Here is a 57186-nt window from a genome sequence, read left to right as displayed (position 1 = left end):
GGGAATTCGAAGCGTCCGACCAGCGCCGCTTCTTCGTGCCGTGCCCCCATTGCGGCGAAATGCAGTGGCTGAAGTTCGAGCGGCTGAAATGGGACAAGGGCCAGCCGGGCAGCGTCCGTTACCAGTGCGAGGCCTGCGACCAGCCGATCACCGAATCGGCCAAGGCGGGAATGCTGGCGGCAGGTGTCTGGCGGTCCACAGCGGTGGCCGAGGATCCCGGCACCGTCGGCTTCCACATCTCGGCGCTCTACTCGCCGCCGGGCTGGCAATCCTGGGAGAGCATCGCCCGCATGTGGGAAGCAGCCCAGGGCAATGACGACGCGCTCAGGGTATTTCGCAACACCGTGCTGGGCGAGACCTGGGTCGAATCCGGCGAGGCGCCCGATTGGCAGCGGCTCTACGACCGCCGCGAAACCTGGACCAACGGCACCGTGCCCGCTGGCGGGCTGTTTCTCACCGCCGGGGCCGACGTCCAGAAGGACCGCGTCGAGATCGACGTCTGGGCCTGGGGCCGCAATCTGGAAAGCTGGCTGGTAGACCACATCGTCATCGACGGCGGTCCCGAGAAGGCCGAGACATGGACGAGCCTGGAACAGGTGTTGGCGAAGACTTGGACCCATGCCAGCGGCGCAGCCCTCAAGATCGCCCGCCTCGCCATCGACTCCGGCTACGAATCCTCGGCGGTCTACACCTGGGGCCGCAGGATGGGCGTCGGCCAGGTCTCGCCCATCAAGGGCGTGGAGGGTTTCAACCGCTCCAGCCCGGTCTCCGGCCCCACCCTGGTCGATGCCACCGAGGGCGGCAAGAAAGTGCGCCGTGGTGCCCGCCTCTGGACGGTGGCGGTGTCCACCTTCAAGACGGAAACCTACCGTTTCCTGCGCCTGGAGCGCCCCACCGACGAGGAATTGGCCGAGGGTGTCCGTTTCCCGGCCGGAACGGTGCATCTGCCATCGTGGGCGGATTCGGAGTGGTGCAAGCAGTTCGTCGCCGAGCAGCTGGTGACGGTCAAGAACCGCCGCGGCTTCTCCAAGCTGGAATGGCAGAAGCTGCGCGAACGCAACGAGGCGCTGGATTGCCGGGTCTATGCCCGCGCCGCCGCCTGGATCGCCGGAGCCGACCGCTGGCCCGAGGCCAAGTGGCGGGATCTGGAAGGGCAACTGGCCGTTGTCGCCAGCACCAGTGACCCCGAAGCCGGACAGGTGCGCCGGATCGCCCGCCGTCCTCGGCGCATCATCAAGTTCAGCGGGATGCAGTGATATGACCCTCGACGACCTCAAGGCCGAGCGCGAGCGGGTGCTGGCGCGGCGCAATTCCCTGGTGGCTCGCGTCACCGTCGGCGACCGTACCGTCCAATACGACCTGACCCAGGCCAATCACGTCCTGGCCGATCTCGACCGTCGCATCGCCCAGGCCGAGGGCAGGAAACCCCGTCGGCGCATCCTGGCCGTCGCCACCAAGGGGCTGTGACCATGTTGTCGGCCTTCCGGCGAAAGGTAGGTGCCTTGATCGGCGGCTTCGAGGCCGCGCAGGGCAGTCGGCGGCTCAAGGGCTTTCAGCCCAGCCGCGCCCACGTCAACACCCTGATCGCCGCCGCCGGCTCCGACATCACCGCCCGTGCCCGCTATCTGGTGCGCAACAACGGCTATGCCCTCAACGCCGCCGAAAGCTGGACCGGCAACGCGGTGGGCACCGGTATCAAGCCGTCATCGCTGATCGCCGACAGGGATCTGAAGACCCAGGTGCAGCAGCTCTGGCTGGCCTGGACCGATGAATCCGATGCCGAGGGCCTGACCGACTTCTACGGCCAGCAGCGCCGGGCGGCGCGGGAAGTGTTCATCGCCGGGGAGGTGTTTTTCCGCCTGCGGCCGCGCCGTCCCGAGGATGGCCTGACGGTGCCGTTGCAGCTTCAGATGCTGCCCTCGGAAATGCTGCCGCTGACCAGGATGGAAATCCTGCCCAGCGGCAACGTCATCCGCCAGGGCATCGAATTCGACCGCATCGGCAGCCGCGTCGCTTACCACTTTCTGCGCCGTCATCCCGGCGATCTCACCGATCCCGGTCTGGCGGGCGAAACGGTGCGGGTTCCGGCCTCAGAGATCGTCCATGTCATCGACCCGGTGGAATCCGGCCAGCTTCGCGGCGTGTCCCGGCTGGCCCCGGCGGTGGTGAAGCTGTTCCTGCTCGACCAGTACGACGATGCAGAACTGGAGCGCAAGAAGATCGCCGCGATGTACGCCATGTTCGTCACGTCTCCGGCTCCGGCCGACGTGATCGACGTGGTGCCCGCCGATGACGGCTCCGGCGACCGTATCGTCGAGGTCCAGCCCGGCCAGGTGGTGCCGCTGGAACCGGGCGAGCAGATCCAGACCTCGGCCCCCGCGGATGTGGGCGGATCGTATGAGCCGTTCGAGTACCGCACCCTGCTGCAGATCTCCGCCGCCACCGGGGTGCCCTACGCCTACCTGTCCAACGACATGCTGAAGGCCAATTACTCCAACTCGCGCATGGCGTTGCTGGAGTTCCGCCGCCGGGTTGAAGCCTGGCAGCACTCGGTGATGGTCCACCAGATGTGCCGGGTGGTGTGGCAGCGCTGGATGGACGTGGCGGTGCTGTCGGGGGCGCTCGACATCCCCGGCTATGAGCGCAACCGCCCCACCTTCATCGCCTGTTCCTGGCTGCCGCCGAAATGGGACTGGGTCGATCCGCTCAAGGACACCAAGGCCGAGATCGAGCAGATCGGGGCGGGGCTGAAAAGCCGGACGCAGGCCCTGGCCGAGCGCGGCTATGACGCCGAACAGGTGGATGCCGAGATCGCCGCCGACCGGGAACGGGAGCAGCGGTTGGGACTGATGTTCGGCAGTTCGCCTCCGTCACCGGCCAATGATCCCGGTGCAGCCGGTGCCCCGGCCTAAGCCTGTAGCGCCCGCATGACCGATTCCGGATCGCGCTTTATCGCCATCAGCAACGCCCGCGCCGGTCCCTCGGGGACACGCCGGCCTTGCTCCCAGTTGCGCAAGGTATGGGGGCTGATGTGGAAGGCCCTGGCGAAGCGATCCTGCGACAGGCCGGTCCTGGCCCGGATGTCGGCCACGTCGAGGGGATCGGCGGCGCGAAGCCGCCCATCGGCCAAGGCCGCATTGAGATCGACATCCTCGGTGCGCGATTCGTCCTCGGCGGCATGACGGGCGATGTCGTCCTCGGTGGTCGCCGCGACCATGGCCCGATTGACGCGGGCGCGGCTGCGAATTTCATCAGCCGAAAGCTTGACGGTAGACATCGCGTTCCCTCCGGTTGGCAAGGCGAGCGGAAATGATGCGGCGAGTGTCGCCTCTCCAGGTGAAGACCACGAACAGGATGTCGTCATCGACCTGTCCGATCACCTGGACGCGTTTCTCGCCATAGTCCTCACGGTCGTCGTCCATTTCGAGGATGGGGCCATCGAAGACCAGCGAGGCATAGGCGAAATCGAACCCGCGATTGCGCAGGTTGGCCTCGCTCTTGGCTTCGTCCCACTCGAACATGACCCAAGGCTAAGTCACTGGCGGATATAAGTCAACGGCTTATAGGATTCCGAATGCACGACCTTCCCCATTTGGCAGCCAGGCTCTACGGCGCGCCGCTGCTGGTCGCCCGCAGTAAGCTGGATGTGATCCTGGGCGCCCTCGGACCCCGGCTGGCCGGGCAGGCCGTCTCTTTCGACGGCGATGCGGCTCCGTCCGCCGATGTGGCGGTGACGTCCGACGGCATCGCCATCATCCCGGTGATCGGCACCCTGGTGGCGCGCTCGGGCTATCTCGGTGCCGCCAGCGGGCTGACCGCCTATTCCGACATCGCCGAGTCCATCGAGGCGGCGGCCACCGATCCCGGTATCCGCGCCATCCTGTTGGATGTGGATTCCTCCGGCGGCGAGGTGGGTGGCCTGTTCGATCTGGTCGACCACATCCAGGCCATCCGTGCCCAATGCGGCAAGCCCGTCTGGGCGGTGGCCGACGAGGCGGCCCTGTCGGCGGCCTATGCTATCGCCTGTGTCGCCGATCGCCTCTACGTCACCCAGACCGGCGAGATCGGGTCCATCGGCGTGGTGGCGGTCCACCGCGACGAATCCGGGGCCGATGCCCAGGCCGGGCTGGCCTGGACCTTCGTCCATGCCGGGGCGGCGAAGGTCGAAGGCAACCCGCATCAGCCGCTGTCCGACTCTGCCCGCGCCACGCTCCAGGCCGATGTTGACGCCTTGTACGGAAAGTTCACCACCCTGGTGGCCGAGCGCCGCCGCATGTCTCCCTGCGCCGTGCGGGCCACCGAGGCTGCGGTCTATCGCGGCGACCAGGCGGTGGCCGCCGGTCTGGCCGACAAGGTCGGCACCCTGCGCGTTGCCCTGGCCGATCTCGGCGCCAGTCTGGCCCGTCTCACCGTGTCCCGTCCCATTGCCGCCCGAAAGGAAAGCCCGATGTCCGAACCCCAGGGGGATGTCCCCGTTCTGGCTGCCGTGCCGCAGCCGCAAGTTCCCACTGCCGATCTGGAGCAGCGCCTGCGCGCCGAATATTCCGAGATCAGCGCCATCGCCGCCCAGGCCGCCCGCCTCGGTGTGGCCATCGATCCCGCCGAGGCCATGGCCAAGGGCATCCGCCCGGAGGCCCTACGCCGCACCGTGCTGGATCAGTTGGCCGAGCGTTCCGACGCCACCGACGTGGTGGCCGCCGCCCCGACGGGAGCGGCTCCCAAAACCGACACCGAAAGCCCCATCGTCCGGCGCGCTCGTGAAGCCGCCGCCCGCAAGTAAGGAACCGCCACCATGCCGACGCTGACCGCATCGCCCACCCTGGGCGACCTGCTGAAATTCGAGTGCAATCCCAGCTATTGCCGCGAGACCGTGACGCTGAAAGCGGGCACGTCCTATCCCCTCGGCTCCGTGCTGGGCCGCATCACCGCCAGCGGCGAATACCGCCTGTCCCCCGCCGCCGAGGTGGTGGGCGATGAAGGCGCGGAAACCGCCATCGCCGTGCTGTTGGAAACGGCGGATGCCACCGATGGCGCCATCACCGGCCTGATCGCCGCCCGTGGCCCGGTCATCCTGGCCGATGGCGCCCTGGCGTTCGATGCCTCGGTTGATCAGGCCGCCGAGCGCACCGCCAAGATCGCCCAGCTTGCCACCGTGGGTCTGGTCGCCCGCACCACCGTCTGATCGGAGCCTTTCCCATGACCCAGATCATCAATCCCTTCGACGTGGGCGGCTACTCGCTCGCCGAGATGACCCAGGCCATCAACATCCTGCCCAACCTCTACACCCGGCTCGGTCAGATGGGGCTGTTCCGCTTCGAGGGCGTGACCCAGCGCAGCGTCATCATCGAGCAGGCCGAGGGCGTCCTCAACCTGTTGCCCACCGTGCCGCTGGGTGGTCCGGCCACCGTCGCCAACCGCGATGCCCGGTCCATGCGGTCCTTCACGGTGCCGTGGATCCCTCACGACGATTCCATCACGCCGCAGGACGTCCAGGGCGTGCGTGGCTTCGGCGTCGCCGACGCCGCCGATCCGCTGGCCACCGTGATGGAGCGCAAACTGACCCGCATGCGCTCCAAGCACGCCCAAACCCGTGAATTCATGGAGGTCCATGCGCTCCGCGGCATCATCCGCGACGGCTCCGGATCCACCCTGTACGACTACTTCAGCGAGTTCGCCCTCACCCGTCAGCAGGTGGATTTCACCCTCGGCACCGCCACCACCAACGTCCAGGGCAAGATCCGCGATGTGCTGCGCAAGGTGGAGACCGAGCTCAAGGGCGAGACCATGACCAGCGTGCTGGCCCTGGTCAGCCCGGAGTTCTTCGACAAGCTGATCAGCCATGCCAAGGTCGAGACGGCCTACCAGTTCTTCTCGTCGGCCGGCGCCCAGCCGCTGCGGGAAGACGTGCGCCGCCGCTTCCCCTTCGCCGGCATGGTGTTCGAGGAATACAGCGCCACCGTCACCCTTTCCACCGGCCAGACCGAAACCCTGATCCCGGCGGGCGAAGGCATCGCCTTCCCGCTGGGTACCATGGACACCTTCGTCACCTATGGCGCCCCGGCCAATTTGATCGAGACGGTCAACACCCTGGGCGTGCCCATGTACGCCCGGCAGCTTGCCCGTCAGGACGGCAGCGCCATCGATGTCAAGACCGAAGCCTCCATCCTGCCGGTCAACAAGCGCCCGCGTCTGGCGGTGCGCCTTGTATGAGGCTTTTTCAGTCAAGCGTAATGTGTCCAGACAAGTTCCCTTCTGATCTGCCGAGCGTCGGCGCCTCGCGCCGACGCTCTGGTGAGCGAAACGGACTGGGAACGCGCACGGGTCAAGGCCATTCGCCGCGAAGCGGGCGCGCGTGAGCGCGAGCCTTGACGCGGAGCATTCCCAGTCCACCCGCCAGTTGCGGCAGGGCCAAATGCACCAACATACGATCCGAGGGGAACCCGTCATCGGGCGCGATAAATCGCGCTACAGCCTTGTATTCGGCGGGCTTGCGATAAGCCCGGACCATGATGCAACCATACGCATCGGCGACGTGGTTCCGAGGAGGCGGCTCCATTCTGTTCTCCGGCACAAAGGCCATAAGCGCACGCGGAACACCGCCGCCTCGGATCGCTATCAGCACTCCGTCAGGTGTTGGGGACGAAGTGCCAAGACCAAAAATCGTAAATGCTACGTGGGGGCGCGCAGAAGGATTCCTTCAGGTTCGATGCCGACAGTCACGAATTGCCATAGGGCGATGAGCAGTTTGCGAGCCAGCGCCACGATCATAGGCTTGCGGGTGTTACTCGCTTCGGTGGTGCGTTTCCGGTACCACAAGGCCAGCGCACTACTCGGCTGAAACAGCAGAAATCGCCACGCCAGTTGGATCATTCCGCGTCGGACACGGGCATTGCCGGAACGGGCAAGCCCTTTTTCACGACGTTTGGCTCCACTTTCATCCGGGGAGCCGGTGAGACCAGCGTATCGGGCTACAGCTCGCCGGTCCCGCAATTTTCGAGATAGAATTTCCTGCACCAACATGTCGGCAGTCTCAACACCGACCCCAATCACCCGTGCCAGCAGGAGCACCATGGTGTTGGAGGTATCGTGCGGAGCCTGCTCGAGGCGCTTCAGGCGGGCCAACTCGATTTCCTTGATGTGATCACAAACAAGACGCAGACGAGTCATATCGCGGCGCAGTTCGGCCTCGGTGTTCACGGGGATTGGCATTCCTTCAGGAGTTCGTACAGATGCCAATCGGGCCGGTGCCCCTTTCAGCTTGGGGTTGAAGTTGCGGATACCGAGGCGAATCAACGTTGCCTTCATCCGATTGACGATTCGTATGCGCTCACCGATCAATGCATCACGTTCTCGGATCGGTCGCCTGGCGTCTTCTTCCGATACCGTGGGGATCGCCACCATCTTGCAGTGGTTCCGTTCCCCGCGTAGCCAGCCCAAAAACGCACGTTTCAGCATATCCGTGTCGAGGCGATCTGTTTTTGCACGGCGATGTTCGCGGGACACGGCGACACTGGATGCGTGGATGACATATGCCTCAATGCCACGGTTCCGTAACCAACGCGCCAACCAAAAGCCATCACGGCCGGACTCAAATGCGACGGCAATCCGGGTAATGGTGCGGCCGCTCTTCATCGCCTCATCTCGCCACCGGTAGAGCAAAGCCAGCAGTGCTTCTTGGTCGGCGCCCAGTTTCTTCAGCGGATGTCGACCGACGCCGGGCACGATGGCCCCAACCAGCCACGTCGACAAGCTCATTTCGATAACCGCAATCAACGTGCAATCTTGCTCAAAGGCGGTAAGGGACATGCTTAAGTCATTTGCATTGTGCATCGGGGCGCTCCGTCATTCGGCCTTGTCCTGCGACGATACTGCAGGCCCGTCGCTGATCGCCCCATACCATCTGTTCTCGGGCAACTGATCGTGACCGCCTTCGCCGACGCCTTCGACGACCTGTTCGCCGATCCAAACATGGCCGTCACCGTCAGCTACCAGGGCCGGTCCATTCGTGCCCTGGTGCGGCGGCCCGACCGCGACATCGAGTTCTCCGACATCACCGTCCACACGGGGACGGCGGTGTTTGAGATTCGGCGACGAGCGGTTCCGGCACCCCAGGCGGGGGATGTGATCGTCCATGACGGCGACAGTTTTGTCGTCCAGGGTGAACCCCGCCTGGATGCCGAGCGGCTGATCTGGACCTTGGACACGAGACCGGCATGAAATTGGCGGCGGCCATCACGGGCGATCTGCGCAAGATCATGGCCGAGGAGGTCAAGGAAGCCGAGGATGCGGTCACCGCCGCCATGCGCCAGGCCGCCGACGGGCTGAAGGCCGATCTTCGCCGCCAGGTTACCGAGGCCGGCATGGGCCAGCGCCTCGCCAACACTTGGCGGGCCGAGCTTTATCCCAAGGGGCGCAAAAGCATCAAGGCAGCGGGCTTCGTCTTCACCAGGGCTCCCACCATCATCCGCGCCTTTGACCAGGGCGCGGTGATCAAATCCAAGCACGGCTTCTGGTTGGCGATTCCCACGCCTGCCGCCGGCACCGGTGCCCGAGGCAAGCGCATGACGCCGGGCCTATGGGAACAGATGCACGGCAGCCGCCTGCGCTTCATCTATCGCCGTGGGGCCCCCTCGCTGCTGGTGGCCGAGAACATGCGGGCCCGCACCGGCAAGCGGGGAGGCTTCGCCAAGGGCAGCGCCTCAGCGCTCCGCTCCGGGCGTGGGATGATCAGTGTGGTGATGTTCATCCTGGTGCCGCAGGTCTCCTTGAAGAAGCGCCTCGACGTGGACGGCGTCGCCGAGCGGTGGGCTTCGGCGCTGCCGGAGCTGATCGTCAGAAATTGGCGGAATTAGGGTCCGTAACCGGCGGCATCCCGGCCACGCTATAGCTGGTGCGTTTGCTGCCGCCCGGATTGCGGACCAGAATGCCCCGTTCCAGCAGGTCATTGATGTCACGTTGGGCGGTGTCGACCGAGCATTTGCCGATGGCAGCCCATTTCTTGGCGGAAAGGTTGCCCTCGAATCCGTCCATGAAGCGATTGAGGACGGCCTTCTGCCGGGCCGACATCGGTTCGGAGGTGAAGCGCCGCCAGAACTCGGCTTTGCCCAGCACGCCCTGGGCCGCCACTTCGGCGGCATCGATCGCCCGGCCATAGCATTGGATGAACCAGGACAGCCACGCGGTGATATCGAGGCTGCCGCGCTGGGTCCGCTCCAGGATTTCGTAGTAATGGCTGCGTTCCCGCTGGATCTGCGCCGACATGCTGTAGAAGCGCTGGCCAGTGCCCTCCATCTGGGCCAGGGCGAGATCGGCGATGGTGCGGGCAATGCGGCCATTGCCGTCGTCGAACGGGTGGATCGTCACGAACCACAGATGGGCGACGGCGCTGCGCAGCAGGCCGTCCATGGCCGGGGGCTGGTTGAACCATGCCAGAAATTGCTCGATTTCGCTCCCGACCTGCTCGGCTGGTGGGGCTTCATAATGGACCTTGGGGCGTTCAATCGGGCCGGACACCACCTGCATGGGGCCGGCACTATCGGTGCGCCAGTCGCCAATGGTGATCTTGTGCAGCCCGGACCACCCGGTCGGGAAGAGCGCGGCATGCCACCCGAAGAGGCGTTGCTGAGCCAGGGGGATTGCGTGATTGCGCAGGGCATCGAGCATCATCTCGACGATGCCGTCGATTTTGCGATCCGGGGGCAGCACGCTGCCGTCCGGCAGCCCTAAACGCCGGGCTACCGAAGAGCGGACGCTGGCCATATCCAGCCGTTCTCCCTCGATCTCCGAGGTCTTGATCACGTCTTCGGTGGTAGCCCGGAGTTCCGCCTCGCACTTAAGATCGAAGCCAAGACGCTGCATTTGGCCGAGCAGATGCCCCTGCTTGTGGCGGGCTTCCGCCAGGGGCATCAGCAACGCTTGGGCATCCCAGCGGAATTGGGGCCAGTCGTCTTCTCTCCAGATGTACACGGCATATTCTCCGCAGAAGTTACGGAGAATATGCCGTCATTCGCTGCAGGCAGCAACGCAATTCACCGCACATGTTGCGGAGAATTTTGAGCTATTCGCCGCATGAGCAGTTATTCGAGGTCGGGAAAGCATGCCCAGCATCCGTGAGCAAATTCTGTCGGCTCTGCTGACGCGGTTGGAAACGGTGCCCGGCGCCACGGCCAAGCGGGAAGCGCCGTTGCCGGAAACGGTCCCCATGGGTGGCCTGATCATCCTGCGCGACGGCGATCCCGGCGACCCCGAGGTGGTGCTGTCGCCCGTCACCTATCTCTGGGAACACCAGACCGAGATCGAGGTGATCATCCAGCGCGGTCGGGACGACGACAGTGCCGCATTGGATACCTTGCTGATGGCTGTCGGCACGGCCTTGGCCGCCGACCGTTCCTTCGGTGGTCTGGCGGAATGGTTAGATTGGGGCGCGCCCAAGACCTCTGGCCTCGCCATTGACGGTGCCGCCGCCTTATGTGGTGCCACCGTGCCGGTCACCATCCAATACAGCAGCGCCGACCCTCTCGGTTAACCACTTCCACATATAAGGACTCGTTCCATGGCGAAAACTCGGGCCTACGGTGCCGACTGTGTCCTGCTGGCCGCCTTCGAGACGGCTTACGGCACCCCGCCTGCCGACGGCTATGGGCGGCTGTCGTTCAAGGACTCCAGCCTGGGGGCCGAGCGGCAGCTGGGCTACGACCCGCTGCTGGGCCAGGGCCGCGACGCCCAGGATCCGTTCTATGAAGCGATCAAGGACGAGGGCGATATCGGCGTGCCGCTGGATGTGCGGGCGCTCGGCTTCTGGCTGAAGGGCTTGTTTGGGGCACCCGCTACCGCTGATAATGGTGACGGTAGCTTCGACCATGTCTTCACCTCGGGCGGCACGCTGCCCAGCCTCGCCATCGAGATCGGTCATGCCCAACTGGCGGTGCCGAAATTCTTCCGCCATGGCGGGGCCAAGCTGGACAAGCTGTCCTTCGACATGGCCCGCAGCGGCGCAGCCAACGCCACCTTGTCGGTGATTGCCCAGGGCGAGACCGAAGCAACCACCACTATCGATGCCAGCCCGACCAGCTTCGCCCTGAAGCGGTTCAGCCAGGGCAGCGGCACCATCCGGGTCGGCGGTGGCCAACTCGCCAACGTCACCGGCGGTAAGCTGTCCTTCTCCAACAATCTGGAGCGGGTGGAGACCATTCGGGCCGACGGGTTGATCGACGGCGTGGACGAAACCGAGGCCACCGCCGAAGGCTCGGTGGATATCCGCTTCGGCACCGACACCACGCTGACCTCGGCCATTGCCGCCGAAAGCCCGGTGGCGATGGAATACGGCTTCACCATTCCCGGCTCGCCCTTCGCGCTGACCTTCCATCTGCCCCGCGTCTTTCTGCCAAAGAAAAAGCAGGAGATCAAAGGCCCCGGCGGCATCCAGGCCAGCTACGACTGGCGGGCGGCCCGTGATCCGGTGGCGGGGTATCTGCTCCGCGTCACCCTGGTCAACGACGTGGCGGGATACTGACCATGATCAGACTTTCCCTGCCGAAGGAACCCTACTGGCTCGACCTGACCCATGGCGTGCGGGTGTTCGTCCGTCCCCTGACCACGGCGGTGTACGAGGCCGCCCGGTCGCGTGGCTGGCGCATGCGAACCATCACCTCAGGAGTCCCCCCCCACAGACCGCCTGACCGCTCAACCCCGCACTCCGCGACCCACTCAACCCTAAACCCTCACCCGACCGGCCATACTGAGAACTGCTGGTGTGCACACGCGGCATGTGTCACACGCGGCATGATGACGTGCGGGAAACTTTGCAGTATACTCCGACTCTGTCAGGTTCCGAAAAGGCGCTTGCGTGTTGATCCGTGAAGGATTCAAATCGGCGTAATGATCCAAGGCAACTTCCTGCCCCCTGAGCAACGGCGAGACCTGACGATCCTGGCGCGGCTGCCCAAGGTAGAGCACCGGGTTGCGCGGCAGGCAAACGCGCTGGTGATGCTGGGCCGCGGGAAGAGTTGCGAAGAAGTGGCCGAGTTTCTGCTGCTCGAAGACGACACGGTGCGGACCTGGCCCAGGGAGTTCGATCAGACCGGGGTGAAGGGGATCTCGGACTTCAAAGGCGGTGGCAGCGTCGGCCAGTTGACCGTGGCACGAATGGATGAGTTGAAGGCGTGGGTCACCGAGACCTTGCCGCATTCGGCTCGGGTGATCGGCGCCTGGATCGAGAAAACCTTCGGCATCGTTTACGAGACCCGTGGCGGCCTGATCAAGCTACTGAACCGCCTGGGGTTGGAGCACCGCAAGCCGCAGACGATCTCGCGCAAGCTTTCGCCAGCCAAGCAAGCGGTCTATATCGCCGCCTATGAGGCGCTGCTGAACTCGCTCGACGCCAACGAGGCGGTCCTCTTTGTCGATGTAGTCCACCCGGCCCATGGTGTCCGCTTGATCGGCTGCTGGGCGCCCAAGGAGGTCAAGCTCGCCGTCGAGCAGACCAGTGGACGCGACCTTCTCAACATCCACGGCGCTGTCGATCTTGAGACCGGCCAGACCCGCATGATCGACATGCTAACCGTCCATGCTGTCAGCACTATCGCACTGCTGATCAGCATCGAGGCCATGTACCCAGCGATGCGGCGGATCCATGTCTTCCTCGACAACGCCCCCTATCATCACGCCAAGATGGTGCGGGAATGGCTCAAACAGCCGGGGCGCCGCATTGTTCTGCACTTCGTCCCCACCTATTGCCCGCATCTTAAACCGATCGAGCGATTATGGGGCGCGATGCACAAGGCCATCACCCACAACCAATGCTACGCGACATACCGGGGCTTCTGCCAAGCTGTCCTTGGCTTCCTGCGTGATGAAGTCCCGGCCCAATGGAACACCCTTCGCGATAGCGTAACCGACAACTTTCGCGTCATAAACCCTGCCGAATTTCGGGTCGTGGCGTAGACGGGGTATAACTGTTTTCCATCATCATGGTTGCCGAAGATGCTTGCCTGCAAGCTGCCGGAAAACTTAGAAAGAGTTGACACCCATGCTGAATTCAAGCCGGGTCGCGCCTGCTCTCGTTCTTGACCGCGATTGTTTCGGGGCCAATCTCTCCTGCCTTCCCCTGACCTGCCCGGACGAGGAATTCGAACTGCCTCGCCCATTCATCGCTGATCGGGGATATTGTTGGATGACTGCGGCCGGGTTGTTCGGCATTGGCGATTTTCCTGGCAGCAATCGGCATTCACCGGTCCAACTGTCCGAGGACGGACGCCCGCTGCAGACCTCCCATGCCGGACACGACGATATCCGTGCAAAGGGAAACGGGCGCTACTCTCACTGGCAGAGCTGGTTTTGGTTTGCAGCCAGCGACAATTCCAACCCCAACACCAATGGCCGACGCTATGGCGCACGGGTGAACTGGGATGGATTTTTCACCCAGCATGCCCGCCTCGCCGCCATCCATGTCCGTCAATATCTGGCGCATATTCCAAATGGCGGCGAAGGCGTGACTGGACGGACAATCCTGGAGCTCGGACCTGGCAGCGGCACCGGAACGCTTTACGCCTTCGCGGCCCTGGGAGCGCGGGTGATCGGGCTCGACCCCTACCCCCAGAAGTGGAGCCAGGATTGGCATATCCCCTATATGCAAGTCCTGGCGCGTGAGCTTGCTCGGGAGGGCGTCCTCATCAACGAGGAGGCTTTGTGCTCCGATGACACTCGCGAGTGCGTGAGTCTGACCCACGCCTCAGTAGAAAAAATTCCTGAATTCCTTCATGGTCAGGCCGATATCATTCTTTCGACCGCTGTTCTCGAGCATGTGGAAGATATGGCGGCAACAGTGGCTGCGCTCGCCAAGGCCAGCAAGCCCGGAGCGCTCGGCATCCATATCGTGGACTTCCGGGATCACCGCGACGCCTCGCGTCCGTTGGAATACATGCTGCTGGATGACGAGGCTTTCGAGGCGGAGAACAAGGGCTACTATCGCTATGTCATCGGCAACCGGCAAACCTTGCCGCGTCTCAAGGCATTGCTGGAACGCGGCGGATTCCATGTGGTGGCTGCGGAGACCTTTCTTGCCAATGATGGCGCTTATGTGAACGATATTCTCGCCAGGATTCGGACATCGCGCACCCGGTTCCGTGACATCGCCCGACCTGAACTTGAAGTCGGCATCGGTACTTTTGTGCTGACCAGGGCCCCCGGTGACAGAACGGTCGCGGCCAATGACTGATCACGGCGGCGAACAAGCGGCAAGGGGGATCGTCTTGCGGCGGCCGTTCCACCATGACGGCGGTTTCAACTGGATTGCCACGTCGCCGGGGCTGGAAAGCGGCGACACCCCCGAACAACCGAACCGGTCCTCAGTCATTCTGTATGAAGACGGCAGCCCCTTGGCCGAGTCTCATGCTCCACACGCCCATATTCGGACACAGGGCGGCGGTCGCTATTCCCACTGGGGGCGGGAGATTCACTTCTCATCGTCCGACAATTCCGATCCGAACGCCAATGGCCGCGACTATCTGGCGCGCAAGGAGCCGAATCGCGTCTTCGAAGCGGGGCAATTCCGTCGACGCATCGAGCCGTCCGAAGGGCAGGTCGATAGCATCTTTTGCCGTTGTCCGGTTTGCCTCGGCCTTGATCATGAGGTGCTGTTCCCCTCGTTCCACGGCGAGTTCGTCAATGGCGAATATGACGGCTGCGCGGTGTGCCGGTTCCAAACCATCGTCATTTGCAGGGGATGCGGGGCCGTCTTTCGCAATCCCGTCATTCCCACCTTGAATCAGACGCATTACCAGTTACCGGGCAACTGGGATCCCGTTTTGTTCCAGGACCGCTTCCAGCGCCTTGCCGACCAGATCGCGCCGCGCGTGGCGCTTGCTCCGGGGGCGCTCTACCTGGATGTGGGAGCCGGACCGGGCTGGCTGGCCGAGACTCTGCGCATCTTCTATCCCCAGATGCGGACCGTGCTTCTGGAGCCCAGTCTTGCGGTCGCCACGGCGATAAAACGCAGCGGTAGAGACGATGTGGTGATCCCCAGCTATATCCATGATGCCACGCTGCCCCAGAACGCGTTCTCGTTGATTTCCTGCTGTGGGGTCGATTACCTGTTCCAGAACCACCGCCGGGACATGGCCCATATCTGCGAGCTCCTCAACGAGGAGGGCGTTTTCTACATCGAACGCAACGTGTTTATCGAGCAGAAGGCTTATTGCCAATTTCCCATCCGCGATCTTGAGGACATGTTCGGCCCCAATAACATGATGAATCTGTGGCTTGGCCGTGATCAATTTGTCGATTACGTCAATCAGTTCGTCGATGTTTTCGATGTTATCGACTATGTCTCGGACGTCGCCCCCGACATCATTGCCAGGCCGAACCAGATGCGCGGCGTTTTTGGTCGCAAGCGCCGCTCGGAAAGAGTCGGAGGATCTGCTCCTCGGAATTGGTATGGCGATCATATCCTGGCGTTGCGGGCAAAAGTGAAAGAGAGTTCCCTTGCCGATCTGCGTGCCCTTGCCGGGGACGGTATCCGCAAGGTTGCGGTCTCCGGTTCAGAACCGGAGGTGACGGCGCTGTTGGCGCTGATCCAGGAATGCGGGCTGTTCGAGGTTTCACGGGTCGAGGTCGCTCCGGTGGGACAGGGGGGGCGCGATATGGGGTGGCTGGATGACACCCTGGAGGTGGATGGCTACCTGATCGCTTCCGTCGAGGACCAGAACCGATACCTCGCTCAGCTGCGGCGGGCCGGTTTGGGGGGCAAGGCGCTCCCCTGCTTCCGACGAGGCGTATCCCTGTTCGCAGGGACAACGGGGGACTCCGGTCCCTTGCAGATCAAGGCATTCCTGCCCCACCTCATCGCCACGCTCAAGACGGAAGAGGGCGAGCGATGACGCGAGACCCAAGCCATCCGCCCGATACAGCATCGAAAATGGTGGTGCCCTTCGGCCAGCCGCACTTCGGAGACGAGGAGATCGAAGCCGTCACCGCAGTGCTTCGGTCGGGATGGGTCGGCATGGGGCCGCAAACTCTCCAGTTCGAGACGGAACTGGAGGCTTGGCTGGACGTGCCGCGAGTGGTCACGGTCTCGTCTTGCACCGGCGCGCTGTTTCTGGCGCTGCTCAGCCACGGAATCGGGCCGGGAGACGAGGTGATCTGCCCGTCCCTGACATGGTGCAGCACGGCCAACGCGGCCTTGTATCTGGGCGCAACCCCGGTTTTCTGCGATGTGGATCGGGCCAGCTTCTGTGTTACGCCCGAGACGATTTTGGCCAGGGTGACCCATCGGACCAAAGCCGTGATCGTGGTGCATTACGGCGGCCTAGCAGTGGATGTGGCAACGCTGCGCCGGGCGCTGCCGCCCCATATTGTGCTGATCGAGGATGCTGCTCATGCCCTGGGGGCACGCACTCCCGATGGCGCGCGGGTTGGCGCTTCCGGCAATCTGGTCTGCTTCAGCTTTTATGCCAACAAGAACATCTCGACCGGTGAGGGAGGAGCCATCGCCCTGGCGGACCCGGACGCGGCCAACCATCTGGCCTCGCTGAGGCAACACGCGCTGACCACCAATGCCTGGCGCCGTTACAGCCACCCGGAAAGCAGTGTCGGCCAGATGAAACTGCATGAATTGGGCTTCAAGCTCAATTATACCGACCTTCAGGCTGCCATCGGCAGGGTCCAATTGCGGCGCCAGGCCGAGTTTGCCGCCCATCGTCTCGCCATCGCCAGATTCTACCTTGATGAACTGGCAAAGAAGGGGGGCTTCAAGTGTCAGACGGGGCTTGGCGGCTTGGATCATGCGCACCACCTGTTCGTCACCGTGCTGCCCGACTCCGCCCTGCGGCGCAAAAGCCGCGACGACATCATGAGGCGGGTTCGGAATCGGGGCATCGGACTCTCGGTCCATTATGTTCCGCTGCACCGCATGCCGCTATATCATACCGGGGTCTGCCTGCCGGTCACTGAGGAATTGGCGGATCGGATCGTCACCCTGCCCATCGGTGCCGCCATGACCATGGATGACGCCCGCCAGAGCCTGGATGCCCTTTTCGATGAAATCGCGTGAGAGCAGACCTGCCGACCAACGAATCGAATTCGTGGAAACAAATCAAAATTTTGCGAGTGCGCAAATGTCGGACCTTTTCCACTAGCGTGACGGAGGAATGATGCACGGAGAGTTCTTCGCCCATCTGTCCAGGGCATTCCCATCCCAGATCAACGTGGATTTGACCGAGTTCTGCAACCTCGCATGCACCCATTGTCCCTATGAGACGGTGACCAAGCCGAGGGGACGGGAAAGACGCCATTTCGGCTCCCAGTTGAACCGTCTTCTGATCGATCAGATCGCTACCGACGGCAAGGGTCTCTGCCGCTTTATCCGTTATACCGGCGAGGGCGAGCCCCTTTTGCATCCCCATCTGATCGAGATGATGACCTATGCCGCGACCCATGGCGGCGTACCGGTCAACCTGACCAGCAACGGACTGCTGATCGATGAGGACAAGGCGAAGGCATTGGTGGATGCGGGGGTCGATGTGTTCGACATCAGCCTCGACGCGCATTCCGATGCCACATATGGCTCGATTCGCGCCGGGGGCCCGTATTCCCAGGTTCGCGACAACACATTGCGGCTTATCCGGATGGTCCGCTCCTGCGGGCGTCCGGTCAAGGTGATGGTCAGCTTCGTTCTTCAATCCGCCAACCGCCACGAGGTCGAGGCGTTCAAAGCGTTCTGGACATTAGAGGGGGCGGATTTCGTGGTCATCCGCCCCTGCCATTCGGCCGGAGGGACACTTCCCGAGGTCAGCCAATCGCTTTGGGCATCGGCTCCGGCCCAGCGTGGCCCCTGCCTCTATCCATGGGAGCGCGTGTTGGTGAAGCCCGACGGCCAGGTGAGCTACTGCCCGGTGGACTGGCGCAATCTCGGCAACCTCGGATCTCTGGCAGATACCACCATTGCCAAATTGTGGCAGGGCGAAGCTATGACGGCCTTGCGCCGGGCCCATTGTACCAACGATTTCTCTGGTCATCCCTTCTGTGGCGCCTGTCCCGACTGGGCCCTGACCCTCTGGCCCGATCAGGGAACAACCTATGCCACGGCCATGCGCGACCTGACGGATTCGTCCTCTCCCCGTTGAAAAGGGCCCGTCATGCCGTCCTCGCCAGCCCCGCCCGTTCTTGCAGTGGACCCCGCCGCGATCAGGGAAGATCAGGGGCATTGCTGGGTCCTAGGTCGGCTACCCTTCAAGGCGGGGGACGACCTGTGGCGGCAGAAGCACTCTCGCTTGGTCGTCTGCGAGAACGGCAGGCGGCTGGGGCCTGGCCATTCGCTGCACGACCTCATCCGGCAAAAAGGTCGGGGGCGTTATTCACATTGGGGAACGACCCTGTATTTTTCCGCCAGCGATGACAGTGACCCCCGAAGCAACGGTCGCCGCTATACTCTGAGTTGGGAGGCCGATGACCGGCCGGTGCCGGTTCTGCAGGCCGGTCTCGCCAGGAATCTGGAGGGCATGGCGGCGGATATCCGCCGTGGAACCGGTGTATCGGCCGAAGCGGTATCGAGGCTTCTGGCCTGCGGCAGCCCCGACGAGCGGGCCTGGGGCCTGCGCATCCTAGGGGACGCCTTTCTGGATTCCGGTGACGCCCCCCGTGGCGCCATGCAGCTATGGCGGGCCTGGGAATTGGGATTGCGCCGGGTGGAAATATGGCTTCCCATCCTGTGCTGGCTCCGCGAGACGAAGCGGGATGATGAGACCCGCAGCCTGTTCAGAACCGCCGCTGCCGCCGCTGAAGCCGCCGGAGATCCCGACTGGATGACGGATGTGGTGGTGCACTACGAAACCTTCATTTACGAGCTGTATCCCCGGACCCACAGCCTGCCATTCCAGGATGAGTTTGTGGCCGGGCCGGCTGGACGCCTGCTGTCCCGGTTCAAGGTGAATCTTCCAAAGCACGATCCGGCGACGCAGCGCCCGGCCCGGGTCGGATATCTGCTCTGCGGCGAGGCGTTGGGTACCTATCACCACCATACCGATCTGGCCATGGAACTGGCCATTCGTCACGATCCGGCGGTGGTTGCACCGGTGATTATCTCCATCCACCAACGGGACACCATTATTGCCACCAACCCTTTCTTTCCCCAATGGCTGGAAAAGTTGGAAACCGCTGGATTAGGGGTTTATTTCCTGGATCACGCGACGGCGGGACTGCTTTTCGTCGATGCGGTGACGATGGCCAGATCCATCGCCGCACTGGACCTGGATGCCCTGGTCCTCATGTCCCAATGCGGCCTGTCCTTCGTGCTAACCGCACTGAGGCCGGCCCGCCTGCTGATGGGATTGGGATTGGGGGAGCCGCCGCTTTATACCAGCCGCCTCCTCGATGTGGCCGCCCACTTCACCCGGCGGCCGGCCATGGACGGATTATGTCCGTCCGAGATCATGCCATCGTTTATCTCGTCCGACCGGTTCGCGCTGCCCAGCCGGACCATTCCGCGCACGGAACTGGGTCTTGATCCCGACCAGGTGGTGCTGGCGAGCGTTGGCAGGGCCATGAAATTCGACAGCCGTGAATACTGGGATCTAGTGGCCTCGGCATTGGGTCAGTGTCCCCAGGCCCGCTTGGTCGTGGTCGGTATCGATTCTGTCCGCTTCGCCGCCCTGGCCGAATCCCATGACCTACCCCCCGATCTTTGGCCCCGCGTTCATCCCCTTGGCTGGCGCGACGACGTCATCAATATCCTAGCCATCTGCGACATCTATCTGGACACCCTGCCCTATGGCGGCGGCCACACGGTGTTCGAGGCCCTCAACCTTGGGCTGCCGGTGGTGATGGTCGGCGATGACTATCTTTTCCCCTGGGATGTGCGAACCTGGTCGCCCGCCGCGGAGCTTCTTCCCCCCGGTCTGGGGCATGACCGGGTTCCGGAAAAGCTGGCCGAGGCCTTAACGGAATTGATCCGCAACGCCGGTGCGCGGCTGGTCTGGCGCAAAGCCGGCCCCAAGGCGGTGGCGGACCTAAAGAGTCCCTCGTTGTGTGCACGGGCATTAGAACGGATCATGCTCGATCATGGCCGTCGTCGGACCAATGGAGGGGGTGGATGAGCCCCCTGTCCCATGATCGGATCCTCGCCCCCCGCTTCGTTCATGAGGGAGGATGGTGCTGGCGCTGTCCGGTGCCTGGCCTGCGATCCGGTGACAGCGGCGATGCCGTTGATCGTTCTCGCCTGGTCTTGCTGGAGGATGGGCAGCCCGTGGGAAGTCCCCACGCCCTTCATGCCCAGATCCGGATGCAAGGCGGCGGCCTGTATTCTCACTGGCTTGATTCCGTCTGGTTCTCCACTTCGGACAATAGCGACCCCAACACGAACGGCCGCACATATACGGCCCGCTGGGACCTGGACACCTATTTGCAACAACGCTCCCGGCGAAAGCTGCCCGCCATCCTGGACTTGCTCGGCCGCCTGCCGGGAGGGGCCGCCGGCCTGAGCGGGCGGACGGTGATGGAGATAGGACCGGGCGCCTATCTGGATACGGTCCTTACCTTGGCGGGGTTGGGGGCCGAGGTGGTGGCGGTGGATCGTCAGCCTGGCCCCTGGAATCCTGACTGGCACCAGCCCTATCTTCGCGGACTGGGCGTTTCCCTGCGCCAGTCAGAGCTTGCCACCGACGATGCCGTCCTGGCCAGAATCGCTGCCGCGACAAGCTACGAGGCCGCAGGCATCATCTGGACGGGGACGCTGGCGGAATCCCTGCCCGAGGACCTGACCGACCGGATCCATATGCACTGCTCACACGCGACATTGGAACATTTGAATGCCCCCGATCTAGCCTTCCTGCAATTGGCGAGAGTCTCGCGGTCCGGGACGATGGGAGTTCATCTCGTCGATTTCTGCGACCATCGCGACAGCACCCGACCCTTGGAATTCCTGCTCCTCGACGACGGGGCATATGACCGCGAGAACCAGGAATACCACTACATCTGGGGCAATCGAGTTCTTCCGTCGGTCATGGCGCAATGCTGGCTGGCGGCAGGGTTCGATATTCTAAGCTTCGACGTGATCAAGACGGTGGAGCCTGAGTATCTCGACGACTTCCTGCCCCGGCTGCGGTGCTCGAGTTCCCGGTTCAGGGCGGCGGAGCAGGACGACCTGTCCTGCGCCCAAGGGATCTTCGTGGTTCAGAAACGCGGATAATCGCCAGAACAATGAGGGACAAGGGACAAGGTCATGGATCGGGGTTATGCTCATGACGTGCGGAAATCGGCGGATTACATATCCTACAATTTGAGAGACCACTTCATTCACTGCGTTCCGTTCCGCTTCTGCCTTGAACTGTTTCATCACGCATTGGTGAAGGATCTGAATTTGGCCTCTCCGTCCCTTGAATTGGGAATCGGCTGTGGCGCCGCATCCTGGTTCATGCTGCGGGATAAGCCCAATATCGACTTCGGGGGCGACATGCCCATGGGGGCTACCGCAGAGTCCTGTGGCTTGGAGGTGGAGCCGCGATTCGACCACTATAATAACCTGATCGGCCTGGACATGACCGATCTTCCTTTCCCAAATTCCAGTTTCGCGACAATTCTATCTTCCGAAACAATGTTCTATGGGCAGGATCTCGAAAAGACCTTCGCCGAGATATTCCGCGTCCTGACCCCCGGCGGGGTCGGAATCATATTCGTCCCCACCGCAGAATGGAATGAATACCCGGATCTGTATGCCTGGTTGAAGGTCAGCGTCCCCACCGCGGAAATGCATGCGGACGGGTATTTCGCCAAACTGATCGCCGATCAGAGAGGGGAAATTCTTCGACAACGGAAATTCTTCAGCTCGGCATTCGAGGCATCGGTCCTGCTTCATTCCGTCTTCAGCCCGCATGGGTTCAATGCCGATCATGTTCGGGGACAATTGGGCGATCCCGCCTTCGCCGAACATTATCGTCTCCGGCTGAATACGCTGGCCCGGATGGTCGAAAAAGAACTTGCCCAACCCCAGGGACCCGCTGACGGCTTCCACGATTTCATTGTGTTCCGCAAACGGGGGAGCCTAAGCCCGGATCTGCCGGTTCCTGTGCCGACCTGCCTGTCTTGTGGTCGCTCTGAGTTCCGGCGGAGACCGACCGAGATGGTCTGCCTAACCTGTGGCGCCTCCTACGCGGTTCGCTGCGGGGTCGAGATGATGCTGCGCGATCCCGAAACGGCTTACTCTCCCAGTGCGCTGTTCGAGGCGCTGCCCCAGGCCCACCGACGGTTCGAGTCCCAGGTCCATGACCTGATCGCCGCCCTGGCATTGGCGGGACGGCGGCCCTACATTCACAACGGCCATCGGACACCGATCCCAGGCACTAGCGAAGCCAGCATTCTGGGGGCCGCTCTTCGCTTTCACGGCGTCCAGCCGGCTGGAATCTACGACCCGGCGGGGCGTCGGGGGCAGGTGTTTCGCATGCGGGGGGTGATGGTGATCGGCCCGCACGACCAGAGCCGGTTAGCCGAAGACGGCCTCATCGCCCTGGTGCCCGCCGATGAGGCCGAGGACTTCCTTGCCGCACTGGCGGCCCAGGGCGTCAAGGGGATCATCCAGGTCATCGGATGGCACGATGCCGACCATGGCTGGGTGGGACAGGTCGTCACCCGGAGTTTGTGATCGCGCCCTCTCGGTGTTCGTCCCGCATCAGCCCCATGAGGACCACATCGTAATACTGGCCCCCCACATAGGCGTGCTGGCGCATGACGCCTTCGCGGGAGAACCCGGCGGATCTGAACAGTGCGATCGCCCGGTCATTGAACGCCGCCGCGCGCAGCCAGATGCGGTTCAGATTGAGGACGGTAAAGCCGTGACACACCATGATGTCCAGGCTCTCCCGGCCAAGGCCCCGGCCCTGACGATCCTTGGCCCCGATAGAGATCCCGAATTCTGCCGTCCGTCCGATCCAGTCGATATCCCGGAGATGGGCATATCCGACGAAGGCGTCATCGGCAAGATCTTCTATCGCCAGGATAAAGGCACCGCCGGAGCGGTCGTTAAGCCGGGAATCGAACCAGGCGGCCTCCATCTCGGCCGTCACGGGAAAGCGATGGCCCAGCTGACAGTCGCGGATGGCCGGATCGTTGCGCCATGCGGCGGTCAACGCCCCATCCTCTCGCCGCAAGGGGCGCAGGCGGACCTTGCTGCCAAGAAAACTCACCAACTCGACCATGGAATTGCCTTGCTGCTATTGCCCTGGCGCCAAGGAACGCCAGCTCACTATAGAAACCCTGGGCATCCGCAGTCCGCAAGGATATTCCAGCGGCGGATTGCGGATTCCGATTTATCCGGCCGGGGATTCCGATTCCAATCCGGCCACCCATTCCGATCCGTTTCCGGCCATCTGTACCGATATGATTTCGGCCGGTCGGAGGGTGCCTGCCCAGCAGGTCTATGACGGTCATCTCATGGCGAGGGGTTTCAGGTCAAGGTTGTGATGTTTGGGTGCGGTCGTCCCCGCTTTCCACGGGAGGGACCCACGCGCACCCGCAGCGCTCGTCACGAAGCTGGCGGAGGGTGCGTGTGGGTGGGGCCTGTGGTAAGCGGGGACGACCGCTTGCCCCTCGGACGGTTACGTCAACTCCTCCCCGGCCTGAGGCTTGCGCATGGATTCGCCATCGAGGTCGATGCGATAAGCGGCATGGACGATCCGGTCGAGGATTGCGTCGGCCAAGGTAGGATCGCCGACGATCTCATGCCACCGGTTGACCGGGACTTGGCTGGTGATGAGCAGGGAGCCGCGACCGTAGCGGTCCTCGACGATTTCCATCAGATCGCGGCGGTGGTCGGCGGACATCACCTGTGGTCCCCAGTCGTCGAGGATCAGCAAATCTGGTCTGGCAAGGCTGGCCAGAAGTTTGGCGTAGCGGCCGTCGCCGCGAGCCAGGTCGAGGGCCGCGAAGAGACGCGGCACCCGCTGGTAGAGGACGGAGATGTCCTCGCGGCATGCCTTGTGCCCGAGTGCGCAGGCCAGCCAGCTTTTGCCGATGCCGGTGGGGCCGCACAGGATCACATGGCGGTGATCACGTATCCATTGGCAGGTGCCCAGCTTGAGGAAGAGGGCTCGGTCGAGGCCACGCAAGGCCCGGTATGTGAAATCGCGAGCAATAGTGACCCCCTGAGGGGAGATTTTCGCGTCCAATTCTGACCCCCTCTGATGTTGTGTCAGTGTCCTTCCTTTTGGCCGTTGAGGCTCTCGAGGAAGGACCGGTGGGGAGTGATTGACGTGGATATGATCGGACAAATTCGGCGCGCATTTTTCGACGAGCATCGGGCAATCAAGGAGATTTGCCGAGACCTCCGAGTCTCTCGGGGGACGGTGCGCAAGGTGGTGCGTAGCGGCGAGACCGAGTTCAAATACGCCAGGGATGTGCAGCCGTCTCCTAAGCTCGGTGAATGGGTGGTGTCTTTGACCAAGATTTTGGAGGCCGAGGCCAAGCTGCCAAGAAGGGAGCGGCGCTCCACCCAGCGGCTCTTCGAGGAGTTGCGTGGTCAGGGTTATGACGGTGCCCACGACAGCGTGCATCGTTTCGTCAAAGGCTGGCGGGACGAGCAGGCCCGGGTTCCCACCAAGGCTTTCGTGCCGATGAGCTTCGCGCCTGGGGAGGCCTATCAGTTTGATTGGAGCCACGAGACTATCTCGTTCCAGGGCGTGCCGCTGACGGTCAAGGCAGCCCATATGCGGCTGGCGCATAGCCGCATGCCGTTCGTCCGGGTCTATTTCCGCGAGACTCAGGAGTTGGTGTTCGACGCCCATGACAAGGCGTTCGTCTTCTACGGCGGGGTCTGTCGGCGCGGTATCTACGACAATATGAAAACGGCGGTCGAGACCATCTTCCTTGGCAAGGCTCGGCAATATAACCGCCGGTTCCTGCAGATGTGCTCCCATCATCTGATCGAGCCGGTGGCCTGTAGTCCGGCCGCAGGCTGGGAGAAAGGGCAGGTCGAGAATCAGGTGGGCAATCTTCGCGATCAACTGTTCCGGCCCAAGCCACGAGTGACCAGTATGGCCGAGTTGAATGCTTGGCTGGAAGACCAGTGCGTCGCCTATGCCAAGCGGACCAGGCATCCCGAGTTCAAGGATCGGACGGTGTGGGAGGTGTTCAATGACGAGCGGTCCAGCTTGATGGAGCTACGCGCGCCCTTCGATGGCTTCGTCGAGAAAGCGGTGCGGGCGACCACCACCTGCCTGATTCCCGCCGATCACAACCGCTATAGCGTCGATGCCGGTGCCGCCGGGCGGATGGTTCTGGTTCGCTCCCATGCCGACCGCATCGTGGTGCTCTTCGACGATACGGTGGTGGCCGATCATGCCCGCAGTTTCCGCCGCGACCAGGTCATTTACGACCCGTGGCATTATCTCCCGGTCCTGGTGCGCAAGCCGGGTGCCTTGCGCAACGGCGCGCCCTTCAAGGACTGGGAGCTTCCCCCCGGCTTGGCGCAGGTGCGCGAAAAATTGGAGCATCACCCGGACGCCGACCGACAATTCGTCAAGGTGCTCGGTGCCGTCCCCGACCATGGGCTTCCTGCCGTCGAGATGGCCTGCGCCGAAGCCTTAGCCGCCGGAATAGCCAATGGCGATGTGATCCTGAGCATTCTCGCCCGGCGTAACCAGCCGCCAGCGATGCCCAGCGTCATCACCCCCGACGCTCTGCGACTGAAGATCGAACCCGTGGCCGACTGCGGTCGCTACGACAGCATCCGGAGGGTCGCCTAATGGATCGCCAGGATATTCTGGAGGCCATGAGCGAACTCAAGCTCTATGGCATGCGCGCCAGCTTCGATGAGATCGCCGGGAAGGGACTGGTCCGGCGGGACGAAATCTATCCGCTCCTCGCCAGCCTGATCCGCGCCGAACGGGTCCATCGCCAGGCTAAGTCGATCAGCTATCGCATGCGCTGCGCCAAGTTTCCGGTCTTGAAGGACCTCGACAGCTTCGTCTTTGCCGAGACGCCGGTCGACCAGGGCTTGGTCCGTGAGCTGGCGACCGGCGCCTTCCTCGACGCCAAGCGCAACGCCAGCTTGGCGCGCCCGGCGCGGGCTTCAAAACGCTTCTGGCCACGATACGTCACCTCGTGGTCGAGGATCAGTGCCAGCCACTCTGCGTGGGTCAGGGAGGCGGCGGCCGGACTGGCCTCCATTTCCTTGAACCCCTTGGCGCAACCATGCAGACCGAGGGCGTGGAGGGTTTCCAGTGTGGGGTGGGACAGCATCGTCGTGCTCCTCAGTGATAGTAATCGCCGCCACGGATGATCGGAAACCGGCACCTCAACCAAAAGGGTGGCCGGATCGCGATCGGAATAGGTGGCCGGAACCGGATCGGAATGGGTGGCCGGAACGCGATCGGAATCAGTGGCCGGAATCAAATCGGAATGGGTGGCCGGAACGTGTCGGAATCCGCAGCGGATCCGGTCGCGGTCGCGCATTGCCCGCTAATAAATTGAATTCGTGGAAAAAACCTTACATTTGCGAGGGACGCAAATGTAAGGTTTTTTCTACTCGGGTCAGGCCGCATGCGCTATGATGACCTTCAAGTTGGCCAGAACGGTCGAATCGAAGAGGGGCATAATGCCTAAGGAATTCTCCAGCCATCAGGATTTGTGGCGACTGCATCCGCAGGGCGAGTTTCTGCTGGCCCGAGGCGGAGAAAAGATCCCGCCGCCGCCCTATCTCAATCTGTCCCTCAGCTATGCCTGCAACCTTCTTTGCAAGATCTGCCCGTCGCAGAACTGGCTTCAGCTCGGTCGAACGCCACGCCGCTATATGTCGAAAGAGACCCTTCAGAACGTCATCGACGTGGTGCTGCCGTTCACCACGGAAATCGCCCTGAACAGCTGGGGCGAACCGCTGATTTATCCCTATTTCGAAGACATCCTGCTGGCGATCCGGCAACACAAATGCAAGCTGTTCGTTCAGACGAACGCCACCCGATTGGACGACCGCAAGATCGCTTTGCTCTGCGAGACTTACGGCACCGTCTCCATGTCCATTGACGCCACGGGGACGCTGTTCGAGGAACTGCGCCGCAACGGCCAATGGAGCGATGTGGATAGGGGCGTGCGGGATCTCCTGGCCCGGCGTGACCCCAGCCGCCTTGCCGTCCAGATTTCACCCACCATCTCTTCCAGCAATCTGGATTCCGTCGGCGATCTGCTGTTATGGGCCCACGAGGTCGGCATCGATTTCGCCAATATCAGGCTTTACCAGGCCTTTACCTTCGGGACGGAAGCGGTGGTGAGCAAGGAGCAACTCGCTGCGGCGATGGCTCCAGTCCTGAAGCAACTTGGCGCCATCAACAGCCGCATGCGGGTTTATCTGAGCGATGAAGTTGTCTATCCGGGACAACTGCCCCAACATCGCCCGCCTCCCGGCCCAAAGGGCGCAGCCACCCTCAGCCATTTCCTCTATCCGGTGTCCAAGGACCATGCGGCGGCCCACCCCGACAATTTGTGCTGCGCGCCCCATATGGGGCTGGATATCGGGGTCGATGGGCAGATGACGGTATGCTGCTGGTCCCAGATGACCCCGTTCGATATGCTGGGCACCGTGGAAAATTTTGCTGACTTCTGGTTCGGCAACAATATCAAGGCCCTGCGCGCCAGCCTGCGGCACGAGAGCACGGCCCGGCTCGCCCAACCGGCCTGCGCCATCTGCATCCAGACGGCGACCGGACAGACCCGCGCCGCGGTGGCTTACGCCCACGGCACCCCCGATGGCGATGACGGCATGGTCTTTGACCGCGATCCCATTCCGCTGAGCATGATCTTGCATGTGGAGGGACACGCGTATCGGGGCACTCTTCCCATCGGCATCCGCCGATCGGAATATGCTCTGGTCGAGGACGGGACCATCTTGTCGGCCGGCGGCGCGATCGAGGCGGACACTGCGTCCCAGGGACGCGGACTGTGGGGCTATGCCGATATCGATGCCGGCAACACCGTCCATTTCTCCAGTTCGGACAATTCCAATCCCCTCACCAATGGCCGCCGCTACTATCTGACCCGCAATCCGTAGGAGGGCAGGCTCAGCAGGTCCCGTTCACCATGGCGCGGATACAGTCCGCGACATTGGCGACGGTCTGGTCGCCCATCCCCGGATAGAATGGTACAGACAGGACTTCGTCGCCCCAGCGTTCCGCCACCGGGAAGTCTCCCGGAGCATAGTCCCAGCGATCGCGGAACCAGCGCATCAGATGGATGGGGCGGTAATTGACCGCGACGCCGATTTTCGCCTCGATCAGGCGCTCCACCATGGCATCGCGTGCCATGGCCTGGCTGCGGATGACGAAAAGATGCCAAGCATGGTCGCAACCGGGACGGATCACCGGCAGGGTGATGCCGGGAATTCCGGCCAGCAGCTCGGTATAGCGGACGGCCAGATGCCGCCGTTCTTCGGTCTTGCGGTCCAGGCGCTGGAATTGGGGCAGCAAAAGGGCCGCCTGGATATTGCTCATATTGTATTTCCAGCCGAAGACCTCCATGTCCCAATGGCTGTAGCCGTGGCGCTGACGGTCGGCGGCGGTCTTGTTCATGCCGTGAACCGACATGAGGGCGATGCTGTCGGCCAGATCGGCGCGGTCGGTGGCGATGGCGCCGCCTTCGCCGCAACTCAGATTCTTGGTGGCATAGAAGCTGAAACATGCCCCCGCCGAGGCTTCGCCCGGTCGCAATCCGTCCCGGGCTCCCTCCACGCAATGGGCGGCGTCCTCGATAATCTCCAATCCGTGATGGTCGGCGATGGCCTTGATCGCTACCATATCCACCATCTGGCCATAGAGGTGAACGGGAATGATGGCGCGGGTCCGCGGCGTGATCGCCGCCTCGATCCGGCTGGCGTCCAGATTGCCGGTATCCTCCTCCACATCCACGAAGACCGGTGTGGCTCCGGCCTGGACGATGGCGGTGGCGGTGGCGATGAAGCTGAGCGGCGTGGTGATCACTTCGTCGCCGGGACCGATCCCCAACGCCGTCAGCATGAGGTGAAGGCCGCCGGTGGCGCTGGACATCCCCACGGCGCGGCGGCGTTGGAGATAGGCGGCGAAGCGGCGCTCGAACTCCCTGACCGCGTCTCCGGTGGTGAGAATCTCGCCGCGCAGAACCTCCGCCACGGCGTCGAGTTCCTCCTGGCCAAGATCGTGACGGTAAAACGGAATGGGCATGAGACTGTCCCTTAAGTCTGGGAGGCCAGGAGAGCGCCGCTGTCCGGTCCCAGATTCAGGACCAGATCCAGGGCGGACAAATGGGAGATGAATGATCCGTGCCGCTGGGCATAGACCGGATGTCTGTAATCCTGCCATTGCACGCGGATACCGGCCTGGGCGAACAGGTCCAGATCCAGATAATCCCGCGCCGCGTCGCCAGAGAGATAGCAGGTGGCGCCATGCATCCGGCAGATGGACAGCAACCGCTCGCTCTGGCCGCCGCTGGCGTCCAGTTGGGAGGCTCGCCGGATGGGCGTTGTCACCCCCAGCCAATCACACATCAGGGCCGTCACAGCGAGGTTGAGATCGAGCAGCCTCTCCCAGGGGCACTGCAGCACCGCCTCCAACTCGGAGGCATAGGGTTCGAGAAAGGGCGCCTTGGCGTAAAGCTGCCGGATGGTGCGCAGCTGCTTGCGCGCCCAGGGGGAACGATTATCGATCTCCACCTGGGCTATGGTCTGGCCGGTGCGGCCGGAATGGAGAATGGGCACCGTCAGGAATTGGGGGCCGACTGGTCCCTTGACGCGGTTGCGGTTCCGCCATCCATGCTTATCGAATTGCACATCATCGTAATAGATGAAGATATCTGACCGCAGCATCTGATCGAAAAAGCCCAGCCAGGGCAGGAAGCCCGGCTGAAGCACCGCCAAGGTGGTCATGGCCGCACCATGGGGGCCGCCACGGACTCGTACCAGACCTGGAAGCAGGCCAAGCTCCACAGCTTGGCTCCATGATCGGTCGCCCCGCCGAAATGCTCGCCCAACAGGCGCTGGATCATCTCCGGCCGCAGCATGCCATGGACCCGCACCCGGTCAGGGGCCATCAGCGCCTCCAGCCAGGGTCGCAGAGGCCCCCGCATCCAACCATAGACCGGCTGCACGAAGCCTTCCTTGGGTCGGTTGATCTGGTGATCGGGCAGCAGCCCCCGGACGACGCTCTTCAGCAGATGCTTGACCGTCTCGCCCCGGATCTTTAGCGCGCCCGGCAGGCGGTTGACGAATTCCACCAGGCGGTAATCCAGGAAGGGGGACCGGATCTCCAGGCCATGGGCCATGGACAGTCGGTCGCAGAAGGCCAGAACCTGATCCGGCAACAGCGCCCGCTGATCCAGTTCCAAGGCCGCGTTCAATGGGTCGGTGGCGGTGGAATCGGCCAGAAGAGAGCGGTAGAGCGCGCCGGTATCGGCCTTACCCTTGGCATCCACCATCCAGGGCGAGAGCAGCAGGCGCTTTTCCAACTCGGAGAAGACGGCAAGCCGCATCCGCCAGACCGATTGGTCGGGGTCCGCCAATTCCGCCAGATAGCGGAACCGGTCTGGCGTCTGGAATGGGGCCAGCCGGTCCCGGCTTCCATCGTCCCAGGCGGCGGGGTCCCGTCTCAGATACTTCGCCATGGGGGCGGCCAGCCGATGGGCGAGATAGCTGCCGAACAATTCGTCGGCGCCGTCTCCGGATACAGCGGCCACCACGTGCTGACGCATCAGCTGCGTCAGATAGAAGGTGGAGACAGTACCCGAGAATGGCTCATGGAAGGCCTGCATGACCGAAGGCAGGCCAGCCACGAACTCCGAGGAGCTCAGCACTAGCTCATGATGCTCGGTTTCCAGCAGATCGGCCATTCGCCGCGACCACAGGGCGTCGTTGGACTTGCCCAGGAATTGTTCACCCTCGCCATCGGCATAGCTGAGGCAGAACGTCGTCATGCGCCCCGAACCCCTGCGACGGATCAGGGCGGCCAGTGTGCTTGAATCCAGCCCGCCGGACAGAAATACGCCCAGCGGCACATCGGCCTGCATGCGAAGTCCCACCGCATCATCCAGCAAGCGCAGGATCTCGGCGGCGGCATCCTGCGGGTCCATGGCTTCGGCGAACGGGGTGAAGTCGGGGCGCCACCATGATTCCACCGTGACGGCGCCGTCCTGCCAGATCAGGCGCGAGCCCGGCGGCAACTGGTGCAGGCCTTGCCAGATGGACAGGGGGGCGGGAACGGATTTGAGCGAGAAATAGTGCCAGGCAGCGGCAGGGTCCACGGCGCGGGGACTATCCGGGTGCTGCAGTAAGGATTTCGGCTCGGAGGCAAAGGCCATTCCTTTGCCCATCTCGGCCCAGTACAAGGGCTTCTTGCCCATGCGATCGCGGTAGAGGATCAGGCGTTGGCGGTTGGCATCCCACAGCGCGATGGCGAACATGCCATTCACCGCCGCCAGCCGTGGCCAGTCGTCGCCGTATTCCTCATAGAGATGGACGATGGTCTCGCTGTCGCTGTGATCGCTGCGGAAGCGATGACCGCGCCGGATCAGATCCTGGCGCAGCTCCGCATGATTGTAGATTTCGCCGTTGAACACCGCCCAGACCGTTGAATCCTCGTTGCTGACCGGCTGTTGGCCGGACTGAGGATCAACGATGGCGAGGCGGCGCATGGCCAGATGCACCGGAGGGGCTTCCCATCGGCCCTGGCCATCGGGGCCGCGATGGCTCAGGCAATCGTTCATGCGGCCCAAGACGTCGCCTGCGGCCTTGCTGTCCTTGCCCCCCTCGATGAAGCCGCAGATACCGCACACGGATGGTCAGTCCTTTGTCGAATTGCCGAACCAGAAGGGCCGGGTTCCTTCCACCCGGAGCGGATCATATTCCGCACCGGCGGTCTGCCAGTCGCCGCATCCCCGGCAGATCTCGGGAAGCTCCGCCCAGCGATGGGCGCGATGGGCGGCACGGTTGGCGGCCAGGCGGGACCAGCATTCGGCCAAGCTCAACTCCGCGACATTTCCCGCCGTACACAGACCCTCGTAATCCACGGCGCAGGTGACAACCTTGCCATCCTGGTGGATGGCCATGGTGTTGTTGGCCCAAGGGCAGGCGATGCGGAAATCGTCGCCATGGGTGATGGTCGAGGTGCGGATGCTGCCGGTGGCTGTCCATTCCAGCATGGGCCGGATCTTGACCTCGGCGCCTTGCTGGTGCCAGTAGTCCCGAAACGCTTCGGCCTCGTCGGCATTGTCCGGCAGCACGGTGAATTGGGCGATAATGGCGGGGAATTGCTGTCCCCGCTCCTTGCGGCGGCGGCAGAGTTCCGTGACTGCGGGATAGACCCGGTCCCACTTGGCCTTGCGCCGGATATGCTCGAAGGTCTCGCGCTTGAACCCATCCAGGCTGAGGATGAAGCGGCGCAGGGGCGAGGCCAGGACCCGCTCGATATTGTCCTTGCTGCCCAGGGCGGTTCCGTTGGAGTTCAGCACCAGATTGCGGCATCCTACGCTGGCGGCATAGTCCAGACGGTCCCATAACTCATTGCCCAGCAGCAACGCTTCGCCATAGAAGGTTGGCCAAACCTCGCAATCGGGCGAGACTTGCCCCACCTCCGTCACCACCCGATCCCACAGGGCGCGGTCCATATGGCGGTTGGCGCGCTTCAGTTCCGAGTGCGAGCAGTGGATGCAGGTCAGATTGCACCACGAGGTATTTTCGATGACCAATTGCGGTGGAAACGCATGTTCGGTCAGGCGCGCTTCAATCTCCAGCAACCGCGCGCGGCGCGCCTTGTCGGCCAGATGGTTGGGAAGCGTCGTGAATGACATGGAGGGCTCCGGCGTCTTTCATCGGCAATGGGAGTTTAGTGGTATTCGATCCGCCCCGACCGGGTGGTGATGGGGACGCGGCGCAGCCAGACCTGCTTTTCCCACCAAGGCCGGTTCTGGCGGAACCAGTCAATGGTGCTTGCCAGTCCGCTGTCCCAGACGACCAGGGGCTTCCAGCCCAGTCTGCCTTCGATCTTGCTCCAATCTCCGGTATGGCGCTCGACCTGGGCGGGACGCTCTCCCACGAAGGAGATACGGTCCGCATCATAACCCATGGTCTGGGCAATGGTCTGGGCGATCCCCAGAATGGTGCGGTCCGTGCCGGTGGCGATGTTGAAGACCTCGCCGACCACTTTGTCGGCAGGGGCGGTGATCAGGGCGGCGATGGCGCGACAGGTATCCTCCACATGGACAAAATCCCGCGCCGCCGAGCCGTCGCCATGCACGGTCAGATCTTCTCCCAGCAGCACGCTGGTGATGAAGCGGGGAATGGCCTTTTCCAGGTGCTGACGCGGGCCGAAATTATTGAACGGCCGCACGATCACGGCCGGAATGCCGTAGGTTCGCCAATAGGAATAGACCAGCCGGTCGGCGCCGCATTTGGCGCTGGCATAGGGGCTGGCGGGGTTCAGGGGATGATCCTCGTCCATGGCCGGTGTCTCGGCGGTGCCGTAAACCTCCGAGGTGGAGACATGGATGAAGCGCTCGATGCGGTGGGCGTATTTGACCACCGCATTGGCGATGGCCTGTGTCCCCAGGACATCGGTCTGGAAAAAGGTCAGATTGTCGAAGATGGAGCGTGTGACATGGGTCTCCGCCGCGAAATGCACGACCATATCCGCATCGGCCATCAGGGTCTGGACCAGATCGGAATTGCAGACGCTGCCGCACCAGACCCGGACGCGGTCGGACCCGGCATCCTGGGCGTCGGGCGGCAGATTCTCGATGGACCCGGCATAGGTGAAGGCATCCAGCACCGTGATCCGGTATTGCGGATAGGTTGCCAGGATATGGTGAATGAAGTTGGAGCCGATAAAACCGGCGCCGCCCGTGACGAGGATGTTCTTAGTCATCTGGCCTTCTGGCTCATCTAGCGTTTCAGAACTACAGGCTATGGGAAAAGCCCTTAACATTCCCCTAGCTCAGACACCATTGGACAGCGTCACAATGCCGCCCGAAGACCCGTATTGGCGCTGGATATCCTCGGCGATGCGCTCCGGGTCTTGGGATGCATCATCGAGACTGTGCAAATAGACCACCGCCTTGCCATCACTGGCCTTCTCCCAGGCTGGACGATGGGGATGGTTCGGAAAGTCGACGCCCTCGGGAGGCGAAACCCCGATCTCGATCAGACGGAAGCAGGGGTCCCAGTCCGGTCCCTCCTTGACCAGAACGGCGTAGACCGCCCGTGGGTGATTGGCGCGCAGCACCGTGTCGGCCAGGGCGAAGGGGCCGGTGAAGAGGGTGCGTCCGATCTTGAGGCTCATGGGGGAGTCCCTTGGGTAATGACGCCGGGGTCATCATGAGGACCCAGTTGCCGCAACGTCTCCGTGCGGGCGTGTTCGGCGGTATCAAGGACCTTCCAGTAGTTATGTTGCCAGGACCGGTACTGCCAATCGGGACAGCCCGAGCAAAGCCCGATCTCGCGCCCCCGGCCGGCAAGGTGCCGCTCCCGATAATACTGGAACCCCGGTCCATGCCAGATGTCCCGCAAGGTCTCCGTGGTGACATTGCCCAGATTGGTATTGCACGAGATATCGTAGCCGCACACCATGACATTGCCGCGGCTGTCGATGTTCAGCCGCTCGAAGATGAAGGGGCAGGGCACGGTTTCCGTGTCGAGATATGCGCTGGGATCGGCGGATCGGGTGTCGTCGAGGACGGTATTGACGCCCCAAGTCAGGAATTTACGGCGGATCAGGGCATCAACCCCGATCTCTCCCACCCAGAAGGCCTCGACCGCTTCCATGTCGATGCCCTTCTGCTGGACGGCGGAGCAGATAATCCGGGACTTGCCGCCCAGTTGGTTGCGTAGGGCCAGCATGGCGCGGATATTGGCCTCCAGGGTCTCCCAGTCCAGACCGGTCCGGACGGCCTCGTAGGTTTCGGCGGTGCAGGCATCCACAGAGAATTCGATGGCGTCGACGCCCCCCTCGATCAGGCGGCGGCATGATTCGGGAGTGAATTTAGATCCGTTGGTGATCAGGCCGACCCGGCACCCCGCATTCTTGGCGTAGACGAAGAGATCGGTGGCCTGACGGTGCAGCATGGGCTCGCCCCCGCCCGATATGCGCAGATAGGCGCCATAGCGCCCGGCTTCGTCGGCGATGGTCTTGAAGATCGCCTCCGACATATAGGGGGCGTCCTTGTACTCCTTGCGGATATTTGAATTGGTATAGGGGCAGTGCGGACATCTGGCATTGCAGGGATAAACCAGCGACAGCACCAGCATCATGGGAAATTCCACGGCCTGGGGCCGCAGGCCATAGGAGTCCGGCCCCTGAGCGGATGTGGTCATCTGGTCTTCTCCAGATAGCGGGGGGCATCGGCCCCGGTATTCAGCAACAGGTCGACGATGGACATATGGGGCAGGAACTCCCCCCAAAGCTGCGGGTAATCAGGATATCCCGTGTAATCCATCCACGTCACCGAAATGCCGATGGCGGCGAACAGATCGGGGGCGAGATAGTCGCGTGCGGCCGGTCCCGACAGGTAAGTGCTCGCCCCTCGGGCCCGGCAAAGTTCCAGCAGCCTTTGGTTCGGCTCCATCTGCACCAGAGCGCTCCGCTCGAGAATATCCGTGCAGCGCAAGATAGGGGTGTGAATCCCCAAGATGTCGCAGACATTCCGCAACAAGGCGGCATTGACGGTGGTGAGATTGCTCGAGGCGGCGGCGTCTCGCAGACAGGCAAACAGCCATGGCGCAATCGCATCGAATGCGCCCGCCCGCCCATAGGCCAGCGTAATCGTGCGGATATGCTTTTCGACCCAAGCGTCATTCAAAATCGCCGTTTCATCCACGCTTTGGACATAGCGGCCTTTGACCTGCACCGGAATGGTCAGCCACACCGGCCCGTTGGCGGTCTTGACCTTATTCCGGTTGCGCCAGTCGCGGCGGGTGTATTGCACGCTATCGAGAAGAATCAACTCATCCGCCGAGCGCACCATGTGGAAAAAGCCGCGCCACGGCAGGTAATTGGATTGGGAGATGACGACGGTTTTGCCGCTCATGGCCGGAACCAATCCTGGAGCAGGCACTGCTCCAGGGCACGGGCGCAGGGAATGGCGCTGCGAACCGCATCAGCCAGTCTGGGGCCGTCCGTGGCAAGCTTACTGCGCAGGGCGGGGTCGTCGATCAAAGCCAGGAGGCGGGCGGTTACGGCCTCCATATGGAAGGGGACGGCGATATCGCCTCCGACAATCTCGGCCGCCACGGCCCAACTGCGCTCCTCGAACGGCAGCAGGTAGTCATCTTCCAGCGCCAAGGTGGCGACCCCCAGATTGAGCGCCTCGAAGACGCTATAGCCTCCGCCATTGGGAAAGGTATCGACGAAGATATCGGCGGCGCCGAGGACCGCCTGGTGGTCGGACCGCCAGCCCAGGCAGCGAATCCGCCCACAGGCCGCCGCAGAGACGTGGTAGGCCTGGGCGATGCCGTCAAACTCGGCCGCGTCAAGCCCCACCAAGGCCAGCCAGGTATTGGGACGGGCCTGCAAGACCCTGTCCATCACCTGCCAGTACTCGGGCTCGCGGAACTTGACCGCCCGCGCCGAGGACATCAACAACACCGCCTCGGCGGGAACGCCCAATGTCTGGCGGTCAACCGGCCGTTGCGGGTGGTGGAAGCGCCCACGCGGCATGAAGGAGGGCAGAACCACCGACGGGCTCAGCCCATCCATGGCGGGCTTGATATTGATATGCGCGGTCAGATCCAACAGCTTGCTGGTAAAGAGCTGAATCTCGCCCAGCCCTAATCCCAGCATCATGGGTGCCGGGCGCAGCCCGGTCAGCAGCAGCCTCAGTCCTGTTTGCCCGGCGAAAACCAGGACATCCAGGTCAAGACCGGCGAGGGCCAGGGCCAGGGCCAGGGTATCTGTGAAATTGGCCGATGCCCGCGATGCGTCGAAATGGTGAATCACCCGCCCGGCGGCGTCCAGATGGCCCAGCCATTCGGCGAAGGGCGGATTCTGGGTGAGGATCTGCTCGCGCGGGTGAAGCGAAATGGCGCAGGCATCCACCATGTGGGGGGCATGGGCCAGGACCAGCTCCAGGGCGATCTCGGCCAGACTGCAATAGCGGGTCTCGGCCTCGCCGGTGAGAAGATAGCCGATCCTGATGGGGGCATGGTCCGGCCGCATCCGTGTCGGCGTCAGAGCATGGCGGGCCAGCAGGCGGGCCGCCGCGTCGATGATGATGTCGTCTTGAAACGGCAGGGACCGGGTTTGTTCATAATTGCTGAAAATAAAGGTCTCGTATCCCGCCAGAACGTCGCACATCCAGTCGGGATCATCGGCCTTATCGGCGGCGACGGCGCCGTTGCGGTACAGAGAGCGCAGGGATTCGGTCTGTCCGGTCTCGCTCAGCCAGCGCTGGATCGGATGCCACATGGCATGGCGGCGGCGGCCCAATTGCCAAGCCCGCCAAAGCTGCATGGCGCCGCGCGGCCCCATGCCCGCATCCAGAAAGGCGTCGCCCAGGGCATGAAAGCCCCAGGCGCGTTCCGCCATCGAGCCCGTCGAAAGGGCCGCGATCAGTTCGCCCCGATCAATCTCGTCCCGGCGATGGACTGCATCCACCAGACGGGCCATCCGGCCCCATCGCCAGGGCTGCGGGACCAAGGTCTCCGGCTCGTCCCGCCATTCCAGGTGGTACCGCTTGCCATTGGTGCGGGGATCGCTGCCGTCTCCGGTGGAGAAATAGAGCCAGCCCAGCCAATGGGAATACCCACCGCCGCCCCATTGGCGGATGTGGTCGTGGAATGCATGCCCCGGCCCCAGGGGCTGACCGTCCTCGAGAAGGATCAGCCGGGAATGTTTGGGCCGCCACAGATCGTCGCCGGGGGGAAACGGCAGGCCGCGAATCTGCCAGCAGGCGCCACTCTCGTGGCGGATGTCGGTGGGAGCGACGTCAGCGGCGCGTTCGGATCCCACCTTTATTCATCCTCGGGCAATTCAAGCTTTTTACGGACGGCGGGCCAAAGAGGCGATCCGAAATAGGACTTGTAGGAATGTCGGTTCCAGCCGGTGCGGATATAGCATTTGGCGCAAGTGGGATTGGATGGGTTGTCGGTGTTATAGCTGCGCCGCAGTTCCTCGTATTTCTCGCCGCGCCAGATATCGAGGAAGCCCTCGGTGTTCAGGTCGCCCAGGAAGTGATTGGACGAGATGCAGCACGGGCGGATGATGCCGTTGGGGTCCACATAGGTCCAGTGGGAGAGGTAGTAGCAGAGATTGGAAGCCGGGTCCGTCGGCGTCTTCTCCGTCGGGTCCGCCCCGATGTCGAATTTCCCCCAGGGGCGGAAGCAGACGTCCAGCTCCTTGGCCAGCACTTCGGCCTCTTCGATGGCGCGGTTATGCTCTTCCTGACACCAGAACACCGACCACTCCATATCCATATAGGCGTGGACCGCGCCGAACATGCAGCTGACCTGATCCACGCCGATCTCATGGGCCAAGCGGATCAGGTCGGGGAGTTGGGCGATGTTCTGCTTCAGCAGGGCGGCGTGGAAATTCAACAGAATGTCGGGACGGTTATGCCGCTTGCGGGCCGCCACCAGATTGCGCGCCCCGGCCAGCAGGGCCTCGAAATTGGCACCACGGCGAACCCATTCCAGAGTCTCCTTCTCCGGGCTGTCGATGGAAATCTGGATGCGCTTGACCGATGTTCCAGCGCAGATGAAATCGGCCATCTCCTCGTCGATCAGAACGGCATTGGTGCACATGAAGACCGGCACGCCATGCCGGGAGGCCTCTGAAACCAGCCGACGGAATTTAGGCTTGTGCAGGGTCGGCTCCCCCGCCGAATCCAGGCGCAATTCCTGAAGGGTGGGGATGGCATCCAGGATCAGCTTGTCGATACAAGGATCTTTGATGGTATTGCCATGGGCGCCATCTTCGGGGCGGCAGATGCGGCAGGTCATATTGCACGACCCGGTGATTCCCACATGCATGATTCGGGGGGGCGGCAAGGGGGTGCCGCCCACATACTCCTCTACTATTACGGCATATTCGCGGTCATTGGTGGTGGGATCGCTGCTGTCCGACGCGGAAAGATACAAAAGATTTCCCGCCAGGGCGTAACGCCCATAGCCGGTATAGCGGATCTCTTCATGGATCGCGTTGGACGGCCCCAGGGGAATGCCGTTCTCCGTCACGGTAATGCGGGGGGTCAGGCCATCGCGGATCATGGCGTCAAGGCCGGTGAGGGCGTTGGAAATGGTCCAGCAGTGGCCGATTTCTGGTCGGAACCAGTCTTTGGAAAGGGGGATGGTGATCGACATGGATTTCTCCAAGAGCTTCGCAGGTCAATTCTGGCCGCGTCCAAATTCGCCTTGTCCTACCCCCCCCCAGACCAAAAAAGGAACCCAAGTGTACGAGGCTAAGCGTAAACTTTTTGTTACCCGGCGGCGTTCCGGCCTTTGGCTAGGCCGATCGCCGCAGCACGAAGCGGGCTCCGGTGATCATCAGATCCTCGCTCGGCCAATGGGCATAGCGTGACGCGGCGGCGTGTAGACGGGGCCTTAGATCGGCCAGATAGGCGTCCTCCGCCCGGCCATTGATATCCAGCTCCACCACTTCGAAGCCCCTGGCCTCGAAGGCGGCCCGGAACTCGGATGCCCGCCACTGGCACCCCCGTTCATATTGGTTATGGTCCTGGATTTTGCGATAGGTCTCCGCGTCATAGAGGAGATATTCCAGCGGGCGCTCGAAATCCTTATGGTCCCGAAGGTCGATTTGGTGGAAATGCCAAGCCCCGGGTGCCGAAACCCGCCACAATTCTCCTGCGGCGGCCTCCAGGTCGTAGAGATGCTCCAGAACGGCATTGGATAATGCCAGTTCAACCTGACCATCGGCGATACCGGCGAGACATTCCGCCGGCTCCGCCAGAACCGTCATCACTCCCTCGAACGAGCCTTGGGCCAGCACCCGATCGAGGGGGGCGGTGGGGCCGTCCCACTGATCACGCAGCATCTGATAGAAGGGGCGGCGCTCCTCGTCCCAACGGGCGACGAAGCGGTCGGCGACGATCATGCGGGCTCCGGCGGAGGCCAGCAGCAGCGGCTCGCCCAATGTATCGCCCGGCCCTAGTTCCAGCACGGTGCGGCCATTCATATCCATGCCGCGCGACCGGGGCAGACCCAGATGACCCCGCGCCACCGTCATGCAGTATTCAACCGCCTCTTTCAGGGCGGTGGTATCGGTAACCGCGGTGGAATCGTATTCGATGGAATAGGCGCGGCCATTGTGGCGCGGATTGGAATTGTCCTCGGTCGAAAGATAGAGGCTTTGGCCCCAATGGGAGTAACGCCCGCCCCCCAGGGCCAGGATATCCTGGTGTAAGGCATGGGGCGTTCCCATCTCGCGCCCGGCCTCGAACAGGCGCAGGGGCGAGCGATATGAGATGCCGGTCACGTCGCCCGGGGGGATTTTGGGAGGAAGATCGATGACCCAGGCTCGTGGCGACAGCGGCCTGAACGATTCCGGAGCAAGGAGAACACGGATAATCATCGCCATCGCCAAGATTGGAAGCTCTGAGGCAGGCATGATGGGCTGTCCCCCAGAGCTTGGCAAGCTTCCTGCGGCCCGTCTTCCTGCGGCCCGTCTATGAAGGCCGCGTCGGCCATGATAGTGTCGTGGCCGATGGTAATTGGCTTCAGTCGGATCGGATGAATTCGGGCTCCAGCACGCAAGGGCAGAATTGGCAGTCGGTCGTTGAAGGCTTGATTGGGGCCGGGCGCGTGGTGGAGGCCGCCCGCTTCATGGAAAGCCATTTGTCCGCCAGCCCCGGCGATGTGGAAGCCCTGCGGCAACTTGCCCGCATACAGCTTCATCTTGGCGCTCCCCATCAGGCTCTGGCGCGGCTATGGGCGGCGGCGGAACTGCGGCCCGATGTCCCATCCCTCGATTACGAGATCGGGGTGGTTCACCTGGCTCTTGGTCAATGGGATCAGGCGGCCCACCATCTTCAGCGCGAGATCGATCGTCAGCCTACCCATGCCGATGCCTTCTTTAATCTCGGTTGGGCGCTTGGGCGCGCCGGGCGCTCCGAGGCCGCCGCCGCCGCCCTGGCCGAGGCGGTGCGGTTGCGGCCGGACTGGATTCAGGCTTGGTACAATCTGGGGAATTTGCTGCTTGGTGCTTTGAAGCGTCCCGCCGCCGCCGCCGATGCCTATGGTCACGTCCTGGCCGGGATGCCCAATTCGCCCGAAGCGCTGTGCAATCTTGGTCTGGCCTGCTGGGAATTGGGCCGCGACGGCGAGGCAGAAGGCCATCTTCGCGCTGCCCTGGCCCTGAAGCCGGACATGACCGCTGCGGTTTCGACCCTGGGCAATCTGCTGACGGCCAGCGGGCGGATGGCCGAGGCGATCGGCACCTTTCAGGCGGGTTTGGCGCTTTGCCCGGATGATGTTTCCCTGGCCTTGAATCTGGGGGTGGCGTTGGGAAGCGACGGCCGCGCCTCGGAAGCGGTGGATATCTTGACTGCGGCCACCCGTGCCCACCCGTCGTGCGCCGATCTCTGGAATGCGCTTGGCAGAGCCTTACTGTCGCTGGAGCGGGTGGAAGTGGCCCGTTCGGCATTCGAGACCGCCTTGCGGCTGAAGCCCGATTTTGCCCATGCCTGCAATAATCTCGGAAATCTGGATAGCTCGCTGCGGCGGGAAAGGGAGGCGTTGGAGCATTACCGTCGCGCCCATGCCATGGCGCCGACCGATAGCCGCATTCAGAGCAATCTGCTGTTTTTCCTGACCAATATGGGGATTGTGGACAAAGCCGAGGTGGTGGCGGAGCATCGGCGCTTTGGCGAGATTCAGGAAGCTGCGGTCCCGGTGGACGCCGCCCTGCTTCCTGTCCGTCCCGCCGATGGGCGCCTTCGGATCGGCTATGTGTCGCCTGATTTCTGTGATCATGCCGTCACCTTCTGGTTCGAGGCCATTCTCGAGCACCACGACGCCACGGCCTTCGAGCTGTTCTGCTATGCCTGCGGCCCGCGCGCCGATGCCGTAACCGACCGGCTTAAGGGCTATGTGCCCCATTGGCGCCAGATCGGTCACCTGTCCTGGGATGTGGCGGCGGATGTGATCCGGCGTGACGGTATCCATATTCTGGTCGATCTGGCGGGTCACTCCGCCTGGAACGCCTTACCGGTCTTCGTGCGGAAACCGGCCCCCATCCAGGCCACCATGATCGGCTATCCCTTCACCACCGGCCTGACCCGCATTGATTACCGGGTCACGGATATTCATACCGATCCCCCCGGTCTGACCGATGACGACTATACCGAGACCCTGGTTCGCCTGGACTATGCCCCCACCTTCCGGCTACCGCGCCATGCCCCCGATCCCGGCCCATTGCCAGCCCTGAGTGGCGGCGGAATTCGGTTTGGGTCATTCAACAAGCCGCAAAAAATCACCGAAGAGGTGGTAGCCGCCTGGGCTCGCGTTCTAAACGCGGTGCCGGACTCCAGTCTGCTCTTGGTGCTTCCAGGCGGCGACACACCCTCGGTCCAAGACATGGCTGGCAGCTGGTTTCTCGGCCATGGGGTGGAGAAACGGCGGATCGAGACGGTGGGCACCTGTCAGCTGGATCAATTTCTCGATCTGGTGAGGAGGGTTGATATCGCCCTCGACCCCTTCCCCTATGGCGGCGGCACCACCACGGTTCTGACGTTGTGGATGGGCGTGCCCGTGGTGGCGTTGCGGGGGTCTGGTCCGGCCTCGGGCGTTTCCACGGGAATGTTGGGCGCGGCGGAACGGCTTGATTTGGCGACGGAGACGGTGGAGCGCTATGTGGAGATGGCGGTGGGTCTGACCACCGATCTGAAGGCCCTTTCCCAGCTGCGAGCCGCTTTACGGCCGCGGATCGCTCGCTCGGTGATTTCCCAGGAGATGGGTTACGTCCGGTCTCTCGAGGCCGCCTTCTACGACTGGGGCCGCCTGATACCCTATGAAAGAAACGGTGCGGAATGTGCGGAATCAGTGGACTAATCTGCCTGGATGGCTGTCTCGCGCCTGAGACCGTCTTCGAATTATGCGTCGCCATGCGCGACGCCATGACCCATCGCGGTCCCGACGACCAGGGCTGTGGCTTTCGCCCGATGGGCGTTGCACCTAGGTGTGAAGTCTCAGGAGGTTGCCCACTCGATCTGAACCGAGGAAGCTGAAGTTGTTGAAGCTTTGGCTATCCAAGGAGGACCGAATGGGCATCCACAAGAATGCCGTTCTGACGCCGACTGGTCGAGAGATTCTGGTGCGGCGCGTTATCGATGACGGACAGCGGCCCATGTCGGCGGCCACCGACATGGGCGTCAGCCTGAGCACCGTCCGCAAATGGGTGTCCCGTTACCGATCCGCAGGTGTTGCGGGCCTGCACGACCGCTCATCGCGTCCGCATCGGTCTCCGGCGCAGACACCTGCTGCCCTTGCCGAGCAAATAGCGGCTCTGCGGCGCCAGCGTCGGCCGGGAGGTGAGATCGCCACCACCATCGGCGTCTCCAAGGCCACGGTGTTCCGTGTCCTGGGCCGCCTTGGCATGAACCGGCTGAAGTCGCTGGAGCCTGTCGAGCCGGTGCGGCGCTATGAGCGCGCCGAGCCGGGCGAGATGATCCACATCGACATCAAGAAACTGGGCCGGTTCAACAAGGTCGGCCATCGCATTACCGGCGACCGCACCGGCCAAAGCAACAGCCGGGGCGTCGGTTGGGAATTCGTCCATGTCTGCATCGACGATGCCTCCCGCGTGGCATTCTCCAAGATCATGCCCGACGAGAAGAAGGAAAGCGCCATCGCCTTCCTGGAGGCGGCGCTGGCCTACTACGCCAGCCTTGGCATCACTGTCCAGCGGGTCATGACCGACAATGGCTCTTGCTACAAATCCAAGGCCTTCCGCAAAGCCTGCGCCGATCAGGGGCTGAGGCATGTCCGAACCAGGCCCTATACGCCGAAAACCAACGGCAAGGCCGAGCGCTTCATCCAAACGGCACTCCGCGAATGGGCCTATGCCCAGGTCTACGAAACGTCAGGCCATCGCGCCGACGAGTTACCGCTGTGGCTCCATCGCTACAACTGGCATCGACCTCATGGTAGCCTGAAGGCGCAGACACCTATCAGCCGACTCGGACTGACAGATGACAACGTCATGCGACTCCACACCTAGGCTCAGGACTCATTGATCAGAGCCAGAAGATGACGGCTGCGGCGATGCAGATGGCCGACATGAAGGTATGGGCGCATCGGTCATAGCGGGTGTGGATGCGGCGCCAATCCTTGAGCTTACCGAACATGTTCTCGATCTTGTGGCGCAGTCTGTAGAGCGCCGGGTCATGGGGGATAGGCACCTTCCGATTACTCTTTGACGGGATGCAGGCGGCGATACCGCGAGCGGCCAAGGCGTCTCGGAACCAATCGGCGTCGTAGCCTTTGTCTCCAAGCAGGGATTTCGCTTTGGGGAAGGCGTCGATCATCAAGGCCGCGCCCTTGTAATCGCTCATCTGGCCCAGTTTTCGGCACCGCCGTCGGACCCGGCGAAGAGGTGGTTCTTTCGTCTGAGCGTGATGGGGCGGATGGAGCGCTCGACGGTGTTGGTATCCATCTCGACCCGGCCATCGGCGAGGAAGACGGACAGGCTGCTCCAACGGGTCAGAGAATAGCGGATGGCGGCGGCCAGCGGGCTTTTACCGGAGACGAGGGCGAGTTGGCGTTCCAGCCAGACCTTTAAGGCCTCGATCAGCGGGCGGGATCGTTCCTGACGATTGTCGCGGCGGGCTGCCCATGCGCTCCTGGGGGGAAGCAACCATATTGGAGGTGGTGAAAGACCTCCTGGCTCCGGGGAATAATCGCCTGTCGGAATGGGTGGGGCAGTCCAATATCGACCGCTTCCTGGCGGCCCAGGCGGGCGCCCCCATGCTCCACCATCTTTGGTAGGTCCTGATCATGGAGAACTGGTTGCGCACCCATCGATCCCGGAGAGTCTGATTATTTGGTCTCTGGGGGGAGCTGCCCATAAAGGGTGATAGCCAGGGGCTGGCCGTTCACGATGGTGGTGTGGCCTCGCTGGCGCAAGCGGGTGGCGTTTTCCAGAACGAAGCGGGTGGACAGCACCACCGGGGTTTCTGGTGGCCACTGGGTGGCGAAGGTCTCGGCGTCGAGAACCGGAAGGCCCCGCCATTGCCCGGTGCGGTCCAGATCAATGAAGCCAGCCAGGGTCGGTCGCTTCTCGGCCTCCTGATGACGCGCCAACATCTCCGCCCCCGCTGCGGTCCCGAAGATGAAGAATGGCCGGTCGGGTAGTTCCGCCAAGGAGGTCAAGACCGGCGGCATCCCCCACTCTTCTGGCAGCCGCCGGAAGCCAAGGGCCTCGGCCCGACTGCGGCGCACGAACAGAAACTCGGTATTGCCTTCGCCATAGGCAAGATTGACCAGATCAAGACCCAATCCAACCGCGTGACTTACCACCTCGGTCATGGACGAGAATTCCATGGGCCATCCCCCCAACCAATCGCGCATATCTGTCCCAAGGTCCATGCCGCGGGATTGGCGGTACTGGCGGGCGATGATCGGCAGGCGAATCAGATTGGACCACCGGCAGCCGCAGACATTGCGCCACAGATAACCGGCTTCCATCATGCGGCGGCCGATCCAGCCCGCCGAATTATAGCGCTGCTTGATCTCCAGGCATTGCTCGGATGACGGGTTAACATGACGTTCGCTAGCGTAGAGCGCGATATACAGGCGGCCATCGGGTTTCAGCCGAGCGGACGCATTGGCCAGACCGCGCCACTGATCGCCGGTATGGTGCAGTACGCCCCATGAATACACGATGTCGAACTGACCGAGGGTGGCGCAGAAGTCTTCATCCAGAACCGAGCCCTGAATAACCCGCCAATTGGCGGGTTCTCCCTGCAGCAGCCGCAGCGACCCGGTGGCCTCCACCGATTGGGGGTCATAGTCGAAGCTCGCCACCGTGGTTGCACCCGCCTGCCAGGCGGCCAAGGAATGAACGCCGCTTCCGCTGCCAATATCCAGAAATGACATCCCATCCAGTCGCGACAACCCCAAGAAGCCCAGCAAATGCTTGCCGGCGATATCCGCCCTTTCAGGGGTATAGGCCGAGGCCAGATAGCGTTGCCAATTCGCGCCGAAGGCAAAGCGGGGGGGCACCTGTTCCGGTGGCTTCGTCACGGTCGGTCTCGTCAATTAGGCAGCGCCTGACCTGGGTGGGGTTTTGTAATTCATGGCGGCCAGGGTATTGGCGACCAGCGCGGCCAGAGAATGGCGGCACCGCATATGTTTGCGACCCTGCTGCCTCAGACGGCTCCTGAGCTTGTCATCGATCAAAATGCGGAGCGCATTCCGTTCCAACCCGTCCATATCGTCCAGATCCGTGGCGAAGGCGCGGAGCTCGGGAGCGAGAACTTCGCCTGTGCCGCCGCTGAGCGTGCTTACCACGGGAAGCCCTCCGGCCTGGGCCTCCAGGATGACATTGGGGGTTCCCTCGAACTCCGCCACATGCAGAAGCAGATCGGCCATGGCGATCACGATGCCGACGTCGCGCACGGACGGCACGATTCGCAGGATTCCTGCCAGCCCCAGTGCCTCGATCCGCTCGGCAACGGATGATTCCAACATGCCGCCGCCACAGATGACACCCTGCAGGTCCGGAATACTCTGCCTAAGTCTGGCAAAGACCTCGACAAACATGGTCGGGCGCTTCTCGGGCGCGAGGCGGAAAATACCCAACACAATCTTGCCTTTGGCGGGAACGCCCATCAGTGCTCGGCACGCCGACGCCGATCCTCGGCCATAATGCGCGGAAGAATCCAGCAATCCGTTGGGGACAACAGGAATGTCCGTCAGTGCCACTCCCAGCCAGTCGGCGTAGGACGATGCCCCATAGTATGAATTGGCACTCATGGTTACGCCGGGCAAGCCAATGACAAGCTGGTAGAGGCGGAGGAAATGCTTGGTCTGCCCTTTGTAGAAGTGAGGCAACTGGGTTGGATTGACGTTCCTGCCAGACATGATGATGGACGGGACTCCCGCGAGAATCCCTGCCATGGAGCCGATGACATTGGATCGATCCAGATAGCACGCCAGGATGTCGGGCCTTTCCTCCTCCAGAAAGGAGTATAGGGCAATGATTGATGACAACAGAAATCCGGGAAGATGCCAGAGAATCTCGGCAATCTCGGCGCCCAAAGCCGTGGCCAGGATCACCCCAAGATCCTTTCCCTCGGGGAGAGACGGCGGGATGACGACATATCGGACGCCAGCCTCACGGATCGATTGGAGATAATGAGCGACCTCCGCGACGGCTTGCCGATGAGCCGCCAGAACCACCTCCCACCCCTCGCGACGCAGTCCAATGGCAAGGTTACAGATCTGACGTTCCGCACCGCCCAGATGCAACTGCTCGATCATCAGAACGGCTTTGCCGGCTCGGGCCGCCGGAGGCTTTTTCCGGGTGCGATTACGAAAATCGGCGACAAGCCGTTTGGAGCGGCCCAAATGATCTTCGCTTGACGCTTTCTCCCACAGCGCATGCGTGCGTTCAACCCGACTGTCGGGGCCTGCGGGGGCCGCAATCAACTCCCGAAGGCTGCGCCGTGGCAAGGAAATCGGCTCTCGGGGGAGGGCGACCTCGCCCAGGCAGATGGGGGTAAAGTAGTCCTGCCCCCCGAACCTGTCGAGAAAGGCCGTAACTAAATCAAATACCTTGCCGAATTCATAGTGGACAAGAACCACGATCTGCCCTTGGGGCTCGGCCTCCAGTACCGATGGCGACAGGACACGCAGGCCGTTATAGTCTGTCTCCCAAAGCTGCCAATTCAGGTCGATAATGTAGTCCACCGGCAAGGGACATTGCCAAAAATTGACTGCGGTAGAATCCAGAACACCCCAGACAACAAGGCGACGTTTCCCCGCCAAGATGTCTTCGAAGACCTTGGACAAGGCGTCTGGGCCAATCAACGGCATACTTTTCGCTCCTACGGCATCGACAGTGCCATCCGGCTGCCAAAGGTAGATACATTCTTGGCGCGCTTCCAGAGAGCCGACTCGGTTTGATCGGACAGTTTTTCTTGTAGGCTAAGTGGACCGCCTGCCAGTTTCTGTTGCGACATGCCGATGCGGGACCTCACGTAGGGAGGGCGTAGCACGCCTGGAGAGAGGCCCCGCATTGGAGACAATAATTATGGCTCCTCGATGATTCAAGTGGATTTGAAGAGATCGCCGAGAGGGGCGATGATCAGGTAGATCATAGTGATGAAGGTCTGGACGTTGCGGTATCCGCGCACCCTGGCGCGGGCGGCCTGGACGGTGTCGGCCTTGCGCACCCAGCGGAGTTTCTCCTTGAGCCGCCATGCGATGGCGGTCAACAGGTCGGAGGCTTCCAGTTCGGCCAGAGCCTCTGCCTGTGCCTCGGTCATCTTGCCGTCGGACTTTTTCAGGATGGCCCAGCGCAGTGCTTTGGGCAGCTTGTTGTTCCTGGCTTCGGCGCGGCGGACTTCGTCGAGGGCCATGGTGAACAACTGGACCACATGGAACCAGTCCACGGTGACGGCGGCGTTGGGGAAGGTTTCCCCGATGGCGGCGATGAAGGCGGGGCTCATGTCGCAGGTGCGAACGCCGCCGCGACAATCGCGCGCCGTTCGGCGTTCTCGACGCCATGATCGAGGGCTGCCTGTCCTATCTGAACGGCTACGTGCCTCGGGTCTGCGCCGAGAATGCCCGCTCCGTCCTGCCGCCGACCTTGAGGCCGAGCTTCTTCGACCTGGACGAGGCCCTTGGCGCGAACAGCACGTCCGTCCCTACCGCCAGCATCCTTGCCGCTCAGGGCGACGTGCTGGACCTGATCGAGTCCAAGGCCAATTCCGGGGAACCTCCCATCGGGACCACGGAAGAGGAAGACCTGCTGGCCCTGTGGAAACGGATGAGTGGAGAGGAAAAGCCATGATGGCGGACAGCCCCTGGTCCCAGGACGCCTTCTTGGGCGCCCTCGGCGACGCCAGCCCCTTTCTAGCCCGCCGGCTGGCACGGTGCATTGCCGAATACGGGATCCATTTGGACGGCACCGGGTTGGCCCATCTACCGCCCAGGGCTGGGTGACAGTCCGGCACCTGTGTGATAGACGGGTGGGCATGTCCAGCCCAGATGCCCTCTACCATCTTCTGTTTTCACATCCCCTGATGGTGGAGCAGCTGGTGCGCGAGTTCGTCCCCGAGGCCATGGCGGTCGGGCTGAATTTTGCCGGCATGGAGCGGGTCAACGCCAAGTTCCATGATCGCGACGGCAAGCGCCGCGAGGGTGACGTGATCTGGCGGATGCCGACCAGTGGTGGCGATGATGTGTTCCTCTACATCATGTGCGAGTTCCAGTCCTCGGTGGACTGGTGGATGGCGGTGCGCACCCAGGTCTACGAAGGGCTGCTGTGGCAGCACGTCATTGCCGAGAAGAAGATGAAACCCGGAGACTACCTGCCACCCGTTCTGATGCTGGTCCTGTATAACGGTGAGCAACGGTGGTCGGCACCGGTCGAGACCGCCGCCTTGGTCGCACTCCCAACCGAATCGCCGCTCTGGCCTTGGCAGCCCCAAGTCCGCTACCATCTTCTCGACATGGGCGCGGTGCCGGAAGAGGAACTGGCGATCCGCGACAGCTTGGCTGCATTGCTGTTCCGGCTTGAACACCCCCACGAGCCGGAAGAATTGGCGCATTTGGTCGATGAAGTGGTAGGGTGGTTCCGGCGATACTCGGGATACGACGATCTGAAGAGGCTGTTCACCGAACTGGTGCGCCAGGCGATCGAAGGCTACGAGCCGTCGGTGGCGGTGCCCGGCGACATGATGGAGATGCGGTCGATGTTGGCGAATCTTGGAGAGACCTGGAAAAAGCGGTGGGTGGCGGAAGGCGAAGCCAAGGGGGAGGCGAGCGCCCTTATCCGGCTCACTGAAAAGCGGTTCGGGCCGCTGCCGGCCGATCTGCGGGCTCGCATTTTGGCCGCCGATGCCGCCTCGATTGAGGCGTGGCTTGATCGCCTGATGGAAGCGCCGAGCATCGAGACGCTGTTCAGCGCCACGAACTGAATGGGCCTTCCAACACTCCAGCGGGGGCTGCCGGGGGCTGCAATTGCTTGATTTCATTGCAGAGAAGGTTCGCTGCCAGCCGTATCCCCTCCGCCATTAACTTTCTGAATGACATTCTCCCCCCACTTCGGGGCAGACCCTGAACCGCAGGGCCTTTGCCGCGTTCGCGCCGAAAGCCGTGAACTGCCCGGCCACCGAAACCGACCGTTCCGGGCCGGTTTCCTCTCTCTCCTCCCCCATATTCTCCAAAGGCTGTGCACCTCGGTTCGAGGTGCGCAAATTGGGCACCCCTGGAAAATCAACGAGTTGACCGTCGCTGGCTCGGAACCGCTCTGTTTGCTTGCTGCTGTCTGGCCGCGACCGTGGGCTGATCCGGCGGCGGGAGGCGGAGGCGGTGATGTACTTGGGGGTTGGGTGACCGGAATCCCGGTGGCCGGTCATGGGCTCCGCTGCTACCATCCGGCCATGAAGAAAGAGGACGAAGAACGCATCGCCGCCAGGCTGGCCAAAGTCGTGGCCATGATGTGCGTGCGCAACACCAAGCTGGAGGACATCCATGCCGGCGTGATTTCCGTCACCAAGACCGGGGACTATTCCGACGTGGTCGTCCTCGACGCCGAGGGACGGAAGATTCCCTGGCCCGAGGTCTCCCACATCGACGACGTCCAGATGCGCGAGCTGATGAAGGACATCGTCAACCGGCTCTACACCTTCCAGATGCGGCTCGACGACCCTGAGTTCCAGGCTTGGGTTGACCGCTGGGATGTCGTCTCCAGGAAGTGGGACGAGCCGGAACTGAATGAGGCTCTTGAACCCCCTACGGACTGAGTTCAGGCCATTTTCTGCTCAAGCCGCTCCTTTCTTTTCTGCCAGTCCGGCAACACGCGATCGAGAAGTTCGAAGAAAGCCGGGCCATGGTGAGGCTCGGACATGTGGCAGAGTTCATGGGTGATGACGTAGTCGATCGAATCGATCGGCGCCTCAATGAGCCGGCGGTTGAGCAGCAGCCGACCAGCGGGTGACATCGACCCCCACCGCTGCTGGAGCTGACGGACGATAAGCCCCTTCGGGCGAAAGTGATCCGGTTCTGGAAAACGAAGAAGGTTCACCTCCAGACGCTCTGCGAATTTCGTGTGGGCGCGCTCGCGGTACCAGTTTTCGACCAGTTCACGGGTCACCTCGGTCTTGGCCGGGTGGTGGGTCTGCACCACGATGAAGCCTCGAACCAGCGCTACCTTCGCCTGGATGTGCGGCACTACCTTGAGCCGGTATTGGCGGCCAAGATAAAGGTGGGTCTCACCGGCCACGTATCGGCGCTCCGGCGTCCGGGGCAGATACTGGATGAAATACCGCTGCTGACGCCTGATCCAGGCCGCGCGCTTGCGCACTTTGGCCTCGATATCGGCCATGGCGGCATCCAGGGGAGCCGCTATCACCACCGTGGCATCGGGTTCCACCGCGATCTCAAGGGTCTTCCGGCCGCGGCGGACAACAATGAACTCGATGGCGTGCTCCCCGTACTGAATGGAATGCCGCTCCGTGGTCATCCGGGGAACCTTGCCCGAGCCAGGTCCATGATCTTGTGTTCGAGGTCGTCCATCACCTCGACGGGCAAATCGATGCCCTTTTCATCCCTCAGCACATCGAAGAAATAGTCGTCGATGGCGTTGCGCATGTTGTTCTGAGCAATGTCATTGGACCAGACGTCCACGATGTGGTGGGCCTTAATGATGTCGATGATGGCAAGCGCAATGACGGCCGTCTCATCCTTGTCGATCGGCTGGCTATCCTCCGTCACCAAGACATCTTCCAGGATGCCGAAGAACGCCTGACCGTCGTCGTTCCCCTTGATGGCGTCCGGCATCTGCCGTCCGCGATCCTTGTTCGCCACCTTGCTGGCCAGATCGATGACCTGTTGCAGGTACTCCCGCTCCGAAATCCGCATGGCGCGATAATCCCGGATGGTCTCCTCCAGCATTTCCGAGAAGCTGCGGTAGAAGGTCGGATCCGCCTCCATCCTCTCGGTGATAGCGCGTCGGGTGGCGCTGGCGATCCGGTCGGCGCGCGAGGCCTCGGAAACGCCGGTTTCCTCGACGACCGCTTTCAACGCGTCCGGATCGTTGATGTTCACCATCTCGATGATGGTTTCGGCCGGCAGGGCGACCACATGGTCATCGAGCAGCTTCTGGATCTTCGGCTCGAACTCCTTGACGTCGACTGTCTCTTGGTACCGCAGCTGGACGGAGCGGCGCAGTTCTGAGAACTGCTTCCAATCCCGCTTCATGGCCGCGATCTTGGCCTCGTCGAATACGTCGAGAATTTTGTCCGACGACAAGGAGATGTGGAGGCAGCGGCTAAATGCCTTAAGCCGCTCGTAGAATTCCTGGCGGATGGCCTCGTCGGCCAGGAACTGCTCGAACTGCTCCATGTCCTTCTTGTTCTTGACCGGCTTGAACAAGTCCCAAAGCTGGTCGTGCAGTTGGGGCAGACGCCGGATTTCCTCCCGCACGTCATGGACGGTGCCCGCCAGATCGTCGGCGTCGAAGCCATCGAAGGCGCTGTAGGTGGTCAACGCCGCGTCCAGTTCGCCCAGCAACCCCTCATAATCGATGATGAAGCCGAACTGCTTCTCGGTTTCGCCGTCCTCGTAGAGCCGGTTTACGCGGGCAATGGCCTGTAGCAAGTTGTGCTCGCGCAGCGACTTGCAGACATAGAGGACCGTGTTCCGGGGGGCATCGAAGCCGGTGAGCAGCTTTGAAACGACGATAAGGATTTCGGGGTCACCGAAGCCCTTGAAGGCATCGATGATCTGCCGGTTATACTCATCCTCGGTCTTGTAGCGGGCCATCATCCGTTCCCAGAACACCCGCACTAGGTCCTTCGACTCCTTGTCGATCTCCTCGTTGCCCTCGTTGTCGTCGGGGGGAGAGATGACGATTTCGCTGGTGACGTGCCCGATCTCGTCCAGCACCTCCTTGAACCGGACGGCGGCGGCCTTGGAGGGTGCCACCAACTGGGCCTTGAAGCCGGTCCCTTGCCAGTGCTTGCGGAAATGCTCGGAGATGTCGAAGGCCTTGGCCCGAATGGCCTGGCTGGTCTTCGACAGCGCATCCATGCGCGAGAATTTCTGCTTGAGGTCGGCCTTTTGGGCGTCGGTCAACCCTTCGCTGATCTTCTCGAACCAGCGGTCGATGACGTCGCCGTTGACCTGCTGCTCGACCAGGCGGCCTTCGTACAGCAGAGGAACCACCGCCCCATCGGCCACCGCCTCGTCGATCGCATATTTGTGGATCAGCCCGCCGAAGGTGGACAGGGTGTTCTTCTCTTTCTTCAGAAGCGGCGTGCCGGTGAAGCCGAGGTAACAGGCCTTGGGCAGCAGGCGACGCATCTTGGTGGCGAACTGGCTGTCGCCGCCATAGCGCCCGGTCTGGGAGCGATGGCTTTCATCGACCAGGACGAAGATGTTGGAATCCTCGTCGATGTCGACCGCGCCCCTGGCCGCCGTGTCGAACTTGTTGATGATGGTAGTGACCAGCGGGGCCTTGTTGCGGATCAGCTCGATCAGGTTGGCGCCGCTCGCGGCGCGGATCGGCTCCATCTCGCAGGACTTGAAGGTGTCCTTGATCTGCTTATCGAGGTCGTCGCGGTCGGTGACGATGATGATGCGCGGGTTGGGAATGGACTTGTCCAGCGCCAGGGCGCGGCCCAGCATGACCATGGTCAGTGACTTGCCCGACCCCTGGGTGTGCCAGATGACGCCGCCCTTGCGCCGTCCGTCCACCGTGATCTGCCGGACCCGCTCCGCCGCCTTGCGGATGCCGAAGAATTGCTGGTGCCGCGCCACCTTGCGGGTGCCGCCGTCAAAGACGGTGAAGCGGCGCACCAGATCGAGCAGCCGCTCGGGCCGGCACAGCGCATGGATCGCCCGATCCTGGGCGGTCACGACGCGCGGGCCTTCGGCCGCCATCGCCTCGAAGAAGGGACGCGCGCCGGCAAAATCGCCGGAGAACACCGCATCGGCCTCGGCGGCGGTCAAGGGGCGGTTGGCCGTCAGCTCGATAACCTCGTCGCGGTCCTCGTCATCCCGCCACGTCTGCCAGAACTGCCGAGGCGTGCCGACGGTGGCGTAGCGTGCCTCGACACGGTTCATCACCAGCAGAAGCTGGGCGAAGTGGAACAGCTGCGGGATGTTGTCCTCGTTCTGGTAGCCGATCAGTTGGCTGCCCGCCTTCTTCAGGCTTTCGGTCGGCCGCTTGTTCTCGATGACCAGAAAGGGGATGCCGTTCACAGTGGCCACGATGTCGCAGCGCTTGGTTTGGGTGCTGCCAGTCCGCTCCACCGACAGCTCGGCGGTGACGTGGAAGACGTTGTTGGACGGCGTCTCCCAGTCGATGAAGCGGAAGGAGTAGGACTTCGAATCCCCCTGGATGGTCTTGGTGATGGTGGTGCCGAGAACAAGGGTGTCGTAGATGTCCTGGTTGGTGCCGCGCAGCCCCTTCTGCCGGTCGGGCGTGGGTTTCAGGCGCCGGATGGCCTCGTGCGCGTCGGCCAGGTCGAAAGAATACTCCCGCCCCCGATGGGTGAAGCGGTTAATGCGCAACAACTGGTCGGCCAACACGTCGTCGAGCACCACGTTGCGCAGACGGCCACCGCGCTGGTGCACCGCATCGGCCTGGGACAACGGCGTGAAGCCCAGGGCCACCAGCATTTGCAGGGCCGGGATCTGAGACTGGTGCTTTTCGGCAGCGTTGAAGGTCATGCGTTCCGGCCCCTTTGAGTGGGAATGGGGGCCGTTTTCCGGGCCTGGGCGGGAAGACAGCCTTGACTTCCGCCGCCCATCATGCCCAAATTGAGCTTGAGTTCGCTGCCTATCGGCTTTGAACCTATCGAGGCTTCGGACGCTGAGCCAGCGTAGCAAATCAGCGTCCTAATTATTTTCTCACAAAGCATTTTTGCAGTCCTCCAAGGTCCAAAGGGGGGACGCGAGGATTTTGCCGATGCTGTTGTCGGCGCGATAGCAGGTCACGAAGGTCGCCTTCAAGGTCTTATCCTTCTTGCGGCCGATGGCGATCACGACCACGAAATCCCCCATCACCACGGCAACGCGGCGGGTGGCGTCGTAACGCTTCGTCTTGTATACCCACCCTTGAAAGCAAAGGGCTGTGGGGTCGGCGAGAGCCGCCGCGATCCAGTCCATACGTTCCGCGCGCACCGGCGAAAAGATGTCGTTTTCGCCCCGGCGGCCCGAACTTTCGAAGAAGGCATGGTCGAAGTCTTCCTTGCGGAAATAGACGCGGATGCCGTCATGGGTGGTGATGACTCCCCGGCAATAGGTCCGTTCGAAATGCAGGCGATACGCGGCCTCGTCGGCGAGGGTCAGAAGGGGCGGCATCACCAGCCGCCCCCAAGCTGAATCCGGAAGATGTTGAACTTGTTCTCGGCCCGGCTGGTCGCCCCCAGGCTGGCACGGTTCAACCGGTGCTCCAGATGGGCCACCACCGCTTCCTTGGCGGCTCCCATCCCCTTCCTGTCGTTCATGCGGCTGCTGGCCGCCCCGAGAAGGACATCGCACAACTGGAGCAACACCACTTCCGGCGAGGGCAGTGACTGAACGCTCGCGATCGCCGATGTTCGGTTGGTGTGGCCAAGAATGCGATGCAGGGTCGGAAGGCGGGTCCGGTCGCGGTTGCGCTTGAGGTCGCAGAAGATGCTGTATTCATTGTTGTCGAGAATCCAGTGATGCAGCACCTGGTAATAGAACTTGTAGAACCCAAGCTCCGCGTCGCCATTGTGCAGCCCCATGTTCACATCGGCCCGGTCTACCGCGATGCAGCGAAAGCGCATGTCCAGGCCGAAGCCCATGAACAGGTCGATAAGCTCGATGAAGAAGGCCTGTTTGGCCGGCGAAATCTTGCGCCACTTGATCTCGCCATGAACCCCGTGCTTCTGGCGCAACTCGGCGATGCGCGCCTTCGCCTGATCGCGCATCTCGGCGGGCAGCCACAGGCTGCCGATCATCAGGTATCGCCCCCCAGGGTGCTGCGAGGTGAAGAGATCGGGCAGCGTCTCGTCGCAATAGACCTCGAATTTCATGACGTGGCCCCCGCGTTCACCCGCCATTCGCCCGTCAGCAGCTTCTGCATCAGGCCGCGTTTCTGACGGGTGAGGGCTTCGATCTGCTGCGCGGTCTTCGTGACCTCGTCACGAGCGGCGTTCAGCACGCGCAGGATTTCCCGCTGCTCGTCCAACTGTGGGAGTGGGAGTTTCATCGCGGCGAGATCGTCGTAGTACGTCCGCATGCGGACGCTGCCGGAGCCGCCGCTGTTGATGTAGTGCCCCCACCAGCGAGTCTTTCTGAGGTGATCGAGATAATCGGGATCAAGCCCCTCCGCCTTGCAAGCAAAGACGACGTAGTCGGGGCTCACCAGCACCTCTTCCGACCCGTCGTTCATGGCGATTGAGCCGACGTTGATGCGCATGGGGTTGTAAGCGAACGCGCGGGGCGGGAGGCGCTTGTAGCGCCCGATGTCCTCGGCAATCGTCTGCTCGCGCATGGGCACGATGCCCTGGGCATTGGTGACCCCCATCACCGCGTCACGGCCCAGCTTCATTTTGCCGTTTCTTGCGGTCAGTTCGTGTGTCACCTCGGACAGATGACGTGTCGTCCATTTGCGGCGATGACCGTTCAGGCGACGCCCCCCGAACAGAAGCCCGGCACGCAGCCCATCCAGCCGAGATTCCTTCGCCGCCCGCAGCGCCTCCAGCTTCTCGATGGCCTCGTCCCAGGTCCGCAGGATTTCGGCGATCTTGCGCTGTTCGGGGAGGGGGGGGAGGAGTGCTTTCAGTGAATGGATCGGCTCCTGTGTTACCAGAGGCTGTCCACTTTGACCCCGTAGCCTGTCAAGACGCAGGTGTTTGAGCAACTCATGCAAAAATGATTCATCGTAATCAGCGAGCTTTTCGGCTGAGTAGAGCGCATTGTCAGTTATCCAACATTTTCCGGACGCCAAATGTACACACCCGCAATTCGCGCCCACCCGTCCGATTACAATGTTTATCCCATCAATATTTGATTGAGCGGAATACCCCATAACGCCGTTCCCCCCA

General features: G+C 62.6%; 50 protein-coding genes and 3 pseudogenes (1 of these 53 only partly in view). 26 read left to right on the top strand and 27 right to left on the bottom strand.

What is annotated here, in order from left to right:
• The 3 genes in view from MTBSS4_RS09440 to MTBSS4_RS09430 are tightly spaced (at most 2 nt apart) and all read left to right on the top strand, a layout consistent with a single transcriptional unit that may run on beyond the window.
• Window positions 1–1256 carry the 3' portion of a phage terminase large subunit family protein gene (locus tag MTBSS4_RS09440; RefSeq protein WP_368667770.1) on the top strand. It extends 697 nt beyond the left edge of the window, so only the last 1256 of its 1953 coding nucleotides appear in the window; the start codon falls outside the window, past its left edge; it ends in the stop codon at window positions 1254–1256.
• A gap of 1 nt (window position 1257) precedes the next feature.
• The gene (locus tag MTBSS4_RS09435; protein ID WP_173983150.1) at window positions 1258–1467 is read left to right on the top strand and encodes a phage head-tail joining protein; all 210 of its coding nucleotides are present in this window, start codon (window positions 1258–1260) and stop codon (window positions 1465–1467) included.
• Window positions 1468–1469: 2 nt separating this feature from the next.
• Complete coding sequence (locus tag MTBSS4_RS09430; protein WP_173983149.1) at window positions 1470–2912, top strand: phage portal protein; 1443 nt, start codon at window positions 1470–1472, stop codon at window positions 2910–2912.
• On the opposite strand, the gene MTBSS4_RS09425 is transcribed toward MTBSS4_RS09430, so the two are convergent.
• Both MTBSS4_RS09425 and MTBSS4_RS09420 read right to left on the bottom strand, forming a co-directional pair.
• Window positions 2909–3277: a DNA-binding transcriptional regulator gene (locus MTBSS4_RS09425; RefSeq protein WP_254432462.1), complete on the bottom strand. Its 369-nt coding sequence runs from the start codon at window positions 3275–3277 to the stop codon at window positions 2909–2911. The genes MTBSS4_RS09430 and MTBSS4_RS09425 overlap by 4 nt on opposite strands.
• Window positions 3252–3521, bottom strand: a complete 270-nt coding sequence (locus MTBSS4_RS09420) for a BrnT family toxin (RefSeq protein ID WP_173983148.1) — start codon at window positions 3519–3521, stop codon at window positions 3252–3254. The genes MTBSS4_RS09425 and MTBSS4_RS09420 overlap by 26 nt, the downstream gene beginning before the upstream one ends.
• A gap of 53 nt (window positions 3522–3574) precedes the next feature.
• On the opposite strand from MTBSS4_RS09420, the gene MTBSS4_RS09415 reads away from it, so the two are divergent.
• From MTBSS4_RS09415 to MTBSS4_RS09405, 3 genes are read left to right on the top strand one after another with little or no spacing between them, the layout of a single operon-like run.
• Window positions 3575–4780: a S49 family peptidase gene (locus MTBSS4_RS09415; RefSeq protein ID WP_173983147.1), complete on the top strand. Its 1206-nt coding sequence runs from the start codon at window positions 3575–3577 to the stop codon at window positions 4778–4780.
• 12 nt (window positions 4781–4792) lie between these two features.
• The gene (locus tag MTBSS4_RS09410) at window positions 4793–5182 is read left to right on the top strand and encodes a head decoration protein (protein WP_173983146.1); all 390 of its coding nucleotides are present in this window, start codon (window positions 4793–4795) and stop codon (window positions 5180–5182) included.
• 14 nt (window positions 5183–5196) lie between these two features.
• Entirely contained in the window at window positions 5197–6210 is a 1014-nt protein-coding gene (locus MTBSS4_RS09405) for a major capsid protein (RefSeq protein ID WP_173983145.1), read from the top strand.
• A gap of 459 nt (window positions 6211–6669) precedes the next feature.
• On the opposite strand, the gene MTBSS4_RS09400 is transcribed toward MTBSS4_RS09405, so the two are convergent.
• Window positions 6670–7806 (bottom strand): IS110 family transposase, encoded by a 1137-nt coding sequence (locus MTBSS4_RS09400; RefSeq protein WP_217425528.1) that lies wholly within the window; start codon window positions 7804–7806, stop codon window positions 6670–6672.
• Window positions 7807–7920: 114 nt separating this feature from the next.
• On the opposite strand from MTBSS4_RS09400, the gene MTBSS4_RS09395 reads away from it, so the two are divergent.
• Both MTBSS4_RS09395 and MTBSS4_RS09390 read left to right on the top strand, forming a co-directional pair.
• On the top strand, window positions 7921–8217 hold the full coding sequence (locus MTBSS4_RS09395; RefSeq protein WP_173983143.1) for a hypothetical protein: 297 nt from the start codon (window positions 7921–7923) through the stop codon (window positions 8215–8217).
• Entirely contained in the window at window positions 8214–8852 is a 639-nt protein-coding gene (locus MTBSS4_RS09390; RefSeq protein ID WP_173983142.1) for a DUF6441 family protein, read from the top strand. Before MTBSS4_RS09395 ends, MTBSS4_RS09390 begins: the two co-directional genes overlap by 4 nt.
• Here MTBSS4_RS09390 and MTBSS4_RS09385 read toward each other — a convergent pair.
• Window positions 8833–9966, bottom strand: a complete 1134-nt coding sequence (locus MTBSS4_RS09385; protein ID WP_173983141.1) for a Fic family protein — start codon at window positions 9964–9966, stop codon at window positions 8833–8835. The two genes, MTBSS4_RS09390 and MTBSS4_RS09385, sit on opposite strands and share 20 nt — an antisense overlap.
• 130 nt (window positions 9967–10096) lie before the next feature.
• Between MTBSS4_RS09385 and MTBSS4_RS09380 the strand changes: the two genes are divergently transcribed.
• The 10 genes from MTBSS4_RS09380 (at window position 10097) to MTBSS4_RS09335 (ending at window position 22627) form a co-directional block, all read left to right on the top strand.
• A complete protein-coding gene (locus tag MTBSS4_RS09380; protein ID WP_173983140.1) occupies window positions 10097–10525 on the top strand; it encodes an acyl-CoA transferase in 429 nt (142 codons plus the stop codon).
• 27 nt (window positions 10526–10552) lie between these two features.
• On the top strand, window positions 10553–11512 hold the full coding sequence (locus MTBSS4_RS09375; RefSeq protein WP_173983139.1) for a phage tail tube protein: 960 nt from the start codon (window positions 10553–10555) through the stop codon (window positions 11510–11512).
• A 365-nt stretch (window positions 11513–11877) separates the two neighbouring features.
• The gene (locus MTBSS4_RS09370) at window positions 11878–12942 is read left to right on the top strand and encodes an IS630 family transposase (protein ID WP_173983138.1); all 1065 of its coding nucleotides are present in this window, start codon (window positions 11878–11880) and stop codon (window positions 12940–12942) included.
• Between the two features lie 85 nt (window positions 12943–13027).
• Complete coding sequence (locus MTBSS4_RS09365) at window positions 13028–14215, top strand: methyltransferase domain-containing protein (protein WP_173983137.1); 1188 nt, start codon at window positions 13028–13030, stop codon at window positions 14213–14215.
• Window positions 14208–15875 (top strand): bifunctional 2-polyprenyl-6-hydroxyphenol methylase/3-demethylubiquinol 3-O-methyltransferase UbiG, encoded by a 1668-nt coding sequence (locus MTBSS4_RS09360; RefSeq protein WP_173983136.1) that lies wholly within the window; start codon window positions 14208–14210, stop codon window positions 15873–15875. Before MTBSS4_RS09365 ends, MTBSS4_RS09360 begins: the two co-directional genes overlap by 8 nt.
• A gap of 38 nt (window positions 15876–15913) precedes the next feature.
• On the top strand, window positions 15914–17047 hold the full coding sequence (locus MTBSS4_RS09355) for a DegT/DnrJ/EryC1/StrS aminotransferase family protein (protein WP_254432461.1): 1134 nt from the start codon (window positions 15914–15916) through the stop codon (window positions 17045–17047).
• 97 nt (window positions 17048–17144) lie between these two features.
• A complete protein-coding gene (locus MTBSS4_RS09350) occupies window positions 17145–18119 on the top strand; it encodes a radical SAM/SPASM domain-containing protein (RefSeq protein ID WP_173983134.1) in 975 nt (324 codons plus the stop codon).
• A 147-nt stretch (window positions 18120–18266) separates the two neighbouring features.
• A complete protein-coding gene (locus MTBSS4_RS09345; protein WP_173983133.1) occupies window positions 18267–20087 on the top strand; it encodes a glycosyltransferase in 1821 nt (606 codons plus the stop codon).
• On the top strand, window positions 20084–21178 hold the full coding sequence (locus tag MTBSS4_RS09340; protein WP_173983132.1) for a hypothetical protein: 1095 nt from the start codon (window positions 20084–20086) through the stop codon (window positions 21176–21178). The genes MTBSS4_RS09345 and MTBSS4_RS09340 overlap by 4 nt, the downstream gene beginning before the upstream one ends.
• Before the next feature lie 33 nt (window positions 21179–21211).
• A complete protein-coding gene (locus MTBSS4_RS09335) occupies window positions 21212–22627 on the top strand; it encodes a class I SAM-dependent methyltransferase (protein WP_173983131.1) in 1416 nt (471 codons plus the stop codon).
• Here MTBSS4_RS09335 and MTBSS4_RS09330 read toward each other — a convergent pair.
• Window positions 22611–23180: a GNAT family N-acetyltransferase gene (locus MTBSS4_RS09330; RefSeq protein ID WP_173983130.1), complete on the bottom strand. Its 570-nt coding sequence runs from the start codon at window positions 23178–23180 to the stop codon at window positions 22611–22613. The genes MTBSS4_RS09335 and MTBSS4_RS09330 overlap by 17 nt on opposite strands.
• Before the next feature lie 399 nt (window positions 23181–23579).
• Complete coding sequence (gene istB, locus MTBSS4_RS09325; protein ID WP_173983129.1) at window positions 23580–24278, bottom strand: IS21-like element helper ATPase IstB; 699 nt, start codon at window positions 24276–24278, stop codon at window positions 23580–23582.
• On the opposite strand from istB, the gene istA reads away from it, so the two are divergent.
• The 3 genes from istA (at window position 24225) to MTBSS4_RS09310 (ending at window position 28021) form a co-directional block, all read left to right on the top strand.
• The gene (istA, locus tag MTBSS4_RS09320) at window positions 24225–25724 is read left to right on the top strand and encodes an IS21 family transposase (RefSeq protein WP_173983128.1); all 1500 of its coding nucleotides are present in this window, start codon (window positions 24225–24227) and stop codon (window positions 25722–25724) included. The two genes, istB and istA, sit on opposite strands and share 54 nt — an antisense overlap.
• 26 nt (window positions 25725–25750) lie before the next feature.
• A complete protein-coding gene (locus MTBSS4_RS22725; protein ID WP_305792026.1) occupies window positions 25751–26260 on the top strand; it encodes an ATP-binding protein in 510 nt (169 codons plus the stop codon).
• A 267-nt stretch (window positions 26261–26527) separates the two neighbouring features.
• On the top strand, window positions 26528–28021 hold the full coding sequence (locus tag MTBSS4_RS09310) for a radical SAM protein (protein WP_173983127.1): 1494 nt from the start codon (window positions 26528–26530) through the stop codon (window positions 28019–28021).
• Between the two features lie 10 nt (window positions 28022–28031).
• On the opposite strand, the gene MTBSS4_RS09305 is transcribed toward MTBSS4_RS09310, so the two are convergent.
• The 11 genes from MTBSS4_RS09305 to MTBSS4_RS09255 all read right to left on the bottom strand — a co-directional run bounded on the left by MTBSS4_RS09305 (window position 28032) and on the right by MTBSS4_RS09255 (window position 40412).
• Window positions 28032–29165 carry a DegT/DnrJ/EryC1/StrS aminotransferase family protein gene (locus MTBSS4_RS09305; RefSeq protein ID WP_173983126.1) on the bottom strand — a complete coding sequence of 378 codons (1134 nt, stop codon included), beginning with the start codon at window positions 29163–29165 and terminating at the stop codon, window positions 28032–28034.
• 11 nt (window positions 29166–29176) lie between these two features.
• On the bottom strand, window positions 29177–29866 hold the full coding sequence (locus MTBSS4_RS09300; RefSeq protein WP_173983125.1) for a WbqC family protein: 690 nt from the start codon (window positions 29864–29866) through the stop codon (window positions 29177–29179).
• Window positions 29863–31767, bottom strand: coding sequence for an asparagine synthase (glutamine-hydrolyzing) (gene asnB, locus MTBSS4_RS09295; RefSeq protein ID WP_173983124.1), 1905 nt, complete (start codon window positions 31765–31767; stop codon window positions 29863–29865). The genes MTBSS4_RS09300 and asnB overlap by 4 nt, the downstream gene beginning before the upstream one ends.
• A 6-nt stretch (window positions 31768–31773) precedes the next feature.
• The gene (locus MTBSS4_RS09290; protein WP_173983123.1) at window positions 31774–32781 is read right to left on the bottom strand and encodes a radical SAM/SPASM domain-containing protein; all 1008 of its coding nucleotides are present in this window, start codon (window positions 32779–32781) and stop codon (window positions 31774–31776) included.
• 35 nt (window positions 32782–32816) lie between these two features.
• Window positions 32817–33854 carry a dTDP-glucose 4,6-dehydratase gene (locus tag MTBSS4_RS09285; RefSeq protein ID WP_173983122.1) on the bottom strand — a complete coding sequence of 346 codons (1038 nt, stop codon included), beginning with the start codon at window positions 33852–33854 and terminating at the stop codon, window positions 32817–32819.
• 69 nt (window positions 33855–33923) lie between these two features.
• Window positions 33924–34268 carry a hypothetical protein gene (locus MTBSS4_RS09280; RefSeq protein ID WP_173983121.1) on the bottom strand — a complete coding sequence of 115 codons (345 nt, stop codon included), beginning with the start codon at window positions 34266–34268 and terminating at the stop codon, window positions 33924–33926.
• Window positions 34265–35299, bottom strand: a complete 1035-nt coding sequence (locus MTBSS4_RS09275; protein ID WP_173983120.1) for a radical SAM/SPASM domain-containing protein — start codon at window positions 35297–35299, stop codon at window positions 34265–34267. Before MTBSS4_RS09275 ends, MTBSS4_RS09280 begins: the two co-directional genes overlap by 4 nt.
• Window positions 35296–36012, bottom strand: a complete 717-nt coding sequence (locus MTBSS4_RS09270; RefSeq protein WP_173983119.1) for a WbqC family protein — start codon at window positions 36010–36012, stop codon at window positions 35296–35298. Before MTBSS4_RS09270 ends, MTBSS4_RS09275 begins: the two co-directional genes overlap by 4 nt.
• Entirely contained in the window at window positions 36009–37931 is a 1923-nt protein-coding gene (locus tag MTBSS4_RS09265) for a hypothetical protein (RefSeq protein WP_173983118.1), read from the bottom strand. The genes MTBSS4_RS09270 and MTBSS4_RS09265 overlap by 4 nt, the downstream gene beginning before the upstream one ends.
• A 2-nt stretch (window positions 37932–37933) precedes the next feature.
• Window positions 37934–39280, bottom strand: a complete 1347-nt coding sequence (locus MTBSS4_RS09260) for a radical SAM protein (protein WP_173983117.1) — start codon at window positions 39278–39280, stop codon at window positions 37934–37936.
• A gap of 142 nt (window positions 39281–39422) precedes the next feature.
• Entirely contained in the window at window positions 39423–40412 is a 990-nt protein-coding gene (locus tag MTBSS4_RS09255) for a methyltransferase domain-containing protein (RefSeq protein WP_173983116.1), read from the bottom strand.
• Window positions 40413–40564: 152 nt separating this feature from the next.
• Here MTBSS4_RS09255 and MTBSS4_RS09250 point away from each other — a divergent pair, with 152 nt between their 5' ends.
• Window positions 40565–42985, top strand: coding sequence for a tetratricopeptide repeat protein (locus MTBSS4_RS09250; protein WP_173983115.1), 2421 nt, complete (start codon window positions 40565–40567; stop codon window positions 42983–42985).
• Between the two features lie 211 nt (window positions 42986–43196).
• Window positions 43197–44153 carry an IS481 family transposase gene (locus tag MTBSS4_RS09245; protein ID WP_173983114.1) on the top strand — a complete coding sequence of 319 codons (957 nt, stop codon included), beginning with the start codon at window positions 43197–43199 and terminating at the stop codon, window positions 44151–44153.
• Between the two features lie 16 nt (window positions 44154–44169).
• Here the strand turns inward: MTBSS4_RS09245 and MTBSS4_RS09240 are convergent.
• From MTBSS4_RS09240 to MTBSS4_RS09220, 5 genes and pseudogenes are all read right to left on the bottom strand, one after another.
• Window positions 44170–44493 (bottom strand): annotated as a pseudogene (locus MTBSS4_RS09240) (IS5 family transposase); the annotation flags it as partial.
• Window positions 44490–44759, bottom strand: a pseudogene (locus MTBSS4_RS09235) (transposase); the annotation flags it as partial. The pseudogenes MTBSS4_RS09240 and MTBSS4_RS09235, both read right to left, overlap by 4 nt.
• Before the next feature lie 212 nt (window positions 44760–44971).
• Window positions 44972–46177: a bifunctional 2-polyprenyl-6-hydroxyphenol methylase/3-demethylubiquinol 3-O-methyltransferase UbiG gene (locus MTBSS4_RS09230; RefSeq protein WP_173983111.1), complete on the bottom strand. Its 1206-nt coding sequence runs from the start codon at window positions 46175–46177 to the stop codon at window positions 44972–44974.
• A 15-nt stretch (window positions 46178–46192) separates the two neighbouring features.
• Window positions 46193–47971: a glycosyltransferase gene (locus MTBSS4_RS09225; protein WP_173983110.1), complete on the bottom strand. Its 1779-nt coding sequence runs from the start codon at window positions 47969–47971 to the stop codon at window positions 46193–46195.
• Window positions 47972–48204: 233 nt separating this feature from the next.
• Window positions 48205–48612, bottom strand: a pseudogene (locus MTBSS4_RS09220) (transposase); the annotation flags it as partial.
• Between the two features lie 50 nt (window positions 48613–48662).
• Here MTBSS4_RS09220 and MTBSS4_RS09215 point away from each other — a divergent pair.
• The 3 genes from MTBSS4_RS09215 (at window position 48663) to MTBSS4_RS09205 (ending at window position 50907) form a co-directional block, all read left to right on the top strand.
• Window positions 48663–48950: a hypothetical protein gene (locus tag MTBSS4_RS09215; protein ID WP_173983109.1), complete on the top strand. Its 288-nt coding sequence runs from the start codon at window positions 48663–48665 to the stop codon at window positions 48948–48950.
• Window positions 48951–49134: 184 nt separating this feature from the next.
• Entirely contained in the window at window positions 49135–50079 is a 945-nt protein-coding gene (locus MTBSS4_RS09210) for an Rpn family recombination-promoting nuclease/putative transposase (RefSeq protein WP_173983108.1), read from the top strand.
• Window positions 50080–50493: 414 nt separating this feature from the next.
• Window positions 50494–50907 carry a hypothetical protein gene (locus MTBSS4_RS09205; RefSeq protein ID WP_254432460.1) on the top strand — a complete coding sequence of 138 codons (414 nt, stop codon included), beginning with the start codon at window positions 50494–50496 and terminating at the stop codon, window positions 50905–50907.
• Window positions 50908–50909: 2 nt separating this feature from the next.
• Here MTBSS4_RS09205 and MTBSS4_RS09200 read toward each other — a convergent pair whose 3' ends face one another.
• The 5 genes from MTBSS4_RS09200 to MTBSS4_RS09180 all read right to left on the bottom strand — a co-directional run.
• Window positions 50910–51626, bottom strand: a complete 717-nt coding sequence (locus MTBSS4_RS09200) for a M48 family metallopeptidase (RefSeq protein ID WP_173983107.1) — start codon at window positions 51624–51626, stop codon at window positions 50910–50912.
• The gene (locus tag MTBSS4_RS09195) at window positions 51623–54838 is read right to left on the bottom strand and encodes a type I restriction endonuclease subunit R (protein ID WP_173983106.1); all 3216 of its coding nucleotides are present in this window, start codon (window positions 54836–54838) and stop codon (window positions 51623–51625) included. The genes MTBSS4_RS09200 and MTBSS4_RS09195 overlap by 4 nt, the downstream gene beginning before the upstream one ends.
• A 180-nt stretch (window positions 54839–55018) precedes the next feature.
• Window positions 55019–55471 carry a hypothetical protein gene (locus MTBSS4_RS09190; protein WP_217425526.1) on the bottom strand — a complete coding sequence of 151 codons (453 nt, stop codon included), beginning with the start codon at window positions 55469–55471 and terminating at the stop codon, window positions 55019–55021.
• Complete coding sequence (locus MTBSS4_RS09185; protein ID WP_173983105.1) at window positions 55471–56172, bottom strand: DUF3800 domain-containing protein; 702 nt, start codon at window positions 56170–56172, stop codon at window positions 55471–55473. The genes MTBSS4_RS09190 and MTBSS4_RS09185 overlap by 1 nt, the downstream gene beginning before the upstream one ends.
• Window positions 56169–57186, bottom strand: a 1018-nt coding sequence (locus tag MTBSS4_RS09180) for a restriction endonuclease subunit S (RefSeq protein ID WP_173983104.1), incomplete at its 5' end; no start/stop codon positions are given. The genes MTBSS4_RS09180 and MTBSS4_RS09185, both read right to left, overlap by 4 nt.

The organism is Magnetospirillum sp. SS-4, assembly GCF_902729425.1.
Classification (GTDB): Bacteria; Pseudomonadota; Alphaproteobacteria; order Rhodospirillales; family Magnetospirillaceae; genus Phaeospirillum.
This window is presented reverse-complemented; position numbering and strand designations above follow the sequence as displayed.

What these genes read in the sequence shown, in the direction of transcription:
- MTBSS4_RS09335 (WP_173983131.1), top strand. Translation starts at nt 21,212, where the DNA reads ATGGATCGGGGTTATGCTCATGACGTGCGGAAATCGGCGGATTACATA.
- MTBSS4_RS09210 (WP_173983108.1), top strand. Translation starts at nt 49,135, where the DNA reads ATGTCCAGCCCAGATGCCCTCTACCATCTTCTGTTTTCACATCCCCTG.
- MTBSS4_RS09270 (WP_173983119.1), bottom strand. Translation starts at nt 36,012, where the DNA reads ATGAGCGGCAAAACCGTCGTCATCTCCCAATCCAATTACCTGCCGTGG.
- MTBSS4_RS09290 (WP_173983123.1), bottom strand. Translation starts at nt 32,781, where the DNA reads ATGTCATTCACGACGCTTCCCAACCATCTGGCCGACAAGGCGCGCCGC.
- MTBSS4_RS09300 (WP_173983125.1), bottom strand. Translation starts at nt 29,866, where the DNA reads ATGACCACCTTGGCGGTGCTTCAGCCGGGCTTCCTGCCCTGGCTGGGC.
- MTBSS4_RS09380 (WP_173983140.1), top strand. Translation starts at nt 10,097, where the DNA reads ATGCCCAGCATCCGTGAGCAAATTCTGTCGGCTCTGCTGACGCGGTTG.
- MTBSS4_RS09365 (WP_173983137.1), top strand. Translation starts at nt 13,028, where the DNA reads ATGCTGAATTCAAGCCGGGTCGCGCCTGCTCTCGTTCTTGACCGCGAT.
- MTBSS4_RS09405 (WP_173983145.1), top strand. Translation starts at nt 5,197, where the DNA reads ATGACCCAGATCATCAATCCCTTCGACGTGGGCGGCTACTCGCTCGCC.
- MTBSS4_RS09215 (WP_173983109.1), top strand. Translation starts at nt 48,663, where the DNA reads ATGATCGAGGGCTGCCTGTCCTATCTGAACGGCTACGTGCCTCGGGTC.
- MTBSS4_RS09285 (WP_173983122.1), bottom strand. Translation starts at nt 33,854, where the DNA reads ATGACTAAGAACATCCTCGTCACGGGCGGCGCCGGTTTTATCGGCTCC.
- MTBSS4_RS09245 (WP_173983114.1), top strand. Translation starts at nt 43,197, where the DNA reads ATGGGCATCCACAAGAATGCCGTTCTGACGCCGACTGGTCGAGAGATT.
- MTBSS4_RS09275 (WP_173983120.1), bottom strand. Translation starts at nt 35,299, where the DNA reads ATGACCACATCCGCTCAGGGGCCGGACTCCTATGGCCTGCGGCCCCAG.
- MTBSS4_RS09200 (WP_173983107.1), bottom strand. Translation starts at nt 51,626, where the DNA reads ATGACCACGGAGCGGCATTCCATTCAGTACGGGGAGCACGCCATCGAG.
- MTBSS4_RS09340 (WP_173983132.1), top strand. Translation starts at nt 20,084, where the DNA reads ATGAGCCCCCTGTCCCATGATCGGATCCTCGCCCCCCGCTTCGTTCAT.
- MTBSS4_RS22725 (WP_305792026.1), top strand. Translation starts at nt 25,751, where the DNA reads ATGAGCGAACTCAAGCTCTATGGCATGCGCGCCAGCTTCGATGAGATC.
- MTBSS4_RS09355 (WP_254432461.1), top strand. Translation starts at nt 15,914, where the DNA reads ATGGTGGTGCCCTTCGGCCAGCCGCACTTCGGAGACGAGGAGATCGAA.
- MTBSS4_RS09375 (WP_173983139.1), top strand. Translation starts at nt 10,553, where the DNA reads ATGGCGAAAACTCGGGCCTACGGTGCCGACTGTGTCCTGCTGGCCGCC.
- MTBSS4_RS09370 (WP_173983138.1), top strand. Translation starts at nt 11,878, where the DNA reads ATGATCCAAGGCAACTTCCTGCCCCCTGAGCAACGGCGAGACCTGACG.
- MTBSS4_RS09190 (WP_217425526.1), bottom strand. Translation starts at nt 55,471, where the DNA reads ATGCCGCCCCTTCTGACCCTCGCCGACGAGGCCGCGTATCGCCTGCAT.
- MTBSS4_RS09305 (WP_173983126.1), bottom strand. Translation starts at nt 29,165, where the DNA reads ATGCCCATTCCGTTTTACCGTCACGATCTTGGCCAGGAGGAACTCGAC.
- MTBSS4_RS09410 (WP_173983146.1), top strand. Translation starts at nt 4,793, where the DNA reads ATGCCGACGCTGACCGCATCGCCCACCCTGGGCGACCTGCTGAAATTC.
- MTBSS4_RS09430 (WP_173983149.1), top strand. Translation starts at nt 1,470, where the DNA reads ATGTTGTCGGCCTTCCGGCGAAAGGTAGGTGCCTTGATCGGCGGCTTC.
- MTBSS4_RS09310 (WP_173983127.1), top strand. Translation starts at nt 26,528, where the DNA reads ATGATGACCTTCAAGTTGGCCAGAACGGTCGAATCGAAGAGGGGCATA.
- MTBSS4_RS09400 (WP_217425528.1), bottom strand. Translation starts at nt 7,806, where the DNA reads ATGTCCCTTACCGCCTTTGAGCAAGATTGCACGTTGATTGCGGTTATC.
- MTBSS4_RS09425 (WP_254432462.1), bottom strand. Translation starts at nt 3,277, where the DNA reads ATGTCTACCGTCAAGCTTTCGGCTGATGAAATTCGCAGCCGCGCCCGC.
- MTBSS4_RS09330 (WP_173983130.1), bottom strand. Translation starts at nt 23,180, where the DNA reads ATGGTCGAGTTGGTGAGTTTTCTTGGCAGCAAGGTCCGCCTGCGCCCC.
- MTBSS4_RS09390 (WP_173983142.1), top strand. Translation starts at nt 8,214, where the DNA reads ATGAAATTGGCGGCGGCCATCACGGGCGATCTGCGCAAGATCATGGCC.
- MTBSS4_RS09415 (WP_173983147.1), top strand. Translation starts at nt 3,575, where the DNA reads ATGCACGACCTTCCCCATTTGGCAGCCAGGCTCTACGGCGCGCCGCTG.
- istB (WP_173983129.1), bottom strand. Translation starts at nt 24,278, where the DNA reads ATGCTCGTCGAAAAATGCGCGCCGAATTTGTCCGATCATATCCACGTC.
- MTBSS4_RS09185 (WP_173983105.1), bottom strand. Translation starts at nt 56,172, where the DNA reads ATGAAATTCGAGGTCTATTGCGACGAGACGCTGCCCGATCTCTTCACC.
- MTBSS4_RS09280 (WP_173983121.1), bottom strand. Translation starts at nt 34,268, where the DNA reads ATGAGCCTCAAGATCGGACGCACCCTCTTCACCGGCCCCTTCGCCCTG.
- MTBSS4_RS09260 (WP_173983117.1), bottom strand. Translation starts at nt 39,280, where the DNA reads ATGTCGATCACCATCCCCCTTTCCAAAGACTGGTTCCGACCAGAAATC.
- MTBSS4_RS09420 (WP_173983148.1), bottom strand. Translation starts at nt 3,521, where the DNA reads ATGTTCGAGTGGGACGAAGCCAAGAGCGAGGCCAACCTGCGCAATCGC.
- MTBSS4_RS09435 (WP_173983150.1), top strand. Translation starts at nt 1,258, where the DNA reads ATGACCCTCGACGACCTCAAGGCCGAGCGCGAGCGGGTGCTGGCGCGG.
- MTBSS4_RS09350 (WP_173983134.1), top strand. Translation starts at nt 17,145, where the DNA reads ATGATGCACGGAGAGTTCTTCGCCCATCTGTCCAGGGCATTCCCATCC.
- MTBSS4_RS09360 (WP_173983136.1), top strand. Translation starts at nt 14,208, where the DNA reads ATGACTGATCACGGCGGCGAACAAGCGGCAAGGGGGATCGTCTTGCGG.
- MTBSS4_RS09225 (WP_173983110.1), bottom strand. Translation starts at nt 47,971, where the DNA reads ATGCCGTTGATTGGCCCAGACGCCTTGTCCAAGGTCTTCGAAGACATC.
- MTBSS4_RS09195 (WP_173983106.1), bottom strand. Translation starts at nt 54,838, where the DNA reads ATGACCTTCAACGCTGCCGAAAAGCACCAGTCTCAGATCCCGGCCCTG.